Annotated in this window: 46 protein-coding genes and 2 tRNA genes (1 of these 48 running past the window's edge); 12 read left to right on the forward strand and 36 right to left on the reverse strand. The window is 44.8% G+C overall.

Going from position 1 to position 57,671, the window contains the following annotated elements; genetic code table 11:
• The 11 genes from MKY24_RS17185 to MKY24_RS17235 form a co-directional block, all read right to left on the reverse strand.
• Positions 1-7,498: the 5' end (the start) of an SDR family NAD(P)-dependent oxidoreductase gene (locus tag MKY24_RS17185; protein WP_339200502.1), read on the reverse strand. 12,209 nt of this gene lie to the left of the window's left edge; the window shows 7,498 of its 19,707 coding nt (coding positions 1-7,498); it begins with the start codon at positions 7,496-7,498; its stop codon lies beyond the left edge, outside the window.
• Positions 7,482-18,620 carry an amino acid adenylation domain-containing protein gene (locus tag MKY24_RS17190; RefSeq protein ID WP_339200504.1) on the reverse strand — a complete coding sequence of 3,713 codons (11,139 nt, stop codon included), beginning with the start codon at positions 18,618-18,620 and terminating at the stop codon, positions 7,482-7,484. Before MKY24_RS17190 ends, MKY24_RS17185 begins: the two co-directional genes overlap by 17 nt.
• Before the next feature lie 221 nt (positions 18,621-18,841).
• The gene (locus MKY24_RS17195) at positions 18,842-19,591 is read right to left on the reverse strand and encodes a polyketide synthase (protein WP_023989389.1); all 750 of its coding nucleotides are present in this window, start codon (positions 19,589-19,591) and stop codon (positions 18,842-18,844) included.
• Between the two features lie 45 nt (positions 19,592-19,636).
• The gene (locus MKY24_RS17200) at positions 19,637-20,398 is read right to left on the reverse strand and encodes an enoyl-CoA hydratase/isomerase (RefSeq protein ID WP_023989390.1); all 762 of its coding nucleotides are present in this window, start codon (positions 20,396-20,398) and stop codon (positions 19,637-19,639) included.
• Positions 20,395-21,657, reverse strand: coding sequence for a hydroxymethylglutaryl-CoA synthase family protein (locus MKY24_RS17205; protein WP_023989391.1), 1,263 nt, complete (start codon positions 21,655-21,657; stop codon positions 20,395-20,397). The genes MKY24_RS17200 and MKY24_RS17205 overlap by 4 nt, the downstream gene beginning before the upstream one ends.
• Before the next feature lie 15 nt (positions 21,658-21,672).
• Complete coding sequence (locus tag MKY24_RS17210) at positions 21,673-22,911, reverse strand: beta-ketoacyl synthase N-terminal-like domain-containing protein (protein WP_339200505.1); 1,239 nt, start codon at positions 22,909-22,911, stop codon at positions 21,673-21,675.
• A complete protein-coding gene (locus tag MKY24_RS17215; RefSeq protein WP_013310983.1) occupies positions 22,908-23,147 on the reverse strand; it encodes an acyl carrier protein in 240 nt (79 codons plus the stop codon). The genes MKY24_RS17210 and MKY24_RS17215 overlap by 4 nt, the downstream gene beginning before the upstream one ends.
• A gap of 49 nt (positions 23,148-23,196) precedes the next feature.
• The gene (locus MKY24_RS17220; protein ID WP_023989393.1) at positions 23,197-23,949 is read right to left on the reverse strand and encodes a 4'-phosphopantetheinyl transferase superfamily protein; all 753 of its coding nucleotides are present in this window, start codon (positions 23,947-23,949) and stop codon (positions 23,197-23,199) included.
• Positions 23,950-24,090: 141 nt separating this feature from the next.
• Entirely contained in the window at positions 24,091-24,612 is a 522-nt protein-coding gene (gene loaP, locus MKY24_RS17225; RefSeq protein ID WP_023989394.1) for an antiterminator LoaP, read from the reverse strand.
• A 492-nt stretch (positions 24,613-25,104) separates the two neighbouring features.
• The gene (locus MKY24_RS17230) at positions 25,105-25,782 is read right to left on the reverse strand and encodes an MBL fold metallo-hydrolase (protein WP_076158249.1); all 678 of its coding nucleotides are present in this window, start codon (positions 25,780-25,782) and stop codon (positions 25,105-25,107) included.
• 337 nt (positions 25,783-26,119) lie between these two features.
• A tRNA-Leu gene (locus MKY24_RS17235) sits at positions 26,120-26,205 on the reverse strand.
• A gap of 247 nt (positions 26,206-26,452) precedes the next feature.
• On the opposite strand from MKY24_RS17235, the gene MKY24_RS17240 reads away from it, so the two are divergent.
• A complete protein-coding gene (locus tag MKY24_RS17240) occupies positions 26,453-26,611 on the forward strand; it encodes a hypothetical protein (protein WP_013311032.1) in 159 nt (52 codons plus the stop codon).
• Between the two features lie 130 nt (positions 26,612-26,741).
• Positions 26,742-26,930: a hypothetical protein gene (locus tag MKY24_RS17245; RefSeq protein ID WP_023989396.1), complete on the forward strand. Its 189-nt coding sequence runs from the start codon at positions 26,742-26,744 to the stop codon at positions 26,928-26,930.
• A 76-nt stretch (positions 26,931-27,006) separates the two neighbouring features.
• Here MKY24_RS17245 and MKY24_RS17250 read toward each other — a convergent pair whose 3' ends face one another.
• The 3 genes from MKY24_RS17250 to MKY24_RS17260 all read right to left on the reverse strand — a co-directional run bounded on the left by MKY24_RS17250 (position 27,007) and on the right by MKY24_RS17260 (position 27,816).
• Positions 27,007-27,159, reverse strand: coding sequence for a hypothetical protein (locus MKY24_RS17250; RefSeq protein WP_023989397.1), 153 nt, complete (start codon positions 27,157-27,159; stop codon positions 27,007-27,009).
• A gap of 95 nt (positions 27,160-27,254) precedes the next feature.
• Positions 27,255-27,581: a YnfA family protein gene (locus tag MKY24_RS17255; RefSeq protein ID WP_023989398.1), complete on the reverse strand. Its 327-nt coding sequence runs from the start codon at positions 27,579-27,581 to the stop codon at positions 27,255-27,257.
• 52 nt (positions 27,582-27,633) lie between these two features.
• Entirely contained in the window at positions 27,634-27,816 is a 183-nt protein-coding gene (locus MKY24_RS17260; RefSeq protein ID WP_023989399.1) for a hypothetical protein, read from the reverse strand.
• Positions 27,817-28,169: 353 nt separating this feature from the next.
• Here MKY24_RS17260 and MKY24_RS17265 point away from each other — a divergent pair, with 353 nt between their 5' ends.
• Both MKY24_RS17265 and MKY24_RS17270 read left to right on the forward strand, forming a co-directional pair.
• Positions 28,170-28,448, forward strand: coding sequence for a hypothetical protein (locus MKY24_RS17265; protein ID WP_028540506.1), 279 nt, complete (start codon positions 28,170-28,172; stop codon positions 28,446-28,448).
• 31 nt (positions 28,449-28,479) lie between these two features.
• Positions 28,480-29,511, forward strand: coding sequence for a glycosyl hydrolase (locus MKY24_RS17270; protein WP_023989401.1), 1,032 nt, complete (start codon positions 28,480-28,482; stop codon positions 29,509-29,511).
• A 71-nt stretch (positions 29,512-29,582) separates the two neighbouring features.
• On the opposite strand, the gene MKY24_RS17275 is transcribed toward MKY24_RS17270, so the two are convergent.
• From MKY24_RS17275 to MKY24_RS17300, 6 genes are all read right to left on the reverse strand, one after another.
• Positions 29,583-29,798 (reverse strand): hypothetical protein, encoded by a 216-nt coding sequence (locus MKY24_RS17275; RefSeq protein ID WP_013311038.1) that lies wholly within the window; start codon positions 29,796-29,798, stop codon positions 29,583-29,585.
• Positions 29,799-29,984: 186 nt separating this feature from the next.
• Positions 29,985-31,088 (reverse strand): glycerol dehydrogenase, encoded by a 1,104-nt coding sequence (locus MKY24_RS17280; RefSeq protein ID WP_023989402.1) that lies wholly within the window; start codon positions 31,086-31,088, stop codon positions 29,985-29,987.
• Positions 31,089-31,221: 133 nt separating this feature from the next.
• The gene (locus MKY24_RS17285) at positions 31,222-31,770 is read right to left on the reverse strand and encodes a GNAT family protein (RefSeq protein WP_023989403.1); all 549 of its coding nucleotides are present in this window, start codon (positions 31,768-31,770) and stop codon (positions 31,222-31,224) included.
• 201 nt (positions 31,771-31,971) lie between these two features.
• A complete protein-coding gene (locus MKY24_RS17290; protein ID WP_023989404.1) occupies positions 31,972-32,958 on the reverse strand; it encodes a ketoacyl-ACP synthase III in 987 nt (328 codons plus the stop codon).
• 31 nt (positions 32,959-32,989) lie between these two features.
• Complete coding sequence (locus MKY24_RS17295) at positions 32,990-33,340, reverse strand: hypothetical protein (protein WP_013311042.1); 351 nt, start codon at positions 33,338-33,340, stop codon at positions 32,990-32,992.
• A 184-nt stretch (positions 33,341-33,524) separates the two neighbouring features.
• Positions 33,525-34,178, reverse strand: a complete 654-nt coding sequence (locus MKY24_RS17300; RefSeq protein WP_023989405.1) for a cell wall hydrolase — start codon at positions 34,176-34,178, stop codon at positions 33,525-33,527.
• Between the two features lie 457 nt (positions 34,179-34,635).
• Here MKY24_RS17300 and MKY24_RS17305 point away from each other — a divergent pair, with 457 nt between their 5' ends.
• Both MKY24_RS17305 and MKY24_RS17310 read left to right on the forward strand, forming a co-directional pair.
• Entirely contained in the window at positions 34,636-35,301 is a 666-nt protein-coding gene (locus tag MKY24_RS17305; protein WP_023989406.1) for a cupin domain-containing protein, read from the forward strand.
• Positions 35,302-35,413: 112 nt separating this feature from the next.
• Entirely contained in the window at positions 35,414-35,644 is a 231-nt protein-coding gene (locus tag MKY24_RS17310) for a hypothetical protein (RefSeq protein ID WP_023989407.1), read from the forward strand.
• Positions 35,645-35,833: 189 nt separating this feature from the next.
• Here MKY24_RS17310 and MKY24_RS17315 read toward each other — a convergent pair whose 3' ends face one another.
• Positions 35,834-35,962, reverse strand: a complete 129-nt coding sequence (locus tag MKY24_RS17315; RefSeq protein WP_013371969.1) for a hypothetical protein — start codon at positions 35,960-35,962, stop codon at positions 35,834-35,836.
• A 168-nt stretch (positions 35,963-36,130) separates the two neighbouring features.
• Between MKY24_RS17315 and MKY24_RS17320 the strand changes: the two genes are divergently transcribed.
• Positions 36,131-36,397, forward strand: a complete 267-nt coding sequence (locus MKY24_RS17320; RefSeq protein WP_025719729.1) for a DUF2642 domain-containing protein — start codon at positions 36,131-36,133, stop codon at positions 36,395-36,397.
• Positions 36,398-36,468: 71 nt separating this feature from the next.
• Here MKY24_RS17320 and MKY24_RS17325 read toward each other — a convergent pair whose 3' ends face one another.
• Positions 36,469-38,013 (reverse strand): GH25 family lysozyme, encoded by a 1,545-nt coding sequence (locus tag MKY24_RS17325; RefSeq protein ID WP_339200508.1) that lies wholly within the window; start codon positions 38,011-38,013, stop codon positions 36,469-36,471.
• Positions 38,014-38,252: 239 nt separating this feature from the next.
• Positions 38,253-39,278 (reverse strand): putative sulfate exporter family transporter, encoded by a 1,026-nt coding sequence (locus tag MKY24_RS17330; RefSeq protein WP_339200509.1) that lies wholly within the window; start codon positions 39,276-39,278, stop codon positions 38,253-38,255.
• A 118-nt stretch (positions 39,279-39,396) separates the two neighbouring features.
• On the opposite strand from MKY24_RS17330, the gene MKY24_RS17335 reads away from it, so the two are divergent.
• Positions 39,397-40,284 (forward strand): LysR family transcriptional regulator, encoded by an 888-nt coding sequence (locus tag MKY24_RS17335; RefSeq protein WP_339202349.1) that lies wholly within the window; start codon positions 39,397-39,399, stop codon positions 40,282-40,284.
• Positions 40,285-40,348: 64 nt separating this feature from the next.
• On the opposite strand, the gene MKY24_RS17340 is transcribed toward MKY24_RS17335, so the two are convergent.
• The 7 genes from MKY24_RS17340 to MKY24_RS17370 form a co-directional block, all read right to left on the reverse strand.
• Positions 40,349-41,926: a glycoside hydrolase family 43 protein gene (locus tag MKY24_RS17340; RefSeq protein WP_339200510.1), complete on the reverse strand. Its 1,578-nt coding sequence runs from the start codon at positions 41,924-41,926 to the stop codon at positions 40,349-40,351.
• 16 nt (positions 41,927-41,942) lie between these two features.
• On the reverse strand, positions 41,943-42,899 hold the full coding sequence (locus MKY24_RS17345) for a pectinesterase family protein (RefSeq protein ID WP_023989413.1): 957 nt from the start codon (positions 42,897-42,899) through the stop codon (positions 41,943-41,945).
• Positions 42,900-42,924: 25 nt separating this feature from the next.
• Positions 42,925-43,809, reverse strand: a complete 885-nt coding sequence (locus MKY24_RS17350; protein WP_339200512.1) for a prolyl oligopeptidase family serine peptidase — start codon at positions 43,807-43,809, stop codon at positions 42,925-42,927.
• Positions 43,810-43,832: 23 nt separating this feature from the next.
• Complete coding sequence (locus tag MKY24_RS17355; RefSeq protein ID WP_068942319.1) at positions 43,833-45,194, reverse strand: glycoside hydrolase family 28 protein; 1,362 nt, start codon at positions 45,192-45,194, stop codon at positions 43,833-43,835.
• A 134-nt stretch (positions 45,195-45,328) separates the two neighbouring features.
• Positions 45,329-46,849, reverse strand: coding sequence for an extracellular solute-binding protein (locus tag MKY24_RS17360; RefSeq protein ID WP_028540499.1), 1,521 nt, complete (start codon positions 46,847-46,849; stop codon positions 45,329-45,331).
• Positions 46,850-46,877: 28 nt separating this feature from the next.
• Positions 46,878-47,501: a DUF624 domain-containing protein gene (locus MKY24_RS17365; RefSeq protein WP_023989417.1), complete on the reverse strand. Its 624-nt coding sequence runs from the start codon at positions 47,499-47,501 to the stop codon at positions 46,878-46,880.
• Between the two features lie 21 nt (positions 47,502-47,522).
• Positions 47,523-48,482: a sugar ABC transporter permease gene (locus tag MKY24_RS17370; RefSeq protein WP_023989418.1), complete on the reverse strand. Its 960-nt coding sequence runs from the start codon at positions 48,480-48,482 to the stop codon at positions 47,523-47,525.
• 269 nt (positions 48,483-48,751) lie between these two features.
• On the opposite strand from MKY24_RS17370, the gene MKY24_RS17375 reads away from it, so the two are divergent.
• Entirely contained in the window at positions 48,752-49,651 is a 900-nt protein-coding gene (locus tag MKY24_RS17375; protein ID WP_028540498.1) for a carbohydrate ABC transporter permease, read from the forward strand.
• Here the strand turns inward: MKY24_RS17375 and MKY24_RS17380 are convergent.
• A complete protein-coding gene (locus MKY24_RS17380; protein ID WP_053325758.1) occupies positions 49,648-51,909 on the reverse strand; it encodes a helix-turn-helix domain-containing protein in 2,262 nt (753 codons plus the stop codon). The genes MKY24_RS17375 and MKY24_RS17380 overlap by 4 nt on opposite strands.
• 168 nt (positions 51,910-52,077) lie before the next feature.
• On the opposite strand from MKY24_RS17380, the gene MKY24_RS17385 reads away from it, so the two are divergent.
• Both MKY24_RS17385 and MKY24_RS17390 read left to right on the forward strand, forming a co-directional pair.
• Entirely contained in the window at positions 52,078-53,574 is a 1,497-nt protein-coding gene (locus MKY24_RS17385; RefSeq protein WP_339200514.1) for a GDSL-type esterase/lipase family protein, read from the forward strand.
• Between the two features lie 283 nt (positions 53,575-53,857).
• Positions 53,858-54,190 (forward strand): hypothetical protein, encoded by a 333-nt coding sequence (locus MKY24_RS17390; RefSeq protein WP_075154446.1) that lies wholly within the window; start codon positions 53,858-53,860, stop codon positions 54,188-54,190.
• Between the two features lie 89 nt (positions 54,191-54,279).
• Here MKY24_RS17390 and MKY24_RS17395 read toward each other — a convergent pair whose 3' ends face one another.
• Positions 54,280-54,531, reverse strand: coding sequence for a LysE family transporter (locus MKY24_RS17395; protein WP_305953836.1), 252 nt, complete (start codon positions 54,529-54,531; stop codon positions 54,280-54,282).
• Between the two features lie 80 nt (positions 54,532-54,611).
• Between MKY24_RS17395 and MKY24_RS17400 the strand changes: the two genes are divergently transcribed.
• Positions 54,612-55,415, forward strand: a complete 804-nt coding sequence (locus MKY24_RS17400; RefSeq protein WP_053325761.1) for a DUF4352 domain-containing protein — start codon at positions 54,612-54,614, stop codon at positions 55,413-55,415.
• Between the two features lie 263 nt (positions 55,416-55,678).
• On the opposite strand, the gene MKY24_RS17405 is transcribed toward MKY24_RS17400, so the two are convergent.
• From MKY24_RS17405 to pyrF, 4 genes are all read right to left on the reverse strand, one after another.
• Positions 55,679-55,752: transfer RNA gene (locus MKY24_RS17405), tRNA-Ile, on the reverse strand.
• Positions 55,753-55,876: 124 nt separating this feature from the next.
• Complete coding sequence (locus MKY24_RS17410; protein WP_014282411.1) at positions 55,877-56,041, reverse strand: hypothetical protein; 165 nt, start codon at positions 56,039-56,041, stop codon at positions 55,877-55,879.
• Positions 56,042-56,187: 146 nt separating this feature from the next.
• Complete coding sequence (gene pyrE, locus MKY24_RS17415) at positions 56,188-56,829, reverse strand: orotate phosphoribosyltransferase (RefSeq protein WP_071558489.1); 642 nt, start codon at positions 56,827-56,829, stop codon at positions 56,188-56,190.
• Positions 56,826-57,620, reverse strand: coding sequence for an orotidine-5'-phosphate decarboxylase (gene pyrF, locus MKY24_RS17420; RefSeq protein ID WP_081327469.1), 795 nt, complete (start codon positions 57,618-57,620; stop codon positions 56,826-56,828). The genes pyrE and pyrF overlap by 4 nt, the downstream gene beginning before the upstream one ends.
• Between the last annotated feature and the right edge of the window lie 51 nt (positions 57,621-57,671).

Consider the following 57,671-nt stretch of genomic DNA (forward strand, 5'->3'; position numbering starts at 1 on the left):
TTGTCGCTGTTATGGCTGTATTGTAATGCTTATTAATGCTACGAACCCACTCTACGCCAATAATGGAATCCAATCCAAGATCAACAAAGTTTCTATCCGAATCGATATCGCTCCGATCTATATATAAAGCCTGCGCCAGGCTTGTTGTCAGCTCCTCCTGCAATATTTCCGCCGATATTGCAGAAGGAATAGACGACAGCGCTTCCGTCTTCTTCTCATCCTCTAATGTGTGCGATGTCTCCTCCAGTGAAGTTAACATGATCGTTGTCCCCTCCTGGTTGGCAGACTTGCTTAGGTGCGGCTGATGGTCCAACAAATTCGGTAAGGATATGGCGCTTGGTTTTTCAGAACTATTCAAAAAACCGGGTTGTATTAGGGCTGTTGGCTGCATCGCATGAGTCTGGACGGGAATTGCCTTTTCCTGAGCTTCCGTAACAGCTCTTTCTACAGAAGAGACTCTTTCTACAGATGGGCTCATAATATCCGTGATCCAGTACCGCTCCCTCGCAAAAGGATAGGCCGGCAGGCTGATTCGTCGCGGCTTGGCATCCCCATAAAGCATGTTCCAATCCATCGCCAGTCCCTTGACCCAGAGATCAACAACCTTCGAATATTTTCTTTTCCCTATCCAGGCAGCGATCGTTTTGTCCATGTCTTCATCTTCTACCAGCGCCGTCAGCGCCTCCTTATTCCGTTTGACCTGGCCCCGGTACAACTCAGGGATTCCGTCCCGTCCTTCCAGGAATCCTTCCAGCTTGTCCACCAGCTCCTGCATAGACCCTGCAATCACTGCCAGCCGCTCTTCCATGGCCTCGCGTCCCACCTGCAGCGTGTATGCCACATTGGCCAGACTGCTTTCGCTGAGCTGTCCTTCCCGTATAACGGCTAGCAATCTCTCGGCCTGCTTTTTCAGTCGTTCTTCATTTTTGGCCGACAATACGATGATCGCAGGCTTTTGAGCCGTAACGCTCATTGGCACCTTCTCTTCTGCGATATACTCTTCGATGATGACATGTGCATTGGAACCTCCTGCTCCAAACGATGAAATCCCGGCAATCCTCGGATATTCCCGCGTCTCTCCATCGATCTCAACCACCGGCCGCTTCCATTCCCCCAGCTCCTGCTGGACGACGAACGGCGTCTGACCGAAATGGATATTCGGATTCAGTTCTTGGGCATGCAGGCTGGGAACCAGCGTCTGGTTTTTCATCTGCAAGATGATTTTCCCAACCCCGGCGATGCCCGCTGCCGCCTCCAGATGTCCGATGTTGGACTTCACAGAGCCTATGGCGCAGAATCCCGTATCCGGCGTATCCTTCCTGAATGCCTGGGTCAGACCCGTCACTTCAATCGGGTCTCCCAGCTCCGTGCCTGTCCCGTGGGCTTCAATATAGCTGACCGTCCGCGCATGGACCCCCGCTCGCTCCAATGCCGCCCGGATGAGTTCCCCTTGGGCTGTCGGATTCGGCACCGTATAGCCGTTGGTCTTGCCTCCATGGTTGATGCTTGTCCCCCGAATCACCGCATGGATGAGGTCCCCATCAGCGATCGCCTTGGACAGCGGCTTTAATAGGACGACCCCCGCGCCTTCTCCAGGGACAAATCCATTGCCTCCTTTGCCGAAGCTCTTGCACTGCCCATCTATCGACAGCATGTGGTTGGCGCAAAGTCCGACATAGCTGAGCGGATGGAGATACAGATTTACTCCGCCTGCAATAGCCATTTCGCATTCTCCGCGGTACAGATGCTCACAGGCTTCATGAATCGCGGTCAACGAGGACGAACACATCGTATCGATCGGCATGCTTGGCCCTTGCAAATTAAAGAGGTACGAAATCCTGTTGGCCACTGAACTAAAGGATGTGTGAGGGTATATTTGCGTTCCTTTTCTCCATAAATCAAGTCCGTATAGATCAAAGCCCGTTTTGGTAATTCCGGCAAATACGCCTACCCGGCTGTTATGCCGCAACGCAAGCTGTTCCCGGGTGTAGCCCGCGTCCTCCAGCGCTTCCCAGCAGGCTTCAATGAACAGCCTTTCCTGCGGGTCCATACCGAGTGCTTCCCGTGGCGCAATATTGAAAAAGCGCGGATCGAAATCCGCAAATCCTTCGATAAAGCCCCCCCACTTGCTGTAGCTTTTTCCATTCGCTACCGCTTCCTGTGAATCAGGATGGAAGAACCCTTCCATCGTCCAGCGCTCACGCGGGATTTCGGTGACACAGTCCTTCCCTGCTTTTAGATTTTCCCAATATTCGTTCATGTCCCTGGACCAGGGATACTTTCCAGCCATCCCAATGATCGCTATCGGTTCACGCATTTCCGCAGGGGCAGACCCGGCCAAGTTTCGGACGGGCTTCGCTGCCGTTTTTGCCGCAGATGGCACGGCTTCTTCTTCGACATACAGCGGTGCCGCAAGTGTTTCCTCCACAGGCTGTATGTCATGGTTCATCCCGGTCCACTGCATGCACTCCTGCGGGTATTCCGCTACAAAATATTCCGTCAAGGCACGCAAGGTCTGGTACTCATAAAACAGCGTCTGGGACAGCTCTCCAAAGAAGCCCGCCAGCTTGGCATTGAGCTGGGTAATCATGATCGAGTCGATTCCATACCTCTCCAGCGGCTCATGGGCTTCGATGCTGCTGACGCTCAGCCGAGTCACCTCTCCCAATAGCACCTTGAGTAGATATAAGGTTTTATCGTAGAGCAAGTTCGAATCCAGCTTAGGTGCAGTTGCCTGGATAGGGACAGCTGCCTGGATAGCATGGACATCGGGCTGTGAAACGGCTTTTGCCAGGTAAGCCTCAATTTTCTCAGGTTCTCCTTCCATGACCATCACCTGCTTCTTGCCAGAGGCCAAGCTTTGGTACAACGCCCTCATTCCCGACCAGGTCTGCATGGCTGTAATACCCATGTTTTGCGTCATGATCTGTTCCGTGTCCGCATCGATCCGCATTCCGCCCTCTTTCCATAGCGGCCAGCGGATGGATAACGTCTGTCCCCGCCGTTGCTTGGCCCCTACCAGGGCATTCCGGTATTCGGCGTATGCGTCCATAAAGGCATTGGCGGTCGAATAGTCAGCCTGTCCCGGATTGCCTAGGCTGCCCGATATGGAAGAAAAGAGCACAAAGAAGTCCAGGTTCTGACCACTGCTTGCCTCATCCAGATGGACCAGTCCGCTTACCTTCGGTCCCAGCACCTCCATAAATTCTTCACTAGTTTTTTTAATGATAAAATTATCGTGAATCACCCCTGCGCAGTGGATGATCCCATGGACACGTCCAAATTCCTGCTGAATGCTGTCCAATAAATCGATAACGGTGTTTCTATGGGTGATATCCGCTTGCCTGTACACCACGCTGGCGCCTGAAGACTCCAGCTCCTGTAGCCTCGTCTGCTTGTCTCGGTCCAGCGGCGACCGCCCCGTCAAAATGAAGGTCGCTGCTTGCGTCTGCCGGGCAATCTCTTCTGCAACCAGTAGCCCCAGACTGCCGGAGCCGCCGGTGATCAGATAGACCCCACCATCTCTCCATGGAAGCCCCTCTTCTTGCCCAGATGTTTCGAGCCTGCTCCAGCAAGCGATTGTCCGTTGTCCGTTCTCATAGCGAATCCAGCTATTCATCGGGCTACGGCTGTTGTCCTCCAGCTTCGCCAGGATGCCTTCCGCCTGTTCTCCCTGATCCACTTCGATCAGCTGCCCGATGAATTTCGGGTTTTCCAGCCGGGCTGTCTTCAACAGTCCCGAAAGTCCCGAAAAGAGCCGTCCTTCCCCGGCGTTCCGCACCACAATTTGGACCAGCACCCTCCCCTCAGGCTTGTCTTTGAGTATGGTTTGAATGCTCTCAAAGGCCTGAATAGCATAGGCCTGGAACCGTTCATCAACCCGGCTCTTCCCGGATTGAAAGGCAAGCACCTGCACAGCTCCGTTCAAACTCGCTTCGAGGCGCTCGTGCAAAGCTTCGTCTGGCTCACAAAGCAAGACCATTCGCCGATCATAGGCAGGGACTTCGGCTTCCAGCGGTATCTCCTGCTTTTTCCATGTAGGCTCAAATAGCAGTGTACGGCTACTCGTAACGGCAGGCGCTTCCGCAGCTCTGGCGACCGTAAATTTTGGTTCACGCTCTGCCGCTCTGCCGCCTGTAATTTTGTCCTCACTCCTAGGCGCCCAATACTGCTCTTTTGCAAAAGGATAAGTTGGCAACGGAATCCTAGAGTACTGTTCATGTGAAAATAAACACTCAAAGTCTAACGAATATCCCTGAACATACAAATCTGCAATCGTAGTCAAAAGCTCCAAATACTCGCGGGTATCGCTTGCGTTTTGACAATTGTAAATACATTCATCCCCGTATCTTTTCAAAGATGTTTGTATGCGTTGATCTTTTTCGTGCAGTTCAGAATGATAAACTTGAGAAGCACTGCCTTTTTCCAGCCACTTTTTAAGGGACATGGCAAGCTCGCCTTGATTACGGGCAACACAGGCAAGACGATGATTACAGTGCTTTCTCCCAAGCAATAATGTATAACTCATATTACCGCAATCCGCCTTAGGCTCCTGTTCGCAATAGGCAAGCAGTTGCTCTACCTGCTGGCGCAATTGTTTTGAAGTCCGTGCCGACAGCGGAATGAAATAACCAGGCTTTTCGGAATGTGTCCGTTCCGTCTCTGGAGCCTCCTCTATGACCATATGAGCATTCGTACCGCTGGCACCAAAGGAACTGACCGCAGCACAGCGTCTGGCTCCGGGCTCAACCTCCCAGTCCTGCAGATACGTATTGACATAAAAAGGACTATCCTCAAACTGAATATTTGAATTGCCCGACCGGAAATGAAGTGTAGGAGGAATTTGCTTATTCTTTAATGACAATAAAAGTTTGATCATTCCCGTAATTCCTGCCGCAATTTGCGTATGGCCAATATTCGTCTTAATGGACCCTATGGCGCAATATTCCTTCTTGTCGGTATACTTTCTAAAGGTTCGAGTCAGTGCCTGATATTCAATGGGATCTCCCAATTTGGTGCCAGTTCCATGTGCTTCCACCATCTGGATTTGCTCTGGGTGGATATGAAATGTATCATATACATTTTGCTCGAGTCGCTCCTGAGATTTCTGGCTTGGCGCAGTAAGTCCATTCGTGGTGCCGTCCTGGTTGATCGCTGAGCCTGAAATCACTCCATAGATGTGGTCTCCATCAGCAACAGCTTCATGAAGACGCTTGAGCACAATCGCGCCAAGCGCCTCTCCCGGAACCATTCCATCTGCCCTGTCATCAAAGGTATAGCAGCGTCCCGAGCGAGACAGCATCCCTGCCCTGTCACCATACAAATAGCAGCGGGGGGTCGTATGAATATAGACACCACCCGCTAAAGCCATATCCGTTTCTCCGGTCCATAAGCTTTGGCAAGCCAGATGAACTGCAACTAACGAACTGGAACAAGCTGTATCTACAGCTATTGCTGGTCCGTGAAGATTCAAGTAGTAAGAAATTCTAGCGGGAATCACGGAACCCATATGACCCCAAAGCGCTTGTGGAGGCAGGTCTTCACCCAGCAATTGTTGGTAATCTCCCTCGGCACAACCCACATACACTCCACAGCGGCGACCCTCCATCCCTGTACCTGCATAGCCAGCATCCTCCAGAGCATGCCACGCTTCCTCCAGAAACAATCGCTGCTGCGGATCCATATAGGTCGCTTCCAGTCCCGAGATATTGAAAAAAAGCGGATCAAACTTATCAATATCCCCCAAAAAACTGCCGTGATTGCAATAGCTTGCATGTTTTTCCTGGTATTTCGAAAGATCCCACCGGGTTACCTCTTCCACTAAATCGTCACCGTTCTTAAGGTGATTCCAAAGCTCATGTACATTATCTGATCCAGCAAACCGCCCGCTCATTCCAATAATCGCAATGGGCTCCCTTGGTGTTAAAGCTCTCTCTTTATCCTTCTTATTGGGTCTCTCCTGCTCAAAGGATATACTTGCCGTTTCAACAGGATGAATCGTATAATCCGTGTCTTTAAGTTTTTGGATGTCGCGACTTGCATCTTCCATGTTGTCTATTGGATTAGCGCTCTGGTCCAAGACTTGTGAAACTTTATCTCCATATTGGCTTAAAATGTATAGCGTCAGTTGTTTTACCGAACTGTAATCGAAGATGTCGGTGGTTTGCAAATGAATCCCCAGCCCCTGATTGACAGCCTGCACAAAGTTGACGCCAAGAATGGAGTCCAGGCCATAATCTGCGAAAGACTCATGAATATCAATCATAGTAAAGTCCACATTCAAAGCCTCTACCAGCTTCCCTACGATAAGCTCCTGGACATACTCTTCAGCCATCTCGCTTGTTACATCAATATCTGATCGAATTCCTTCGTCACGCTGTTTCATTTGAGATTTGTCGTGTTCAGGCTCCTGTTTGTTCCGAATCAGACCATCGCTTTCCGCCACAATAATTTGTTGACCTATATCATGCGCTTCCTGAGCAGGGAAGAAAACGGACCGGAAACCCTCCATTTCCAATACCTTTCGCCAACTTTCGGGATATAGCCCGGGAGAGCCTGGAATGCGCAGCTCCGGATCATTATAAAGCCACCATCCCTCTAAAAGGCCAAAGGATAGATGGTTTAACAGAGAGTTACCGCTGATTTCATTTATAAGAATCAGACCGTTTTCTCGCAGCACCGCTTTGACATTGCGTAACGTTTGGCGAATGTTCCGGGTGGCGTGCAATACATTGGTGGCAATCACAATATCATATCCACCTGTATCAATATCTTGTCCCTGAGCCGACTCTTCCACATTAAAAATCTGATAAGTCAGGTAAGGATTTTTCGGACCGTACTCTTTTTGTGCATGTAATAAAAATGCTCTGGATTTGTCGGTATAGCAATATTCTTGAATATGCTCCCGATAAGGTTCGAGCTTCTGGAAGACCAAAGCGCTAGTACCTCCAGTGCCTGCGCCAATTTCAATGATTCGAATCGGTACCGACGGGTTATGCTTAATCCGCTCATTCAGATAGGAAACTACGATATCTCCCAGCACTTCATTAAAGTAATCCGCTGCAGGACTGTTCTTATATATACCTTCTACCAGTTTCATAGAGGAATTAGGAAAAATGATATCGGTGGCTGGTATTTTCCCGGTTAAAATTTCCGGCAGCTTGCGCAAGGTTGATTCTACCAAAAATACCCAGGCTGAGAGATCCGGATTTTTCAGCCATGCCCCTTTCTTCCATTCCCACTCCTTCCATACAGCCTGCAGATCGACCGAAGCGGTACCCGCTACGCTATATGACTCTCCATTGCAATACAAATACTGATTCCGTACCAAAATCTCTATGCTTTCTTCAAGCCAACGATCGTATAAATTCAGTAAGGCGGTTTTTGTTTTAAAATCTGCGATCATAGCTTTCTTTTCCATTTGCGCATATGGACATAATCCCATCAAGCGCAAATGGCTCCATAACAGCCTGCATAAGATATCATTCATTTCCTTCATCTGTAAGCCTCCATTCCCGTTCAGCCCCTCGTGTCGCTCCGTCCTGTTCCGAGTAAGCTTTGCTGTCGACTGTAGTCGAGGACATTGTCTCGTATGCAGCCGCTAGGTAAGAAAGATCTGGCATCTTCTTTATTTTTACACTGGCAGAAATATGACTCTGGATGTTTTGGATATACGAAGGAATAGCTTTGGCATTTGAAGCATCGATGTCTTCCTTATTCATTTCCGAAACATTTGCCATTTTGGCAAGTGTCTTTTGGGCAATGAACGAATCTGTTGGCTTTACAGCATCTGCAGATTCATCGGAAGCCGATTTAGTTTTAATATCCGTGATCCAGTACCGTTCTCTCGCAAAAGGATAGGCCGGCAGGCTGATTCGCCGCGGCTTGGCATCCCCATAAAGCATGTTCCAATCCATTGCCAGTCCCTTGACCCAGAGATCAACAACCTTCGAATATTTCCTTTTCCCTATCCAGGCAGCAATCATTTTCTCCATGTCTTCATCTTCTATCAGCGCCGTCAGCGCCTCCTTATTCCGTTTGACCTGGCCCCGGTACAACTCAGGGATACCGTCTCGTCCTTCTAGGAATCCTTCCAGCTTGTCCACCAGCTCCTGCATAGACCCTGCAATCACTGCCAGGCGCTCTTCCATGGCCTCGCGTCCCACCTGCAGCGTGTATGCCACATTGGCCAGACTGCTTTCGCTGAGCTGTCCTTCCCGTATAACGGCTAGCAATCTCTCGGCCTGCTTTTTCAGTCGTTCTTCATTTTTGGCCGACAATACGATGATCGCAGGCTTTTGAGCCGTAACGCTCATTGGCATCTTCTCTTCTGCGATATACTCTTCGATGATGACATGTGCATTGGAGCCTCCCGCTCCAAACGATGAAATCCCGGCAATCCTCGGGTATTCCCGCGTCTCTCCATCGATCTCAACCACCGGCCGCTTCCATTCCCCCAGCTCCTGCTGGACGACGAACGGCGTCTGGCCGAAATGGATGTTCGGATTCAATTCTTGGGCATGCAGGCTGGGAACCAGCGTCCGGTTTTTCATCTGCAAGATGATTTTCCCAACCCCGGCGATGCCCGCTGCCGCCTCCAGATGTCCGATGTTGGACTTCACAGAGCCTATGGCGCAGAATCCCGTATCCGGCGTATCCTTCCTGAATGCCTGGGTCAGACCCGTCACTTCAATCGGGTCTCCCAGCTCCGTGCCTGTCCCGTGGGCTTCAATATAGCTGACCGTCCGCGCATGGACCCCCGCTCGCTCCAATGCCGCCCGGATGAGTTCCCCTTGGGCTGTCGGATTCGGCACCGTATAGCCGTTGGTCTTGCCTCCATGGTTGATGCTTGTCCCCCGGATCACCGCATGGATGAGGTCCCCATCAGCGATCGCCTTGGACAGCGGCTTTAATAGGACGACCCCCGCGCCTTCTCCAGGGACAAACCCGTTGCCTCCTTTGCCGAAGCTCTTGCACTGCCCATCTATCGACAGCATGTGGTTGGCGCAAAGTCCTACATAGCTGAGCGGATGGAGATACAGATTTACTCCGCCTGCAATAGCCATTTCGCATTCTCCGCGGTACAGATGCTCACAGGCTTCATGAATCGCAGTCAACGAGGACGAACACATCGTATCGATCGGCATGCTTGGCCCTTGCAAATTAAAGAGGTACGAAATCCTATTCGCTACCGAACTAAAGGATATTTGGGGAAATATTTGCGCTCCCTTCTTCCATAATTCCGGCCCATAGAGTTCGTAGCCCGTCTTAGTAATTCCGGCAAATACGCCTACCTGGCGGTTATGCCGCACCGCAAGCTGCTCCCGAGTATAGCCCGCGTCCTCCAGTGCTTCCCAGCAGGCTTCAATGAACAGCCTTTCCTGCGGGTCCATACCGAGTGCTTCCCGTGGCGCAATATTGAAAAACAGCGGATCGAATTCTGCAAATCCTTCGATAAAGCTCCCCCATTTGCTGTAGCTTTTTGCATTCACCACCGCTTCCTGTGGATCAGGATGGAAGAATCCTTCCATCGTCCAGCGCTCACGCGGGATTTCGGTGACACAGTCCTTCCCTGCTTTTAGATTTTCCCAATATTCGTTCATGTCCCTGGACCAGGGATACTTTCCAGCCATCCCAATGATCGCTATTGGTTCACGCATTTCCGCAGGAGCAGACCCGGCCAAGCTTCGGACAGGCTTCGCTGCCGCCTTTGTCTCAGCCGGCACGGCCTCTTCCTCGGCGTACAGCGGTGCCGCAAGTATTTCCTCTACAGGCTGCATGTCATGGCTCATCCCGGCCCACTGCATACACTCCTGTGGGTATTCCGCCACAAAATATTCCGTCAAAGCACGCAAGGTTTGGTACTCATAAAACAGCGTCTGGGACAGTTCTCCAAAGAAGCCCGCCAGCTTGGCATTGAGCTGGGTAATCATGATCGAGTCGATTCCATAGGTTTCCAGCGGTTCATGGGTTTCAATGCTGCTGACGCTCAGCCGGGTCACCTCTCCAAACAGCACCTTGAGACAATGCAAGGTTTTGTCGTAGAGCAAGCCTGCATCCAGCATAGGTACGCTTGCCTGGTTAGGTACAGCTGCCTGGATGGCACGGACACCGGCCTGTGAGAAAGCTTTCGTCAGGTAGGTCTCGATCTTCTCGGGCTCCCCTTCCATGACCATCACCTGCTCCTTGCCGGAGGCCAAGCTTTGGTACAACGCCCTCATTCCCGACCGAGTCTGCATGGCTGTAATGCCCATGTTTTGCGTCATGATCTGTTCCGAATTCGCATCGATCCGCATTCCGCCCTCTTTCCATAACGGCCAGCGGATAGATAACGTCTGTCCCTGCCGTTGCTTGGCCCCTACCAGTGCGTTCCGGTATTCGGCGTATGCATCCATAAAGGCATTAGCGGTCGCATAATCAGCCTGTCCCGGATTGCCCAGGCTACCCGATATGGAAGAAAAGAGCACAAAGAAGTCCAGGTTCTGGCCACTGCTTGCCTCATCCAGATGGACCAGTCCGCTCACCTTCGGTCCCAGCACTTCTATAAATTCTTCCCTTGTTTTCTTGATGATGAAGTTATCTTGAATCACCCCTGCACAGTGGATGATCCCATGGACACGCCCATATTCCTGCTCGATGCTGTTCAGTAAATCGATAACCGTCTTCCTATCGGTGATATCGCCTTGCCTGTACACCACGCTGGCCCCTGAAGCCTCCAGCTCCTGCAGCCTCGTCTGCTTGTCTTGGTCCAGCGGCGACCGCCCCGTCAAAATGAAGGTCGCTGCTCGCGTCTGCCGGGAAATCTCTTCTGCAATCAGTAGCCCCAGACTGCCGGAGCCGCCGGTGATCAGATAGACCCCACCATCTCTCCATAGAAGCTCCTCTTTTTGCCCAGATGTTTCGAGCCTGCTCCAAAAAGCGGTTTTCCGTTGACCTTCCTCATAGCGAATCCAGCCATCCATCGGGCTTCGACTGTTGTCCTCCAGCTTCGCCAGGATACCTTCCGCCTGTTCTCCCTGATCCACTTCGATCAGCTGCCCGATGAATTTCGGGTTTTCCAGACGGGCTGTCTTCAACAGTCCCGAAAGTCCCGAAAAGAGCCGTCCTTCCCCGGCGTTCCGCACCACAATTTGGACCAATACTCTTCCCTTCGGCTTGTCTTTGAGCATACTTTGGATGCTCTCAAAGGCCTGAACAGCATAGGCCTGGAACCGCTCATCGACCCGGCCTTTTCCGGATTGAAAGGCAAGCACCTGCGCAGCTCCATTCAAGCTCGCTTCGAGTCGCTCGTGCAAAGCTTCTTCCGGCTCACAAAGCAAGACCATTCGCCAATCATAGTCAGGGGCTTCGGCTTCCAGTGGTACGTCCTGCTCCTTCCAGGCAGGCTCAAATAGCAGTGTACGGCTAATCGCAGGCGCATCCACTGTTTCGGTTCTTACTGCTCCGGCCTCAACCTCAGGAGCCCAACAGCGCTCCTGAGCAAAAGGATACGTAGGTAGACTTATTCTTTTCGGTATGACATTGGAATATAGCAATCGCCAATCTATATAGAAGCCTTTGGTCCACAACTCTGCCAGCTTGTTCATTTCACGATTTGCAATCCATTTGCTCATTAATTCCTTGAAAACTTCTTCCTGTTCAAATAATTGCACTGAATCTTTTGACTGATTGTTTTCTCCCCTCCAGCAGTCCTCGATAGGTTCTTGTTCATTCGTGAACGATTGGAGCTTTTGTACCAGCTCGCTCGTATTCTTTACGATAAAAGCTACCCGGTTTTTCATTGCCATTCGTCCTGTCTGAAGCGTAAAGGATACATCCGACAAATTAATGTCTTCAGAAGCTATCAAAAAATCTGAAAGCTCTTGTGCATACACTTTAAGCCGATGATGATGCCTTGCAGATAATGGAATCAGATAGACAGCTTCTTCGTTCACAGAACTATCTTTAAATCGTTCTGATTCAGCATTGACTGCAAATTGTTCAAAAATGGCATGAGCGTTAGTTCCGCCTATTCCAAAGGAGCTTAACGCCGCCCGATGAGGAGACGACGCCTTCTCCCATTTTTGGAGACTATCAACAACATAAAAGGGTGAATCAGGAAAATTGATATCAGAGTTTGGTTTTTCGTAATTAAGTGAAGGAGGAATCTCATTATGGTATAAGCTTAAAGCAACTTTAATGCACCCCGCCAAACCTGCTGCAGTATCCAGATGCCCGATATTGGTTTTGACCGATCCAATACCGCAAAATTGTTTTTTGGTTGTATACTGCCTGTACGTTTCATTTAAGGCGGCAAATTCAACAGGATCGCCCAATTTTGTTCCAGTTCCATGCGTCTCGATATAACTGATAGATTCGGGATGAATTCGGGTTGATTCTATCGTCTTCTGAATAACCTCAGCCTGACCTTTGACACTTGGGGCATAAAACCCTAATTTGTCGGTTCCATCGTTGTTCACACCTACTCCCCGTAAAAGCGCATAAATATGGTCACCGTCTCTAATGGCATCTGGCGCTTTCTTCAGTAGAACAACCCCAACCCCTTCTCCGCCAATCATTCCATCTGCCGACTCGTCAAAGGCTTTAATATGTCCGTCACTGGAAAAATTCAAGCCGGGTTGATGCACATAGCCTACACTGGTAAAAGGAAAGATCGTGGATGCTCCGACTAAAGCGTATTTGGCTTCACCGGATAACAGGCTTTGCGAAGCCAGACGCAATCCTACTAATGAGGAAGAGCAGTTCGAGTGCACAAACAGACTCGGACCTTTAAATCCCAATTTATGAGAGATCATAGTAGGAATTGTCCCACCCTGTGCTAAAATCCAGGTTACATATTCATCCGCGTTCTTCAGGACATTAGGTGATTGCGACGCCAAATTTGGGATAAATGCTTGATAGAAACTGCTGCTTGCCGACATATACACGCTGGTTTCAGGAATTTCTTTGCTAATATAGCCAGCATCCTCAACGGCTTTCCATGAATGCTGCAACAGCAATTTCATTTGAGGATCCATAAACTCTGCATTTTTCTGTGATAAGCTGAAAAACTCAGGGTCGAAATACTCTTTTCCTTCAATTGTGCATCGTCCGGGAACATAGCCTCGATTCCCGACGATTTCTTTTTCCAGCCCTAATCCAACCAATTCTTCCTCGGAAAAGAAGCGGACACTCTCCACCCCTGCCCTCAAATTGCTCCAAAACTCGGCATGGTTTTTGGCCCCCGGAAAATGGCATGAAATCCCTATAATTGCGAGACTATCCTCAAAATAATCTGGGTAGGATAGCTCGAGGTCATCTTCGCCTGAAACCATTTTCGGTAAGGCTGTATTTTCAGCTGTATCTGTTTGTTCCGGTGAATGTGATTGTTCCGTTTGAGAATCAACATTCTCGCTTCTTGTTTCTGTAATGTAGGCACTGAGTTCCTTAACTGTCGGATACTTGAACAATGCTGTCACCGAAATATCGCATTCCAACAATTCCTTGACCCTTCCGATCATCTCTGCTGCTGAAAAAGAATTCCCACCTACGTCAAAGAAAGCATCATCTGTACTTAGATCATCAACATTCAGAAGTTTTTTCCATACCGTTAGAACCTGATGTTCAACATCCGATTGTGGTAAATGGATCTTTCTTGTTGTTGCTAACTCGATCCTGCGATTCATTAATTCTTTTCGATCTATTTTCCCATTAGGGGTCAAAGGCAGCTTATCTAGCTCTATAAAAAATGCTGGTATCATATAAAAAGGCAAGAAAGTTTTTAAATAGTTTCGCACTTCCTTCGGATCAAGAGGAGGCTTACCGGACTCGGAATTGTTCAGCAAACAGTAGGCAATAAGCTGCTTATTTCCCTCCTGTTCCTTGGCAATCACGACACAATCATCGATTCCTGGATATGTTCTGACCTGACCTTCAACTTCACTCAGCTCGATCCGAAACCCGCGAATTTTCACTTGATAATCCATCCGTCCCACATACTCAATAGAGCCGTCCGAAAGCCACCTGCATAAATCTCCAGTTCTGTAGAGCTTGGTTTCCGGATTGAATGGGTTGTCTATGAACTTTTCAGCCGTAAGCTCTGGCTGGTTCCAATAGCCTCTGGCCAATCCGCTGCCCGAAATAAAAAGCTCTCCCGGAAGACCAACAGGCACAGGTCTAAGATGTTTGTCCAAAATGTAAATCTGGGTGTTTGCAATAGGCTTACCGATCGAAATAGGCTTATCAGCGTCGATCTTTTGAATTGTAGACCAAATTGTGGTTTCAGTCGGACCGAACATATTCCATGCGTCACAGCTGTTATGAACAAAATAAGATTTCAACGTTTCCGAAAGGGCTTCCCCTCCGCAGAGAACTTTCATGTTCTCTTCGTTCTTCCAGCCGGCTTGAAAGAGCAGAGTCCAAGTCACAGGAGTAGCTTGCATGATTGTCGGTTTTATTCTTTGAATTTCCCGCTTAAGTCTTTCGGCATCCTTTATGTTTTTGGAGCTGCAAATATAGCATTGAGCCCCCTTAATCAAAGGCAGATATAATTCCAGTCCCGCTATATCAAAGCAATACGTTGTCACCGCAAGTAGTTTGTCCTGCTCTGTTAAACCGGGCTGCTCTCCCATGGAAATAAGAAAGTTGGTCAACGCTTTATGTGAAATCATGACCCCCTTGGGTTTCCCTGTACTTCCAGAGGTATATATCACATATGCCAAATGGTGAGGTTGCACTTCCCGTTTGATTGTCTTTCTACCCTTCACATCACTTTTCAGATGATCCCAGTCTTTATCAAGGACAATACAGCTAACGTTGTTCCCTTCCAAGCGTGATACTTTCTCCAACAACCCCGATTGCGTAATAACCAGTGAAACATTGGAATCCTGAAGCATATACTCCAATCGGTCCTCCGGATATTCCGGATCGAGCGGTACGTAGGCTCCACCGGCCATCAGGATTCCTAACAGCCCAATCACCATATCTAAAGAACGTTCCATGCAAATCCCCACAAGAGTATCAGGAGTTACCCCATGTTTCTGCAAATATAAGGCCAGTAAAGTGCTCTTTTCTTTTAGTTCCCCATAGGTAAGCGATTCCTTTTCATATACAACTGCAATAGCTTCAGGTGTTTTTCTTGCCTGTTTTGCGAATAATTCAGGGAAGCACTTATCAGGATAACTTGTTCCGGTAGCATTCCAGTCATTAAGGATGATGTCCTTTTCCTCTGGTAAGAGTAAGGAATGCTCCTCCAAGGGCCAAGCGGGATTCTCCATAAGTGCTTCCGCTAATTCTATATAACGCTCTGCCATCTGTATGATGGTTGAATGATCGAACAAATTGGAGCGATATTTAATATTTAATATCATTTCCTCTTCCTGCTCTTGCAGTTCCAATACCAACTCGTATTCGCCTTCCTGGTGAATTTCTTCAACCAATTCGACGAAAAAGATATCTTTATATGGCTTGCAAAGCTGCTGAAAGCTTGAAGTTGGAAGGAAGTTTTGATAAGAAAAGGCTGCTTGGAAAACAGGTGAGCTCGTCTGCTTCCGCGGCACATTCAATTCTCGGACCAGAGCCGGAAAAGGATACGAGGCATGATCCATTCCATCGACTACTGTCAGCTGCAATTTTTTCATGAAATCCAGGAATGTCTCTGTTTCCGATATCTGACTCCGGATTGGAAGCATATTGACAAAATAGCCGATTAAATTATCAAAACGCTGCTCCGGGCGCACCATAACTGGCATTCCAACAATGATATCTTCCTGTCCCGAATACTGGTTAAGCAATACCGTATACATACCTAACAAGACTGTAGACAAGCTCGTATATTGCGCTTGGGCAAAAGACTTTACCCGTTTGACCCATTTAAGCGGAAGCGGCTTGGAATATGTTTGTGCTTCCATGCTTTGAGCCGGAAAAACAGAGCGGTCATATGGCAGCTCCAGGGTCGGTAAAGCACCTGACAGCTGTTGTGTCCAGTAGGAACGATACTTCTCCCCTTCTGCACTCGCTAACATCGTTTGCTCCCATTTAACAAAATCGCCGTAGCTCGCTGCGGGTGGAAACACTGTCGATGTCTTTCCCTGTACCACGTTTTTATAGGCATCTAAAAAGCTTTGTGTAAACATGCCGAAAGAACTTCCATCAAAAATAATATGGTGGATGACAACCAGTATGAAATGTTCCTGTTCAGATCTGGACATAACATAAATACGCATCAAAGGATCCTGTTCCAGCACGAATGGTTGCTTCGCTTTATCCCTAATAAATGGAATAATCTCATCTGCTTCCAAGGCTGAAATATCCTCCACTTGCACATGAAGCGGCTGCGTGGGCTGCAGCTTTTGATAAGGTATCCCATTTTCCTCTTCAATCACACTTTTTAAAATAGGATACTGTTCTAAAACGATGTGAAAAGCCCGTTTAATGCTCTCAATCTCAATCTTCGTATTAAACCGGAGGCATATTGGTATATTGTAAGCATTCATCTCAGGGGACATTTTATGTAATAGCCACAACCCTTTCTGAACTTCAGAAAGCGGATTCCTTCGGAAACTGAGCGAATTTTTCTCAGTATTGACCTGTACAGTGGATTTATCTTCTTCCACCTTTTGGGCTAAATATGCCGATAATAGTTGAATCGTCGGGTTCTCTAAAATTTCTCTTGCTTTGACCTTGATCGGATAGGACTTCTCAAGGCCGCGTATAAGCTTCATGACAAGAATAGAATCGATGCCATAACCATGAAGATTTGTATTCAAATTCATTTCCTCGTGCTTGAGATTCAGTTCCCAACACAAAAATTGCACTATATACTCCTGAATCTTCGATTGAACCAATGAAACGGCATTTATGGTACTGTCATGGTTTTCTGCGGCGGTTTCTTCCATATTCGAATGTGATAGTGAGAACGCACTCCGATATTGATAAAGTGCTTGAAGCTCTTGTTTGATATAAGCATTGCGGCAGATCTTTCTTTGGATTTTCCCACTTCCCGTTTTGGGTATACTTCCCTTAAGCAGCAAATAGATATCGTAAATTTCAAGTTGATGCGTATTGGATACGGCATTCAGTATGTTTTCGACCAGACGTTTATATTCCTGCTCATGAAGGGGCGCTTCAATTTCCTGTACGACGATTACTTTTTCCTGACCATTGATTTCAGAGGAAAATACAGCGATGGGCAAGGTCAACTCTGGCATATTTTTTTGGATGGTCCATTCAATATCGACGGGATGATGGTTTTTGCCGCGAATAATGATGACTTCCTTCTCTCTACCGATGACATAGATATGATTATCCGCAATAAAGCCAAGGTCCCCGGAACGAAAAAAGCCGCCTTCTTTTGTATCTGAAAGGGCTACCTCAAAAGTGCTATTCGTTTCTTCCTTCCTGTTTAAATATCCCTCTGCCATCCGTGCGGATTTAATCCAAATCTCGCCGACTTCCTCCGGTAAGCATTGTGTATGCCTTTCAGGATGAACAATTCGTATTTGCGTCGGATCTTCAATCTCCCCACAGCTCACTACGGACTTCGATTTATTCTTTTCATCCGTGTATTGGACTCTTCGTTGCTCCAAGCTAGGGATATCCAAGTTAAGGAATCTCATCGACTGACCTGGTTTTATACTGGCGACAGGGCACAGCTCCGATAAGCCAAGGAGGGGACAAAATATATCCTCTTGTAGCCCTAATTCCCGGAATTTATGGATGAAGTTCTCGTAAGTTTCCTTCCGGATGGGCTCACCTGCACATATAATCGCTTGGAGATGGCGAAGTGAATATTGCTTAATTGAAGCTATGTCCAGTGTGGAGCAGCAATAATCGAACGCAAAATTTGGCGCTGCCGTATGGGTAGCCTGATACTTGTCAATCATATGAATCCAATTTTCCGGATTTTTAGCGAAGCTTTCTGGCGGGAGAATAATGCTCGACGCCCCGTTTAAAAGTGGGACTAAAATATTGTTATGCAGTCCAAAAGCATGAAATTGCGGCGTCCAGGAAACGACACGACTATTCCGGTCAATTCTCCATTGCTCGGCCTTGGCCTGATTCATCACACAGCTGTGACTGAGGATTACGCCTTTTGGCAAGGATGTCGAGCCCGATGTATACATCAAAAGAGCAGTATCCTGCGGCGCTGGCATTCTCATCTCTATCTCAACGTCAACGGTGTCTTCTTGAAAGATTTCATCAATATTCAGGATACGGATTGAATTAAACTCCCTCCGTGTTTGGAGAAATGCTTTGAAGTCCGTATTGGTTATGATACATACGGCTTGGGAATCCCTATAGATAGGCATCATCTTCTCAAAGATTTTTTCATCCGGCTCCGAATCTGTAATAGGTGTAGGTATGGCCACGATATTTGCATAAAAACATGCCAGCATGCTGCTGATATATTCCAGACCCTGAGGAAATACAAGAAGTGCCCGTTCCTGCTCAGCCAGTTCTTTCAATAGGATATTGCCCAAAGCCTGTATTTGATGTAGAAGCGTATTTCCGGAAAGAATTTGAGGACTCTGGCCTTCTTTCTCAAACGTAAATAACTCTTTTTCAGGAAATTTCCGGCAAGTTTCAATAAAAGAAGCGATCGGAATATCAAGGTTCCATGTTTGGTCATGTTTTCGCATCATTCTCCACCAACTCCTCAAAACACAAAGTTTATATAACATGAGCTAAAGGCTTATCACCCTGTCCATTTTGAGCTATTATTCACGTTTGAAGCATTGCCAGGAGTTGCCTGCTAAAATATATCAAAGAAAAAACGAGTGATGAGGAAGGCTATATGCCTCTTTCACACTCGTTGCTGGTTCGCATGAACAACCGCAAAGGCGTTCAACGAATCTCTATTTGGTTATTTTCCAAACAAGTTGATAATTCGTTCTTTAACCTCCGCTTGATGAAAGGTCTTCTCATGCATGATAAGCTCTTGTTCTACGATTTTGGGAAGCTGTTCCCGGAGTGGAGCAACCAAATGATCCTTTAGCGTGATTAAAGAAAATCTGGGTTTCTCGGCTAGCTGCCGGGCAAGATCCATTACATAGCCCATCACTTCTTTGCGGGGCAGGGTCGGAAATGGAACTCCCCGTTTTTCCAGTTCAACACCTCGATAATTGCCCCCATTTAACAATAACTCTTCTCCCAAGCTGAACCCTAGTTTTTTAGGAATAATATACGTGGCACCCATTCCCGGTGTGAATCCGTATCTCATAAAATTAGTCGTGTACACACTTTCCCTGCTTAGGACTACAAAGTCAGAAAATAGCCCCATTACAAAGCCTCCGCCCACCGCATGTCCCTGCATAGCAGCTATCACTGGAACTTTACAGCCCAATGCAAGTGAGTAAATATTTTCATCGGTAAACTTCGAGATTCCTTCATGTAAAGCCAACAGTCCCTCTTGCGTCCCACCCGTGGCAAAGTAATTATCGTATCCTGTTAGAATTACGACTTTGCAGGTTGAATCTTCTTGGATCGTCTTGAACGCTTGTCTTAGTCCATGGGTCATTTCAAGCGTAAATGTATTTTTATGAACTCTATCTTGCATTTTCACTTGAATAATACCTCGTTCGATTTCAAGTAATTCAACCACGGATTGTGACATTATGATCTTCTTCCCTCCTACATCCCCATCTTGTGGCGTAGACCATCAGTCCATCCACGGAAATTGCCCCGTTTCAACGTATCGGAAAATGCCCTTAAGATTTTGAGCGTCTGAAAACACCTCTTGATTGGACGCCAACGCTAGTGGTTTACACTGACGCAAATCGTTGAGTTCATCCATAAAGCGCTTGTAGCGTAAAATCCCATGCTTGCTCAATCGTCTGAGGCGTAATAAATGCTTGCGTAGCACCATCTCACTCTGAGCATCGTACGCATCAACCAACCCCCATACATGGGCCTGTTGAACCGAAACGAGCTGCGTCATTAGTGTTAAATAATGCGCTTTTTGGAATCCAATCCTGCGGACTAAAAATGGTAGAACGCAAGCAGGGAAAAGTCCGAATAGCAATTCTGACAAGCTGAACTGTGCCGTCTCGTCGGCTATCACAATATCGCTGGCAGCAATAAATCCGACGCCACCAGCGTTTGCTTTTCCTCGCACATGAGAAATCGTGATATAGGGCCCAGTTGCTAATTTTAACCACAGATCATACATAGGCTCTGGACTCATTGCATGTTCTTGTCCACTTTCCACTTTTTCACGCATTCCCTCAAAATCCGCGCCAAAACAGAACACCTCCGGCAAACCTTCCAAAACTACGATCGTAACTGACTCCTCACACAGTGCAAGTACATGCAAGCACTCCTCGATGAGGGTATTATTAATCGTATTATTTGCCTCCGGTCGGTAAAAGCGAATATAACAAATCGATTCTTGAAACCGAACCTGAATCGTTTGATAACTCATGATTCCCACCTGTATTTACGGTGGAATTCATAGATTTCTTCCAAATACAACCGCTGTCTCCCTTTCCCGGAAGCTATCACCCCCGGAATCAATTGAAAATCCAGCTTGGCGTTGCGGGTTCCAAACCGTACAGCGCCACTGCCTTTTAGCAGGGATTCATATTCATCCATAGTTAACTGATAGCGATCATTCAAATTACGCTCAATTTCAAAACGCCGCAGATGTTCCTGGCTTTGCGGCATAACAACCCCGCTATAAAATTCAGAGCAGCAGCCTGACCCGTAGGAAAAACAGCCGATTCGCTTTGGAGCATCGAATGTACCCTGATCAATCGTACCTGCCAAGGAGAGGTACAAAGTCGCCCCCATAATATTACCGACTCGTTGGCAATACGCCAATCCGGGCTTAACACGTTGTAAATAATCTGCCTCAATCTCATTTGGTTTGGATTTAGTCAACCTTCGCATCATCGTGCGATGCGCTCCTTTTACCATTCCGCCAAAAGGAGTATGAAAGGCAAGATACTGAAAGGTATCTTTATAATCCACTCCTTGCACCCGTTTTTGGTATTCCAAAAACGCTTGCTCGCAACAGTCCAGATAGGACATTAAAGACAAATCTGCATCCCCAGCCTCGCTATCTGGAATCGGCCGGCAAGTATCCATCACCTCATAGCCGTAATATCCATTAGCGCCTGCATCGATTTGAAAAACATGAGGATTTTCACTAATGAGCATTGCCACGGCCCCTGCGCCTCCACTTGGCTCAGCATAAGACCAATCCTCACTCAAGACATCCCCGCCTTCAGCAGCAATAAATCGTGAAATATCACTGGCAATTACAAGCGCTTTTGCTCCTGGCGAGACCTGAGAAAGAATAAAATTCACCGCCATTTGGAGTCCAGCAGTACCGGAATAGCAGGCTTGCTTGAGCTCGAATAATCTGCAATTCCGATTCAACCCCAAATAGTGGTGAATATATGTACTGATTGATTTCCCAAAATCAATACCTGATTCCGTACAGGTGATAAGCATTTCGATTCGGTTTTTTTCCGCTTCTGAAAGAGCGTCCACCAGCGGTTTTGCCGCATTTACTCCAAAGGTAACTGGATCTTCGTAAGGTAGGGCAACCGCCTTTTCTTTCATTAATAAATTTTCGAACCTTGCAGGATCCAATTGCCTGTGTTGGGCTAATTGCATAACATCCAGATAGGCAGAGCCACCAAAAACGTTCATTGCCTCAATTCCCACGACAACCATAATCGTCCCCCTCTCTCAAATACGCGACTCACATTTTTGCATACAAATGGCAGTATTGATTCCACCAAAGCCCATGCTCAGATTCATAGTATTGTGAATAATTGCTGGTACGGACTCATTCTTCACCCAATTGCAGTCCAATTGGATAGGCTCCTCCAAATTACGGGTAGGGTGAAGTCTCGACTCCGACATTTGTAAAAGAGTAGCAATAATTTCAACAGTTCCTGCCGCGCTCAAGCCGTGACCGATAATGGATTTAGTTGCATTGATATAGGCATGTGACAATTTACAATCCTGTAATGCCTTTATTTCTATCTCGTCTCCAACGACCGAGCCTGTCCCATGGGGATTAATATAATCAATCTCTTCCGGTAGCAGCTTTGCTTTCTCCAAAGCTCTTCTAATCACTCGGGCTTCGCCTTCGTAGGAGGGATTGGGATTCCGGTTTCGATCCATTCCCATATCCCATCCTGCAAGTTTGGCATAAGGTTTCTCCCGAAGCCTCACGGCAGAATCGGCCCGTTCTATGACTACAACCCCGCAAGATTCCCCATAGATGAACCCGTCCCGCGACTGATCAAATGGTCGACACGCCATTGCAGGTTCATCGGCATATCGGTCGCTTCCCATCGCTCCCAAGGATCGCAATGCCTGGCATTCCATATACGAAATATCCATCAATGCCCCCATTGCAATGCAAACATCAACACGATCTGCTTGAATGGCCTCAATTGCTTGAATGATTGCGACTTGTCCACTCGCGGATGCACCACCGACGGTATAAGCTAACCCCTGAATACCGAACTGTTCGGTACATAGTCCGCACAAATCAGTATCCATAAAGGAAATCCCATAGGTCGGCGGTACAAAGCACATTTTGTCCCGATAGGCCTCATAAGTCTGAAATAGCTCCCGTTGCTGAAAATTGGAGCCTCCAACCACCAGTCCAATACGGCTAGGATCAACGTTATCCAATTGAGCATCATCCCAGGCTTCTTGAAGGGTTACCATGGCCACCTGCCCCGAAAATGATGCTGTACGTAACATTCGTTTGGATAATGCCTTCGGATAAGACAAGGGTGGCAGCTCCGCACCTATAAATGAAGCTTCACCTCTTCTGCCCGGGCGTTGCATGACGCCAAATGCATGCTGCCCTTTGAACAACGCCGAGGCAAAAGCAGCCTTCCCCTGCCCAATCGCCGAAGTCACGCCAATCCCCGTAACGACTAACTCAGACTCTTCATAATTTTTCATAATTTCGCATAAAGTGCATCTGTCAATTCCCCTATATTTTTCACGCCGGACAATTCGACGCGCGGAATATTAAGAGATAATGTTTCCATCGTCTTGTTTACAATTTCAGCCCGATCTACTGAATCTGCACCCAAATCCACCAATCGATCGCCATACTCGAACGTGTGATCTTGTAATTCGGGAAGCACTTCACGAATACAACGTTTAACGATATCGAATACTTCTTCCTTATGCATAGGTATCCTCCTAAAAAATAAATGATTTAAAACTCAACAAACCTAGTGTTCAGTAAACATGATCTACAAACGGATTTCGATGAAAACTTGCATTGAATTTTTCATAAAGCCGAGAAGTATTCATACTCCATTCCGTCTTCCTCGGTGCTACAATCGTGCAGATATAGTCACCTAACTGGTAAGACTGGGCAGCATATTGTGGAAAATGTGAAAATGTACTTTGGAAGTATCCATCCACAAACCTGGTCTCATTCATTTCAAGTACATGCAGCGATGTTGTAAAACCTGTACGTAATATTTTCGACAGGGCCTCCTTCACTGTCCAAAAAACCGTCAATAAAGCTGAGTACTCCCCTACTCCCCGCACGACAGAGATTCTTTCCTTTTCTTCCACCGTCAGTTGGCTTTCAATTGTCTTATTTCGCTTAGAATCAATCCTCTCAATATCAATGCCCATGGGATGTGCTTCGGGAAAAACAACAGCCGCTCCGATATAGTCGCAGTGGGCAATGCTCACCTGATAGCTGTGGACACCATTGATTCGAAGCATGGGCTGGCCGAAGACACCTGACTCCACACTTACGTTGCGCAGGTCTGGCTCGCTTAACAGCACCGAAACTGCTTGTTTGGCACTTAGCCTGCCAAGCACAAAGTTGGATTTCCGCCGATGGAATACCAAACTCTCGAAGTAACTACACTCATCCGAATGAAAGACTTCTCGATCAAGGGGAGCGTCTGCGTTATAATCTGCATGGACAAAACTGACGGCCGCCTTCATCACGGCATCTTCCCGCTTCAACATTAGTTGTTCTGCATACGAGGCTACGCATATCCCCCCTAGTAAACTACTAACTTAGCAGTCCAAATCAAAAAAGGCCTTCAAATCCCTTAAGGGTTCTGAAAGCTTCCTCATGGAGTATGAACTCGTCACGAGTTCTCCACTTTAAACCTTACTTATAATTTCCAAAGCTACTCTCACTAACCTGATATCACCCATAAATTCTAACTGAATGACCGCTTGTCGTTTATGTCTATCTATTTTCTTAACTATACTCCCCCTTCCTTTAAGTGGGCCATCTAGGATACATATATTGTCTCCTTCAATAATTCCAGTTGATGATTCTATACAATAGCTATCATTGCATAGACTTTCTAACATTTGTTTCTCCGAATCTCTCATTGAAGCTTCAAACTTCGAGTATCTCAATAAACGAATGATATCACTAGAAGTGCAAATCATTGAATTTGTACTGGTTACGAACTGCAAGTCAGGTAAATTCGACTCAATAAATACATAGCTTGGGAACAAAGGAGCCCATTCTTTCTTTACTATTCCTGCTACTTTAAAGAGTCTCTCTTGGAGTGGTATAAAGGGTTTGTAGACTTCAGAATCCAACCACTCATTAATAAGCTGCTTGACCTGTTCTTCCCTACCCGTTCGCACAAAAAACACGTACCAGCTCACTTAACTCATCTCCTATAAAAACGTACTGCCAAATCATCTCCTATAATGTCTACTACCCATATACATAGCTTCGCCCTTTCACTTATCCTACTTGATAAGCTACAATCTCTCACGATATATCCCTCTTTGATGGTTAACGTGACCCGCCAGCGATTAACCACAGAAAAGTTCCTTTATTTTTCATATAATCATATAATTGGAATAATGTTTTTCCATTATAATCCTCTACTCAAACCCTGTCAATTCACAGTTGATTGGAAACGGCCAAGTTCAGATTGGATTCGCAAACCTTTCTGAAAATGCTTAATTTGAAGTCATTATTATCTTTCGAATACAGCTTCAACGTTTCTGGCGGCTTATAAAAGAACTGATCCGAGTGTTTTACTCTAGTTAACTTGAGCATCTGGGGCACAGACAAATGATAGATCGTTATGTATTATTTTTTATATTTAAGATTTTCTCTCACCATTAGAACTGGGCCACAATACAGACTCATTTGAAATCGAACAGGCCCTTTTGGTTCGGACGCATTCTAAATTTAATAAAAGATTCCTTACTCGTAAATTGAAAATAAATATTTTCATCCATGAGGTGATTGAGTGTAAAACCAGGCGCTTTACCAAATGAATGAGCAGGATAAATTTGAATAGAGTCATCAATTTCTCGCTTTATTTTTTGAACACTATTATATAATTCTATTGGATTTCCTCCATTTGGGTCACAAAAGCCACAACCTTCAATGAATATTGTATCCCCAGTAAATAAGCGATCTGATAAAAGATAGCATACACTTCCCGCGGTATGTCCAGGAGTCAAAAGACTTTTAATTTCTGTTTCACCGACCTGGATTGAATCCTTGTCTTTAATTGAATGTAAATTTCTACATCTAAAATGATAAAAATCGATTTCGTTTGTTGACATGAATACCTGCGGGTTATATTTTTCCAGGAGTGGATTTACCAAATTAATATGATCCCAATGTGAGTGAGTTAATAGTATCGCTTTGAGATCGCCATTCAAATGTTGAAGATAGGACTCTACCTTTAATAAATCCCATGATGGGTCAACAATAGCTATGTCTCTTGTTTTCTCATCCATTACAAAATATACATAATTGATAAAATTCATAAAACAGGCTCTTAACTGTTCCATATGAAAAGTCAGATTCATATCAGCTTCACCGAACCACCTTCCCAATAGTTAATTAAAAACAACAACATTCTGATTTAAGGTTTTGGGCCACTTCATTTTTTAGAAATACTTACTATTTAATTATAAAGGCCTAATTTCGTTGTCCTATGATTATAACAATTGATGCAATAGAAAGGCTCCAACTCTCTGTTACAAGATCGCTTAATTTTTCCAAAACAAAAAACGCCTCTCCGTATGTTAACGGTGAGACGTTTTTGTTGATCCTACATACCTGTTACGGAGTATTCCGCAGGTACACAGAACCTCGCGTTATTTTCGTTCAATTAACTTTGATGTGTCCATGGTAATTCAAGAATGCCGAGGACCGGGATCGAACCGGTACGGTAGTCACCTACCGCAGGATTTTAAGTCCTGTGCGTCTGCCAATTCCGCCACCCCGGCATAAATTTAGGAACGCTAATCTTTACACTTACTTGTCTTACAAGTATCTGAGAAACATGCATCTGATTAAAAAGTGTTCTCGTTATGTAAATGTCGTTCAATTGGGCACCAACATATAATACGATAATTTTATCGAATTGTAAAGTGTTTTTTAAAAAAAATAATAAAATTCTCTTTTTGTATAACTTGTGCACATTTGAATTACACTAATAAACGTCTTTCCAAACTACCAGAAGGGGTGTTACGAATGCGTGAAGGTATGATTCCAGCTGTTCTTGGAACGGTAGTATCGGCTTCAGGCGCTGTGTTGCTGAGCAGTAAGTACAAACTTGCAGCTACAGGCATTCTCGGTTTCGGACTGGCTCATGTTGTTCTGGGAGCGATTGATCTGATTGAGCATCGCTAGTTGTTTGGGAAGTACCGGGCGGGATTTACTCCCTCCCGGTTTTATTTTTATCAACGTTTAGTCTGGAGCACAAGCGTTTATGTAAAGTATAGAAGCTGAATATGCCTAATAAAAGGAGCTGTGATGTGCTATGAGAGATAATAACTCTGAAAAGAATCGTACTGACGATCAAATCGAACATAAACAATCCCTGGACAAGCGCGAGCCAGGATTTAATCGCATTCCTGACACCGATGCAGATACACCTGCTGCTACTGATATGATTGATGAAGCCATAGGTCGCGGGATAGACAAGTTACGTAACGATTTCACAAAATAAAGCATGGGTAATAAGACACAGGTTTGTGAGCAGTCCTTAATTCATTTGTTTTGATATGTACAGTGATTTCGTAAAATCACTTAAAGATCAGCATGATCCAGCCAATGATTGATATCCACAGCACGATGCTGATTAAGAGTCCACACATGATACCAAAAGAGAAATTACCTTCACTCTTCGGTACAGCACTACCAAATTTCAATCTAAGCTTCATTTGATTCCAGTTCATAGAACCCCCTCCTTAAGTTCTATTTCGGAATATGAAGCTTATTTTTGTAGACCTATAGTCATGTTTTCAAAAATAAAATAGGGTTTTTCGTCCTATCATCCTGATCGCGGAAATAGGATTACAGCTATACCGACCAAACAAATCAATCCACCAATGAAATCGTACAAGTCGGGTGTCTTTTTATCAATCCACCAGCCCCATGCAATGGAAAGAACAATAAAGACACCTCCGTATGCTGCATATACACGCCCAAAGGAGGAAAAAACCTGAAAGGTAGCAATGATTCCATACACAGCCAAGATTACTCCGCCGCAAAGTCCGACATACCATGTCTTTCCTTCACGCAGCCACTGCCAAATCAAATATCCTCCTCCAATTTCAGCGATGCCAGCCAATATAAAAAGTAAAGCTGCCTTTAACACCATTTCACATCCCTAATTCTTCAAATTCTTTTCGATTTTTTTGGATATCTCATTAGAGCACTCGACCTAAAAGGATAATCAATGCAATCACGCCAACCAGAATCAGCAGGTTGCTGACCTGACGCCATAAGCTAGGCACTCCCTCGGAGAGAAGCTTCCGCTGATTGGCATCAAAGTTCGCTTTGGCTCCTTCAGCATCTGCTGACCTAGAGAATGGTCTGTTTTCTTCATTCATAAGAGCACCTCCTTTTCAATCCACTTTAATCATACCAAACTTTTCCGTCGATTTCGCGTTGCTCTTATGCATATACTTCACATATATTTCTGATTGCATCTTCATATATGTGAAGTGTACATCCATATGTCAATATTTCGCTGAATATAAAGTATGATGTCGAATCAAGGTAGAGTGGGTATTTAGACGTCTTTCATTGCAGGACGGTAGTTATGGTATAATTTAGTCAACTTGTTCAAGATCGTAACCAGCGCTCATTTGTTTACTCAACTTATAATTAAATTGACATCTAAGAATCCACATCCCGGTTACAACCTGCATATTCTGTTTGTAAACCCAGGAGGAGGATACCGATGTCCCCAATCTTTATAGCAAGTTTAATGATGATGGGCATATTTTTATTTCAGGCAGCCATCGTTCTCGGCATCATACATTGGATTTCAAAACGAACCCAACGTCCAGCACAAACCAAAATGTATCTTGCAATGGGTTTGCTCGTTGTAATTTTAGGTTTCCTTGTGTGGGATAACTGGATACACTTACAGGAATTCAATGGATGGGCCACGATTAGTCTGCTGGTGATTATTATTAGCGCCTATATACAGCTTAGAAAGCAAAAAGAAAAATACTAATCCCATTACCATGCATCAAAGGAGGAGCGCCATGAAATCTCACTCAACACGCTTTTGGTTACAGAGGGTGCTACTGCTAATGCTTGTTTTACTCTTCAGCGGCTCTCAGCAATCATTCATTGTTGCCGATGCCGCCCCGCCAATTAATGTTCAGGCCTCTGCCAAAGCCAAGCAATTACTTGCCTACCTATCTAATGTACCGGATGATATGCTAATTTCCGGGCAGCATGATTACTTAGAGGCACCGGATGAACAAAATAACAAGCTACAACAAATCAGCGGACAATACGCAGGACTTCACGGCTATGAGTTTGGAGGATTGGCTAACCAGTCCCGTACAGCCCTACGAGAGCAACGTCAGCATGTTGTGAATAGTGCTATCCAATGGAGTCAGGACGGCGGAATCGTAGCTGTTACCTTCCATCAGGCGCTTCCTGGCAAACCTAAAACGTGGAAAAACGTACAAGCAAAAATTACTCAAGCTGAATTTAATCGTTACATCACGCCGGGTACCCCGCAATATAAACAACTGATCGCTGATCTGGATGAGGTGGCTTTGTCCCTTAAGACCTTACGAGACGCGGATGTACCTGTTTTATGGAGGCCCTATCATGAAATGAACGGCAACTGGTTTTGGTGGGGAAACAAGCAAAATTATGCTAAGTTGTGGAATCTAATGTATGATCGGTTCACTCATGTCCATCATCTGGATAACCTGTTGTGGGTGTGGAGTCCCAATGCTCCAAACGCATATAGCACTCCCTATAATTTGTCCTTCCCAGGTATTAACCGAGTAGATATTCTTGCAGCTGATATCTATAACAATGATTACAAACCCTCCTACTACACCGAATTGCTAAAGCTTGCGCAGGGCAAGCCTATGGGAATCGGAGAAAGTGATATTCTGCCAAGTGCGAAGGTGCTGCAAAATCAGCCAGCCTGGGCCTATGCCATGACATGGGGAAAGGAGCTGTCTGCAACCAATTCACAAGCAGCAATCAGACATTTTATGAACCAAAATAATATCATCACACGAGACCTTCTTCATGAGTCCCTACGCTGAAAGAAAAAAGCTTCCACTTCGCTCTAGGAGCAAAGTGGAAGCTTTTTTATACCAAATCCAAATAAAGCACTCTAACTATTTCTAATAACCTCTTCTAGATCAATATCGGCATACGCCTCTTCACCAAGATGTACGGATACAATGGTGTAGATCCGCTTGGACAGTCTAGACATCAGCCGATCACCCGGTGCTACAGAATATTCTTCCCGATAATCTCCAATTTTGTGAAAACCGCTGGACATATGGATGTACAAGTTGCCCCTACGTGTTTTACCATGCACCAACATCAAATCTCCTCCTGCTGTGTAACCAACCTAATTTCCCTGTTACATGTATATCGGTCAGAACAAGATAGGATATAAGTCCCTGGTACCCTCTTTCGTTTCACATGTTAGTGCACGTAAACGAAACGGGTCTGCCAGTGATGTGACAGACCCGTTTTTGTAAACCCATTTTCGTGATTTAGGAAGAAACTATTCTTGATAGGATTCTGCTATTGCATTCGCTGCAATGATTGCATTGTACACGTCAGCAGGACTAACCGGGAACGGCATGTTGACCATTGTATCATTCGATGCACAAGCAGCTTCAGCCACTTGGCGCCATTCAGCCTCAACAAATTCCTCTACACCCAAGTCACGAAGCGTCAATGGAAGGCCTACATCCTTAACCAGTTTAATCACGGTTTCCAGTTCTTCTTTCGGTGCATTTTCCAGCACTAGCTGGGTTAACAAACCGAATGTAACTTTCTCACCATGCTGTGCTTTATGAAGCGAAGGAACAGCCGTCATGCCGTTATGAATGGCGTGTGCTGCTGCCAACCCACCTGATTCTGCACCAACACCGCTCAAATAAATGGTAGCTTCAATCGTATCCTCCACCGCACGAGTATATACTTTCCGATCCACAGCACGTTTGGCCTTCACAGCATTTTCCAGCAACGTATCATAACAAAGACGAGCAAGTCCCAATCCTGTAGTGGAAGGCTTGTTCAGAACCAGGTTATCCCCGTTAGCCTGATAGCAAGCACGAGCTTCAAAATAAGTGGCCAGTGCATCACCGATTCCAGCTGCAAAGAAACGTGCAGGCGCTGCTGCCAGAATGCCTGTATCCGCCAGTACAACGTCTGGATTAGTAGGCAGGAACAGATATTCATCAAAAGAGCCATCTTTTTTGTATATAACCGCAAGCGCGGTACAAGGAGCATCTGTAGAAGCAATCGTTGGGAAAATAACAACAGGCAGCTTTTCATAATAAGCGGTTGCCTTGGCGGTATCCAACGTTTTTCCCCCGCCAATCCCTATGATAATGTTCGAACCATGTTTACGCACCAATTCACGGTTACGATCAATCTCTTCTTTTGTACATTCATATTGGAATTTCTCGAAGACCACCTGGTTACCAGCTGCTTCAATTGAAGCACCTGCCTCCTTTTGAGCCCTTTCAAGTATGAACTCATCACAAATGACAAAGGCTTTATCGCCATAATCCTTAATATAGTCATTTAACGACGAGAGTAGATTTTGTCCAGAAATAAATTTCTTGGGTGAAGTAACGGACCTTACAACGTTTGCCATGTAAATTCCTCCTCAGCTTTGACTCATACTCAAATTAATAATGATTTGGGCATGTGACCCTTTAACTATAAACCTCTTTTCACGTTATTAAAAGGCTTATTATGGAATATTTTATGAACAAATTGTGTATCTATTATACTTGAACAGTCGAGCGCCATTCAGAATACAGGATACCCATCATGATACGATCATAACTGTTACCATCACGAAGAACAGCAGAACGAACTCTACCCTCAAGCTGGAACCCCGCCTTCTCATAAGTTCGGATCGCTTGTGTATTGTACTCAATCACATCCAAGCCGACCCGATTTAAATTGAGCTCATAAAACGCATAACGAAGAATGAGACCTACAGCTTCTGCCCCAAAGCCCTTGCCACGGTAGTCCGTATTACCTATACCTATTGCCAGCTGCCCGCTGCGATTATTCCACTCAATTCCGTGGATAGCAACAAATCCGATCAAGACATCATCTGCCAATGTTCTTAATCGAAAATAGACCTCGTTAGAGCTGGGAGATCCTTCTGACTCCATCTGTTTCAACGTGTAAGGGAGCGCCAAATCCGTATCTACATTTCGCAGATACTTCGCATCCTCACCCCATTTGAACATCACTTCGGCATCTTCTTCCCTGACTGCGGCCAATTTTATTCGTTCTCCATAAAATAAATTTTCGATCTTAATGCCCCTTCAGCTCCTATTATGAATTGTGTGCCATGTTTTCTGTCATAATTGTCATGCTATCCGATGTCCGCAATATAAGCTCTCCCTTATGTACTCAATGTTTAAATTTTACAAAATAATCAAACATAACACAACCAAATCATTACAGTTGTCATTGTGTGATACACAAAAAGACCTTGCAGCTGCAAGGTCTTCATATTCCTAGTATTTAAATAACATAGCAACCAGTTGATATCCAGCTCCAATCGTCCAGAACAGTACATAATCACCGCGCCGGATACGACCCGATTCAATACCTTCATATAGAGCAATGAACGGGCTACTGGTACCTGTGTAACCATATCGATCACCCACATAAATCATTTGGGCATCCTCTAGCTCCAAGTGATCCTGAATCTTCAATACATTTGCTAACGAGAACTGAGACAGACAATAAGCCCGTACATCCCGAGGCGTCAGCCCATTCTTTTTTAAAATGCGTTCAAGCAGATCAAATGTAGGAGGCAAGGCCATATTGGCGTCGAACGGAAGCCACTGAATATATTTTCCGGGGGCGTTCCTTTGGAGTGTCGCCGCTAACCCCTGAGCCGGGTACAAAATTTTATCTATATTGACTGGGTCCGTAAAATACATAGAATCTATAAATCCGGTGTCTTCTTCTGTACGCTCCAAAATAGCCGCACATGCAGCATCTCCATAGTTCGCATAAGTAATCTCATCCTCCGGACCGGAAATGAGTGAATTATAATCCGAACCGATAATAAGCGCTGTCCGCACGTCAGGATTAGATAACATCGACCGACTGACTTGATCGACAGCGACTGTCATCCCTGCACAATTCGCGTTGGAATCCATCACGGCCACATCATGTCTGGCCCCAATCGCCTGGTGAACAAACAATGCATTCATCGGAAACAGTGACTCAGGAACTTGAGTGGAGAACACGATCATATCCACGTCACGGCCTGTCATACCAGCCTGTTCCAGAGCTTTTTGCGCAGCCGCAATTCCCATTGTTAGACCGTTTTCGTTCGGATCATCAATGATATAACGCTGTTTTCTACCCATATGCTCCATGAAGCGTCGAATATCTTTGCCCTGCTCGTCAAAATGGCGAACATAGTATTCGTTATCCAACGAATGGGACGGATGATACACACCCAGTGCTTTTATTTTGATATGGCTCATCAGGCTTCCCCCTTACACATACATCAGCGCATTATTGTACAACAATATCTACGTTGTTTAATCCTGCTTCGCGTGCTACTCGACCAAGCTGCATTTTAATAATGGTTTGTTGAAGGCTGATGCCAAAGATTACTTTGGTAAATCCAGTTTCTTTATAACGTACAAATGAGCCCTTCAATTTTTCCACTTCTCCCGGACCCAAAAGTGCCATCTGGGTACAATCTACCTTGAGTGTAAAGCTGGACGCCTGAATGGATGAGGTTTTGGCTACATAATCTTTTACAAAGCTATCATACTCCTCCTGGCTAAAAACTCCATTCACCGCCATATGTACCGTTTTCATGGCTTGATCTACTTCGATAGTGTAAGGATGTTGACTCATTTTAGAAGGACTCCTTTAATTTCATTTTTTTGTCTATTAAGAGTATCGGAATAATAGGTAGAATTTTTAATATTAAATCAGATAATTCACCACTAAAATATTACAAATTTGTGAATATAAAAAACCGTCACTGCTCCTAGAAGAAGCAACTGACGGCTAGAAATTTGCGTATTCTCATATGAAATTAATTCGTAAACGTATGGCGACCGAGTGAGATGACAGCCGGGCGACTTTTACTCCATTTGGCTGTAGCAATGGCCGGGTTGTAATAAAACAAGGACCCATTGGTCGGATCAGCACCATTAAGTGCCTGTCTGGCTGCACGGTACGCAGTCTTGTTGGGTTTCAGGCGGTATTGACCATCCTGTACAGCGGTGAATTGACCAGGCTGCAAAATAACGTCCGGGATCGAGCTTGGAAACTCACCGGACTGAACACGGTTTAATACGACAGCGCCGACAGCCACTTGACCTTCAAACGATTCCCCGCGAGCCTCAGAATAAATGATACGAGCCAGTTGATCCAGCGCGGTTACGCGCACCTCTCCGAAGGATTCCAGCTTGGCTTGTGTAGCCGCTCCGGCTACTCCATCAGGTGTCAGACCGTTATCCCGTTGAAAACGAGCCACCGCTTTACTGGTCAGAGAACCATAGTACCCAGTAAACCCAGCCTTGAAATAACCGAGCGAATGAAGCTGCTGTTGAAGCTCCAGCACCCGTTCGCTTTGAACCCCTTTCTTCAAAGCTGACGTTTGTGCTTGTGCTTGTCCTGGTGCGACTGACAATACAGTACCTAACATACATGCGCAGGACAGGATTAAAATAGATAACTTTTTCATATTCCAGACAACCTCCTCTTTCATGTTCTGTCCGGTGCAACCATTCCGGCCTGTACAACTCAGGGACGTTTATCCGATGATGTTTCTTATGACATAACTTATGCCTAGCTGCAGAAATGACGCGTGGCTACATACGGAATGGGACAATCATGCTTTCACACGTCCGTTGCAGTATACCATAAGCCGCATTTACGTATCATCCGGCTCTGGTCCTAAGACTACCCAAGCAAATAAAACGCCATCCCTAAAGGGATGACGTGTATTAAGAACAATGGATCATGTTCTGACCACACTTGAATACGTGACTTTTTTCGCTATTTTTCGCTTCAACTTGCCCGGGACCGGAGCCTGATTTCTACTAATTCAAATCACATATCCGCGCACACATACATGGGCGTATGCATAGGGTAGCGTACGATCATCAAATTTCGAATAATAGAAAGGCAGGAAACGACGCGTGGATTCATATATGGATTACACCTCCCCTACTGTACAATTTACCTATGATTTAAGAGACAATGTTTTGTTTCAGAAGGATGCTCAAAACTCGATCAACGAGCTGTCGATCCAGCAGCTGAATACATTGGCGAATGTATCGCTGCTGGATATTCGCCTTAGCACAGCTAATGTTGTGGAGCCTCACTATCACCAAAATGCCACAGAACTGGTATACTGCATCTCTGGAGCAGTAACCGTGTCACTGATTAACCCCTTCACCCTCGAGTTACGACATTTTCCGATCACACCTGGCCAAGTGGCTAACGTTCCTCAGGGATGGTGGCATTATCTGGTCGCCACGATGGACAACACTCATTTGTTGACCATTTTTAATGCTCCGACCCCTGAATTCATACTGGGCTCCGACATTTTGCGGCTAACGCCAAGTAACATTCTGGCTCATACTTACTGCCTGAATGAGAATAAGATTCAGGAAGCACTCGCCCCAATTAAAAAGCCTGTCATCATCGGTCCTCCCAATGACTGCAAGCAGCAGCCCCCCCGAAAACCTGGGATACATGTAAGGCTTGCCGATACTTCACCCCACCCTCAGGTCGCCCCCCAAAGAGGTTACGCCCATACCAATGGATATCCTGGCTTCTCTTTTAATCCCTATCAAGAATAGGCTAACTCTAGTCAGGCCTTAAGTTCGAGGGAATACCTTTTCCCTGTATGTTCGCCGTTACCATAAGACCGTCCCTCTCATAAAATGCCAATGTATAAGAGGGGGTGATGGAATGGACGCTTATTACAACTGTTTGAACTGCATGAATAAAAAAGTGCGTATTCTCACCGTTGACGGAAAACAGTACGAAGGAACCATTATGGATGTGGATCGTAATAATGTGTACTTAAAAAAAGAACGGAACGGACGTGTACAAACGTCTGCCTTTTATCCTGGCTACGGGTATGGGAATCAAATCTTAACTTTGAGCTTGTTCACCCTGCTGGCGATTGCGTTAATTTAATCTCTGTTCCATTGTCCGTTCCTGTCTATAGATGCCAATGTACCTCAAATGACAGCTGCCCAGCCCGGCACAGTTTGTGTAGGGCCTGTACGCTGTTATTTGAGGTGTTTTATCATACGTTCCATCCTCTAAAACACTTAACCCCCCATCGGTTATATACCGATGGGGGGTTAAGCTACTCATTTCAATTTAAACCCATAAAGACTTAGTAATGATAACGAGCAAAATGAACAGTACCAGGATAGCTCCTGTCGATGTCCATACTCCTGGGTAGCCCCCTACTGAACCGCCACCACAACCTCTTTCACATTCACTCATGGTCATTGCCTCCTTCAATTCAAGGTACAACATAGCTTATGTATTGAGCTTTCCTATGGACCGGGCTTTTCGGCAATGTTATGAATGTTTTCGCTGATGGGCATTAGCCTACACCTTTCCTAGGCAGGAGCATAGGATAACACAACTAATCTTGAAGGAGTGAAGCAATTGAATTCAAATCAAATGCTCAATTACAACGTTAATCAACCTTTTCCTCACCATCCTACCTCTCACCACGTCGTGGTGCACCCTGTAGATCCATACGTCGTAGAAACATTAAAATCGGTGATCGGCAAGTACGTTGTACTTGAGACAACACGTGGCAGAATTGATGGATGCGTAGTCGATTGTAAGCCCGACCATGTCATTTTAGATGTATACGGAAAAAAATTCTTTGTTCGAATCAGCGAAATCGTATGGATCATGCCCAACTAAACAAATCAGACATTAAAAATCCTCGCAGATCCCGTTCCGGATTCGCGAGGATTGATCATGATATGATTTGGCTAATCGAGCTCTCCTGCCAGTGAAGCCCGGAGTTCATCTATCGTTCCGTTGTATTCATCCAAATCGACTTGGCCTTGAATACCCGGAACACTGCCTGTGCTACTGTACTGCCAAGCCCACCAGTTATTCCAAGCTGGAACCGCGGTCGGCTTTTGCGTAGTGCTGTATCGGGCTACCCACAGTTTATACATAGAAAATGTAGGATCAAACTTGGAAGCAAAAACATTGCCCGTGTATACGATTGGCTGACGCCCGGTAAGCCTCTCCATTTCATCCAAAAAGGCATGAGCCACTTCACTAATTTGTGCAGGAGTAAGACCTTTGGGGTTATTTTCATAGTCCATCACAGGGGGCAGATCTAGCCTGCCTCCTGCTGAATCTATAGCCCTGGCAAAATTAGCTGCTTCCTGACGAGCTCCATCCGCGGTAGTAGCATTCAAAAAGTGGTAAGCGCCAACCAAGATGTTAGCATCTCTGGCACCCTGTACATTTATCAAAAATTGATTATCTTGATATTTTGTGCCCTCTGTAGCTTTAATAAAAGCAAATGTCTTACCTGCCGCTGCCACTTGCTGCCAATCAATATTGCCATTATAGTGTGAGACGTCAATTCCTTGCGCGTGTCCATCAGAAGAAATCGCAGGTACAACAGGTATGGTAGGTATAACGTCCTCGGTAGTTGATGGCTCCTCCGTTTCCTGATCCAACGCTATAACAACCTTACCATCATCCGCATTGAGTACATGAAAGGGTGTGCTGTGATTAAGATCAACCACAATACGTACCGATGCGGGGGTTGTACTAAACATGGAGTATCTTACTTGGGAAACATCTGGATCTTCAGTGACTGGAAAACTTCCTTGTCCACTACTGTCAAATGATTGCGATGCTAGAAATTCCTCAGAAAACGTTGAACTAGGTATGTCTACAACAATACGGTCTGCATGAGTCAACGTAGTTACTTTAGGGGTTGCTTTTCCATTAACAGCTATAGTCAATTGGTGATTAGCGAAGCTAATTTGGTTTATAGCTGTACGCGCACTCTCTTTAGGATTACTTACAGCTGGAGTAGCAGAATGATCATGAGTGGACTCGCTATTGCCGCTTGAAGTAGGCGGAGTCGTCAGGAACACAGTTTTAAGCTCGTTGTTCCAGGCCACATCAATCCCTGTCTGTTCGGACACAAAACGAAGCGGAACATAAGTCGTCCCCTCTCTAAGCAAAGGAGCTACAGCCAATCCCATTTGATGATCATTGACAGAGGCTATGGGATTGTTGACCTGAAGACTGAGGTTAAGATTTTGCTTATGTATAGTTATGGTCCCTGTCTTGGACTCCCAATTCACGCTATAACCCAATTCCTCTACAATGAGACGGAGTGGAACCAGTACATTCCCCTTTACTTCTTGAATCTGAACACCTTTGCCAACACTTATATCTTTACCATCCAACTGAAGATGTGAACTCGAAGATGCAGCATGGCTTTCTCTTGGAAATGCTAGTAGAAACAGAAACAAAAAAGCAAATAAACAAATTTTCTTCATTATGTACCCTACCATTCTCTAAATTTTCGCTTATGAAATTCTTGCACTCTATGATTCTCAGGACCTCCATTTTGATAGACGCGAATCATATGTAAAAAGTTACGATTGATTCAGTATATATTTCAGTCTTATCATACAAAAGTACTAAAAAACTCTGCCAGCTATACAGCAAGCAGAGCTTTTTCCAGTTTTATTAATCTAGTTTACTAGCAATCTTATCACAAACGAATACTTCATGTTCACACTGTTAAAAATGTTAACCCTATAAGAATGATCGAAGTAACAGACAGTACCAGTAAGGGAAGCATTGCTTTCTCCCGCAAAGCCTTAAAGCTCACATTCAGCCCCATGCCTACCATAGCCATCGTTAACATAAAGGTGGTAACTTGAGAAATTCCGTTCGTCAGACTAGATGGAACTACAATATATTTTCCAAAAACATAGCTGCCCACAATACTTGTAGCCATAAAGCCGATGAGGAACCAGGGGAACTCCACTTTAGCGTCTGTACGAATTTTTCCAGTTCGTTTCATCCAAACCATTAAAACAAAGCTGAGCGGTATGAGTAAGAAAACACGCCCCAGTTTGGCTAATAAGCCCATTGCAAGTGCATCCTGTCCGGCAGGCGCTGCAGCTAAGGCCACATGTGCAATTTCATGTAAACTGATACCCGACCAGATTCCATATTGCATATCCGTCAAAGGAAGCCAGGGCCGAAGCACAGTAAACAAAATGGAAAATACCGTTCCAACCAAGGCAATGAGTCCTACCCCTATGGCTGTATCCTCATCTTTGGATTTTAACAAGGGAGAAACCGCTGCAATCGCTGCTGCACCGCAAACTCCTGTTCCAATACCAAGAAGAAGCGAAAGCGAAGCATCTGCCTTGAAACGTTTTGCCAGCCAAACCGTAAAAAAGATGGAAAATACAACAGTGCCCACATCACGCAAAAGTAAACCAAGTCCATGATGAATGACAACATCCATGTTCAACTTCAGCCCAAATAACACAATAGCTCCACGTAGTATTTTCTTTGCTGAAAACTCAACTCCCAAGCGCACAGCTTCAGGGTATCCCCACAACTGTCGGTACAGAATAGCGAGAAACATGGCACAAGCCAATGGACCTACATAATGAAAGCCTGGCAATTCGTTCAGGCCATAGCCTGCCAAAGCAAATAACATCGTGAGGACAATGCCAAATATACGCTGGAATAATCGCCCTCTGTTCGAAAATAATTTGGTGTGTTGTGTATGACTGTTCATGGTGAACCCCTCCAATTCTACATGCATCCAGCTTAATATGTTTTTTGTCATAAGAAAAATAAATCATTATAATAATGATAATAAGCAAATAGATATGATGAATTTGGAGGAATGGGCCTTGGACCAATCTTTAATCGTATTTGTTATGGTCGCGGAGAAACAAAATTTCACACGAGCTGCCGAGGTGTTACACATGACCCAACCTGCGGTAAGTCAATATATTCAAACGCTGGAACGTAGCGTAGGAACCCGCCTCCTGGAGCGTAGCAATAAGTATGTACGCTTAACCAAAGCAGGTGAAATTGTGTATCATCATGCTCAGGAGATTATCCGTCTCCATACACGGATGCAGTATTTGGTGGACGAGCTGATGCATACAGCAAAAGGAAACCTGTCGATCGGCGCAAGCTACACGTATGGCGAATATATGCTGCCGCATGTGATCGCGCAAATGAGGGTCCGGTATCCACTCATTCAGCCCTCCATTACCATCGGCAACACCCAGGAAATTGAAAAACTCATGATCCATAATCAACTGGATGTAGGCATTATCGAAGGAGAATTTCAGCATGACCATTTACACATCGAATCATTTGCTGATGATAGAATGTATATCGTCGTTCCGCAAAATCACCGTTTGGCTGGTAAATCTCAAGTGGATGTAAGTGAGCTGCAAGAGGACATCTGGATTCTGCGGGAAGAAGGTTCTGGAACCCGGGAAGCGGCTGAAAAAATGTTTGCACGGTTTCAGTTCTCCCCTTCTCATATGATGAATTTTGGCAGTACACAGATCATCAAAGAGTCTGTAGAAGCAGGCTTGGGGATTTCTTTGCTGTCCCAATGGGTCATTCAGAAGGAACTTGCTCTGGGAACATTAAAAGTACTGGATATTCGTAATCTTCCGGTTATTCGAAAATTCTCCTTCCTAACTCCTTCTTCGACATTTGAAACGAAAGCAAGCACCGCTTTTTTGGAGATTTTGCGAAGTTATAATGTGAAAAGGTAAAGTGCAGAAACAACGAAAAAAGCACCCATTAAGGTGCTTTCAACATAATCATTATCATGTTTTTTTATGAGGAAAGAAGATCCTTACCATGATAGAAGAAATGAGAAAAATCAGCGTAGCTTCCTTGGAATTGTTGCATATCATGAGCAGCAATACCTACAAAATTTCCTGTAAAACCCCCGGATAAAAAGCTGATATCCTGCATTTCAAAAAGCCGCTTCCAAGCAGGTTTGTCTCCGACTCCATAATAAAATTGCCCGTGGGATGCATGGACTTCCACAGCTAAATGTATAGGAAGATCGTCCTGAAGCGTAATTGCTTGAGGAACTAAGGTAAATGTATTGGCTTCACATCGCATCATGCGCAGTACCTTCCCTTGCCCCTCCTCATAGCTAATATAGGCGTACAAATAATCTTCTTCATTAAGGTACAGTAGTAGCCCCGCCATTTGTAAATAGCTTGTCGGCTTATACTCCAATGCTGTTTCTACCCGGAAATGATGATCCGTTTGCCGAATGGCAAGCACGTGATGCTGGAACAGACTTTGAATGGATTCTCCAGCCAGAATGCGAAGGTAGCCTGGGCGCTGGCTTAATGAACACCAGCTATCGTCCGCCAGGATACGCAATGTGTTCCACGTTTTATCTAATGTGGGTCCCTCGAAAAAATCCTCAAAAACATAACTCTGCTGCTCTTGCTTAACCGAGAACATCCCTTGAGGTGCGGGTACCTCCAATTGAGGTGTATGGCCCCCAGCAGTTAATCGGAGCCAGCCTTCATCATTCCAGTACACTTGCTGCAAGGCTGTTTCCCGTCCTAAAATGGCATATTTCCCCTCTACTGGACGTGTGCATAAATGAGCCATGTACCATTCGCCGTCTGGTGTTTGTACAAGACTGCCATGTCCTGCGCATTGTAACGGGAAATCAAGTTGATCACGTGACGTAAGCATTGGGTTGTGCGGGTCTACTTCATATGGCCCGGATATCTGCTTCGAGCGTGCTACGGTAACGGCATGCCCCGTACCCGTTCCGCCTTCCGCTGTAACAAGATAATAATATCCGTTTTGCTTGTAGATGTGAGGCGCTTCTGTTTTCTTTAAAGGAGTACAATCAAAGATTTTAACAGGCTCGCCAATGAGCTGTTGTTGCTTGCTGTCATACTCCTGCATGACTATACCGGAAGATTTATTGCTTTCCAACATGCGGTAATCCCACAATGCGTTCAACAGCCATTTACGTCCGTCCTCATCATGAAATAAAGACGGATCAAATCCGCTACTGTTAAGATAAACGGGGTCCGACCACGGTCCTTGGATCGTAGGCGCCGTCATCACAAAATTATGAACATCCTTGAACGGACGTTTGGTGCTTTTCACATCCGTATAGAGCAGATAAAAAAGGTCATCTGCATAGCTAAGCTGCGGTGCCCAAATGCTACAATTTTTAGGATTACCTCTTAAGTCAACCTGATCGGTCAAAATATCTGTGCAGTGCTCCCAATGGGCCAAATCTTTGGACTGGTACACCCGCACTCCAGGCAGCCACTCAAACGATGACACCACAATATAGTAAGTATCCTCGACACGTGTAATACACGGATCGGGATTAAAGCCTTTTAATATGGGATTTTGGATCATCATGAGACCTCACTTCTCCTTACTTCCAAAATGTAACTTCAGCAAAAACCTGTTCCTTGCTCCATGCTTCTGTTCCCGCTTCAAAACAATCCGCCCACGGAACACGCTGCTTACGTAACGTAGCAACTTCATCGTGTCCGTTATATTCTTGATAACAGACGGTTTTCTCGTTCGCAACATTGTCCCAATTGTCCCAGCCACGTGGGTCAATATGATCGCCCATTTTACAATCGACAAATACGGTCTTGGCATACTCCCGCCACGGACGCCCCAAAAAAACCGGGGTAATATCAGGCTCTGCAGTTAGGTAGCAATGGTTGAATACATAACCATACGCTTGTCCTTGCGGCGTAGAGGCAGCTGTAACGTAGCTCGTTTGGTTCTTATGATGGCGTAAACTGCGAATTTCGCAATCTTCAAAATACGCGGTAGCCCCACCAAAAATAAAGTCCACCGTACCCTCTATATAACAATGCTGATAGAGCTGCCGATAGTGCCTATGATGCTCCTTCAAATGGATTCCACCAAACTGGAGTCGTTCTTTCGGTGCAGGAGGTAGAGGGCCTGTAAATAAAGTATCCTGGTGCCCTTTAAAGGTACAGTTTCTAAAGACCGTTTCATCACAATGAGCGTATACCGCAACAGCCTGCCCAATGGCTTCTCCCTGTCCTGCCGTGTTGGAAATCGTGAGATTTTCCAAGATCAGATGGCTACCGCCTAAAAATAAAGTAGGTGTCGCAAAGGTCCCTATTTCCTCACCCGCTTCATCCCGCTCCTTGGCATACCGATCCATTCGAATCTCTACCTGCCCGATGCCTATAATATGAAGATATGAACGGTAAATTCGTACCTCTTCCTCATAAGTACCTGATAAAATAGTTAGCGTTTCCATTTCGTTGGAAGCCGACTGCTCCAATACAGCAATCGCCTCCTGAATCGTATGGAAATCACAAAAGGATTCTTTTCCAACTAGCATGGTTACCCCGATCCCTTCATTTGATTTACAGGTGTTCGGCTAAAAATGATTGCCACGCCGTTCGCATTTCCAACGTCTCCATATGTCCACCGCCCGCAATCACAGGCTGCCAATGCTCAGGGTGACCTGCCTCCTGATAAACTTCCAGCAGCCCTTTTGCCAAATGCTCGACTCCTTCAATAGGACACATCCGGTCATTTTGACCTGTTATACTCATCCGTGGACGAGGTACGATCCGCTTTTGAATATCCAAGGTGGTAAAATGCTTCAGCAAGCCGGGGACATAGGAGTAGAAGCCATGATGGTCCAATCCCCTTTTGGCGATCAGCGTATGGGCATCTACCTGTCCACAAATATCAACCGTGACCTGTATCCGTTCATCTAACGCAGCCATCCACCATGCCATGAGTCCACCCATCGACATACCGATTGTTCCGATACGAGAAGCATCAATGTCCTCACGCTGGCACATATAATCCACCAAACGACGGTTATCATACAGCATCATGCCCCACAGCACTTGGCCCTGCCAGAGCATTTCCTTTACCAGCTCGCTCTCGGTTTTGCCTCCACGTTCATTAAAGCCCCACATGTCAATGCAGCATACGCAGTATCCCATGTCTGTCAGAGTTGTAGCAAACGAGGGCTGCTGTAAGTAAGAACTGCTATGGATCAGTTCCTTGCGCCCGTTCGTATAATTGCCTCCATGCGAATGGTTAAAAACGACCAATGGGAACGGACCGTTCCCTTGTAAGGGTGTAGCTACATAAGCGGGTACAGACTCGATCCCGTTCAAGTCCAGCAGGAGACACTCCAGTCGATATCCCTCACGCTCTTCTTGATTCAGCAGAGTTGCCGTTACAGAGCGATCTGCCGGAAGGTCTCCCAACAATGCTTTCAACTTATCCACGTTGTACCTCCTTTCATGCCCTCCTAATTCATCATATTTTGTTCAGAAGGTTGTATCGTTACTTGTTCTATCAGCTTTTCGGGCTGAGCTGTATTCTTCGAATGGCAACGATTAATTTCAACGTCTTCCCCATTTTCAATATAAAAGGCAGGACCTTCATGATTCTCAATCGTCACATGTTGAAAACGAATATCCTTCACGTTACCTAGATAAAAACCACGGTTGTTCATATCTTCTATCCCTGTCATCATGGCCGGACGACCGGGAATTGCATTTTTAGCCATAGAAATATCAATATTGGAAAATGTGATTTCAGCAATATATCGTTCTGCAAGTCCGTATAAGAATCCAGCAGCCGCATGAACCTGTCGTGCCGTAATATCGGAAAAATGGATTCGTCTAAAGCACGGAGTTTCATCGGTAATCGGATAAGGATTTTTGTCCCACACATATTTGTCTTTGCCCCGAGGGCCGCAGAAATAATAAAGATTCAGAATAAATGGACAAATTACATCTTCCATCACAATGTTGCTGACGCGAATATCCTCGATGGTTCCGCCACGTCCTCGTCTGGATTTCAGACGTATGCCCCGATCCGTTTGCTTGAACACGCAATTGCTGATCGTAACATTACGAATGTCACCACTCATTTCGCTTCCCAGTACGACTGCGCCATGTCCATGCACCATCGTACAGTTGGTAATCGTAATATTTTCACATGGAATTCGCTCTTGTGTATCTTCAGTTCCTGCTTTGATCGCAATACAGTCATCGCCCACATCTATATTGCAGTTGCTAATACGAACATTGGAACAGGATTCAGGATTAATGCCATCCGTATTGGGGGAGTCCGCCGGGTTAAGAATGGACAAATTATCAATTGTAACGTTATAGCAAGCGATGGGGTTTACAGTCCAACTGGGGGAATTTTTTAACATAACATCTTTAATGGTAACCCGCTGACAACGGTCAAAGCTGATTAATTTGGGTCTCGGATACTGTAACTCCTCTGGATGATTGCGGTGCTTTTCCCACCACGGCTGACCATTTCCATCCAGCGTTCCGCTACCTGTAACTGAAATATTCTCAAGGTTCTGCCCATAAATGCATGACGCATGCACTTCCCGCTGAACGCCTTCCCATCTGGATTCTACTACAGGGTAATCAGCCAGTTCCGTACTGAAGGACAGAGTTGCGCCAGGGCTTACATGCAGCTCAATGTTACTTTTCAGAAAGATAGCACCTGTCAGATACGTCCCAGACGGAACAAAAACGGTTCCTCCTCCAGCATTGCTGGCCGCTTCAATGGCAGCCGCAATCGCTCCCGTAACCAGCGTCGTGCCATCCTGAACTGCTCCATAATCTACAATGTTATACAATTGCATTTCGTTCTCTCCTGTCTTTATATTTTGTGAATGTTAGATCCATTTTGTATTGGGAAGAAAGCATAAGCTGCCCCCGGATTTCAACATCCAAGAAATTATTCAAGGAGTCTGGGGGCAACAGCCATGCTCAGCTATTATTTTTTCGTTTTCTTATACGCTTCCTCGTACTCAGCAGTAATCCGTGATCCACCGGAGTTTTTCCAGTTTTCTACGGCTGCTTTAAATCCTGCTTCGTCAAGCTCACCCATAATAAATTTGAAGGAGGCGTCGGTAATGATTTTCTCCAGCTCTGTTCCTTGCTCATTAGCGGTGACTGAATCCAGTGGCACGGTTGGGTCCAGAACAGCAAATTCATTATTTTCTCGGACTAACTCATTAGCCAGTTCCTTCTCTGGATTGGCATCTTTTAAGTTGTAGGTCACTTCACTTGGTCTGGAGCTTGAAAACGGCTGAACATCTGCTTGCCACAAATCTGTATTCGTAATTTTGAAGGCTCCATCTTTTTCGATCTTATAATGAGTGCCTTCTATACCGCCGGTCATATACATATATACATCTTTGTCAATTAAATCATCTACAAATTGCAGCAGTCTCTTCAACTCAGCTTCTGTTTTTACTTCGGATTTCGGAAATGCCAGCAAACCTCCTACCCCGCTTCCCTCAGACCATACGTGGTATTTGCCATCTCCATTCGAAATCTTGTTAACCGGTACCAGCTTCAGCCCCTTTTGTAAGCCTTGGGACAAGGTTCTGAGGTTAGAGATATCGATCATGCCTGTATAAATACCTGCTTTACCTTGTGCAAATTGTTGCTGCTGGTCCGTTTTAGCGGTTACAGCAAAGTCTTTAGAAAGATATCCATTTTTGTATAATTTATTGGAATACTTTAAGGTCTCCAAATATTGAGGAGTATCAAATTCCGGCGTAAATTTTCCGCTTTCATCTACTTTCCAGCCATTAGGTGTGCCAAAGTAGGAACTTAAAGTTTTGAAGCTGCTGTAGCGTAGATCCGATCTGTCAACAAACCCAGTCGTATCATTTTTTCCATTTCCATCCGGATCATCTTCTGTAAACGCTCTCGCAACTTCATACAACTCATCCAGTGTCGTCGGCACCTTCAGTCCCAAGCGATCCAGCCAATCCTGGCGAATGACCAGACCCGCCCGAGCCAGATTCTTCTGGAACGGAACGCCATACAGTACCCCTTCAATGGATGCGGCTTCCCGAACTTCAGGCGGGATTTTCTTCAAATTTTCATAATCATCCAAATACTTTCCTACATCCCAGAATAGCCCTGATTTCAAAGAGCTTCGTACTGAAGAATTTGTCATCATCGTCAGAGTCACCATATCGGCCAATTCGCCGGATGCAAGCGCGGTAGTGATTCTCTCCTCTTTGGAAGCGTCAGGCACCCAATTGAACGTGATTTTAGAATTGGTGTATTCTTCAATTTTGCTTTTGATCGTTTCTGTAGGCGGAGAAGCTGTATGCAATACGTTTAACCAGGTAAATTCCAGTTTGGACTTCGGATCATAGGTTTGGCCGCTTTGATCCTCAGCTCCCTTGTCACCGCAAGCAGCTAAAAAAACACTCATGACCATTAGTACAGCAAGAAGGCCCGATACTCCCTTTTTCGTCGTGATTCCCTTTTTCATCGTGTTTGCTCCTTTTCTGTTTAAATATTTATGCCATATCTTCCTCTTTCACCAGAACCTCTCGCTCTATTTTGCTGAACACCTGATGCGTCATCCACATCACGAGATAACCCATAATACTTGCTCCGGCAAAAGTTAGAATTCCTGGGTACAAGCCTAGAATCAATGCAAAAAGCACGACAATGGCTACAAAAAGAACAAGCGTATATTGTAAATACGAAAATCCAATCACTATCGACATTTTGACCTTCAGTCCGATACCTTTCCAATCATAGTGAGCCAGCAGCGGGAAAATGTAGGCCAAAGAGATGAGATACAAAAAGGCTCCAATAAGCGTCACCACACGAACATACCAGGACGAGACGTTGACTATATCCACGTAGAGCACGTAACCCACAAGGCTGTAAAGCCCGCCAATGATTGCTGCTTCTTTAAAGCTTTCTCTAAAGTAACGTACAAACGTCGAGAAAATGGCGACTTCCTCATTGCCCCGAATCCACTGCCTTAAAATACTAAGCATAGCAACGGTTGCAGGCCCAACGCCTATAAAACCCAAGCCCAGAATCGTAGCAACCGTCCAAAGCAAGTTAAGGTAGACCAGGCGCAGCAGGCGCATGCACCATTTGTTCATGTTTTCTACAAACCGTACCATTTTGCATCCTTCCCGTCGTCATTAGTAAACGCCGTCTTCACCAAATTTCTTGGCCAGTCGATTGGAGCCCATAATCAGGATTAAACCTACTACACCTTTAAAAAGTCCTACCGTCGTACTGAAACTTAATTGTCCATTCTTTAAGCCCGCAGTATAAATGTAGGTGTCAAAGATTTCGGCAACCTCGCGGTTTAATGAGTTCAATAGCAGGTACATATGCTCAAAGCCCAAATCCAACGTGCTACCGATCTTCAAAATTAATAATGTAATAATGACTGGGCGGATCGCAGGCAAGGTAACGTGCCATGTCTTTCTCAGGCGTCCAGCTCCGTCCATCTCTGCTGCCTCATACAATTGCGTATCTACCACTGTAATCGCAGATAGATAAATGATGGTAGACCAGCCGAGTTCCTTCCAAATCACTTGCCCGATGTAGACGGTTCGCAGCCATTGTGGAGAAGTTAAGAAGCTGATCTTCTCACCGCCCAGCGCGGCAATCATTTCATTCAGCACCCCACCGTCTACGGTTAGGAATACATAAGAAATCGAAACAATGATAACCCATGACATAAAGTGCGGGATGTAGATGATGGTTTGAATAATGTTTTTAAAAAACATCTTCCTAACCTCGTTCAACATGAGTGCCAAAATGATGGGCAATGGAAAAAAGATTACAATGTTCAGCGCAAACAAAACCAGTGTATTACGAAGCAGCATAAAAAACGTAGGCTCGGTAAACAAACGAATAAAATGCTTCATTCCTACCCATGGACTGCCCGTGATTCCCTGAAAAGCTTGATAATCCTGAAATGCAATCACCAATCCCCCCATAGGAAAGTACTTAAAAATAATGAAGTACACCAGTCCGGGTAAAACCATTAAATAGAGCAACTTGTGTTTCTGCATTCGTAAAAGGCTTTCTGTCGTTCTTTTGTTCTTTTTCATTTTCATGTTTGGTGCGGGGACACTTGAAACTTTCATTAGTTCGACCTCCTTCAAACGTTCCTGTATACGTTTTCAAGAGTACGCGATTTTCAGCATTCCGCATATAATCATCAAATGATAGCGTTTACAAAATTGAGTATACAGCCTACTTTTCAACCTTTTCACCTTAGCTAATGATTACAACACAACCTAATGATCATCCGCTTTTCTCCATGATTAGAGAACACCTCAAGATTTGATTATATACGGAATTCTTTCCTCTTGATAAGGTTGACATGTAAACGATTACGAGGAGGTCAACCACATTGACGCAACCATTACGAAAACAAAAATTACGAAAAAAAGAATCGCTGGGCAGCCGTATTTTCAACATTGTAAACAGTACACTATTGATTCTCATTGCCCTCACTTGTCTCTTACCTTTTTTGAATATCATCGCCAGCTCTTTTGCCTCAACTGAAGAAGTGATAGCCAAGAAGTTCATTTTATTCCCCGTTACTTTTTCCTTGGATGCCTATCGCTATATTCTGTCGACTCCCACCATTTTTAGAGGTCTCGGGGTTTCGGTTGGAGTAACGGTCGTCGGTACAGTTGTAAGTATGATATTTACTGCTTTTATGGCTTATGGATTATCCCGAAGATATCTACTTGGCCGCAATACGATTAACTTCATTGTAGTGTTCTCTATGTTGTTTAGTGGGGGGATGATTCCGACATTCCTGGTTGTAAAAAGCATGGGGCTTATCAATTCGTATTGGTCCTTGATTCTTCCCGTGGCCATTAATGCGTTTAACCTGATTATCATGCGTAACTTTTTTCAGGCGCTGCCAGATGATTTGGAGGAATCAGCCAAGATGGACGGGTGCAACGATTTTGGTATCTTCTTTAAAATTATGTTGCCGTTAGCCCTGCCTTCTATTGCAACCATCTCTCTATTCTACGCTGTTGCCTACTGGAATACGTATATGCACGCCATTCTCTATATTAATGATTCTGCAAAATGGCCGATTCAAGTCTTGCTACGTCAAATTGTAATCGTTTCCAGTGGTATGCAGGCAGAAGGAACTGCTGTAGATGTCATCCCGCCTGCGCAGACGATTAAGATGGCAGTCATTGTCATTGCGACCGTTCCGATGTTAATCGTGTATCCATTTGTGCAAAAGCACTTTGTCAAAGGAGCTTTATTAGGAGCGGTTAAAGGCTAATTGGCTTGCTTCATCTTTCGGTAAGCTCCCGGTGTAACCTGTTCCTTTTTCCGAAAAGAGCGGATAAAGTTTTGCGAATTATGATATTGCAGTCGCTCAGCGATTTCTTTAATCGTCATATCGGTCTCAACAAGCCATTTCTTGCCCATTTGTAACCGGTAGCCCATTAGATATTCACTAAACGTCGTTCCGTATTCTTTTTTGAAAATGCTGCTCAAATAATTCGGATTGTAATGAAGTCGGTCTCCAATGAGTTCTAATGATAATTCCTGGTCATATTCAGCACGGATAATAGCAGCAATTTTTTCCGAGAGACAGCGGAATTGCTGATTGGTCTTCTCCTTCATGCTTTTTACCATAGGGAAAATAACTTGCTCTATCAGCATACGTTCTATCTCTTCCGGGTTACGGATGTCCAGCAAACGATGATACAAGGCATGATTGTCTTGCGTCAGCAGCACTTCAATCCCTAATAGCTGCTCCAATTGGATGAGGTTATTCACAAACCGTACCAACAGCACTTCAAAGTTCATGGAATGATTGTTTTTTATCATCATTTCCTCCAATAAAGAGTGCACGGTATGGTATACCTGCTCTTCGTCCCCTATTCGGATGGCATCAAACAGTTTTGATTCCAATTCCGTAGGATAATGAAGCAGCACCGGACCTGAAATGACCATGGAAATATCTTCATAAAAAATAATTGATTCTTTGCCTAAATTTAAACGGTGATGCAAAGCTTGCTTGCTCATCTCACAGGCTTCTTTACTTTCTAATAAGTTATCATACGCAGTACTAATGCCGATGCTGATGGATACATTCAAATACTCTTTTACGTTTCGAACCAAAAGGGTCGCATCATCTAGGACTTGCTTTCTCATTTCCTGTTCGCTCTTACCTGTCAGAATTAATATGGTGGCCTGAGTGTTATCGTTCAAAATGATGGGAAGCATTCGCTGCTGCTCTGGAATCGTTTCTTCTACGATTTTATTAATAGCCAGCAGCAAAACATCTTTATCCGAGGGCTCTCGATCTCCCAGATTATCCAGTTGGACTAACAAGGTAATATACATTTGATTCTCGATCGGCGGATAACCCAAGCGTGGCATTTTTCGTGCCAATTCCTCTGCAGAAATACGTTTGCGGAACAGGTTGAGAATCAATTGGGTCTCCAACTGTGGCATTTCGGACTGAATGAGACTTTCCAAGCTTTCTTTCTCGGTTACAATGTTATCGATTGAATTAATAATCCATTCAATTTCATTTTTAGAAGGTTCATTTTTGAAAGCGAAATTAGGATTTTTAGGCAAGCTTCGTTTTATTTGCTGAAATGGCTTTGTAAAGTAAATGGCAATGAAGTACGCCACTACCACCATTAAGAGCGTTAATACAAGTCCCATCATGATGATCCCAAATTTGGTCGTTTGAAAGGCATCCGCAATTTCTTTCTTATCTAATACCGTTAAGTAAGTCCAATTGTTGTAAGCAGATTTGGCATAAATGACTTGTCGTGCAGGCTGCTGATCCGTTTTCTCCAAAGTTAACATACCTGTGTTGTTCGGCTTCACTGCAGCTTCTGAAATATGCTGAAGCTGTTGGGTGGACAATAATTGTTCAGCAGGCTGGGTTTCATACATTAAATCGCCTTGTTTATTCAAAATAAAAACAGCCATATGATCCTCGGTTTGAATCGTATGATTTAACGTTTGCAGCGAAATATCTGACAAAGCAATGGCTTGCTTCTTCTTAGAGAATACAGGCAAGGTATTAACAAAACGAATTCCTTTATCTGTTTTAACCCAGAATAGTCCCTTCTCTTGGTGGTCGATATAGGTACTAATCAGCTTTTCTCGTTCCGTTTTCGTCAAATAGGACAGGCTTCCATTGGAGATTCTCCAATTCTGATCCAGACTGATTAGCGAATATTCCGTCCCCTCTAATCCCATCGTAGCAATATAATTGAGCTGAGTATTCACATTCCGATACGCTATAAAATCTTTTTCTGTAATGGGATTTTTCACAACATCATTAAAGGAACTGGTCGTGCTATACGTATTAAAAGCATATTCAATCGTTTGAATTTTCTGCTCCAGACTATTTCTGATCTGTGCCATGTAGCTTTGCTTGGTATTGGAAACTCTCTCCACAACGGAGCTAATTGTTGTAAAATAGATGTAGCTGCCAAAACTGGCCACCAATCCTATTCCCAAAACCAGAATCGTAATAAAAATAGTATAGAACATTCTTCCTTTTTTCATTGCGCTCCCCCTCTGGCTCTTTGCATCACAACAAAATTATAGCGCTTTCATAACAAGGTTTAAATCATTTTTTTCACGTGTGCATTATTTTTTACATCCGTATCATTCCAATTTAAGTCGATTTTGTTTGGTTTGCGGCAGTTAAAAAGAAATTTGGAGGAGTTATTTATGTTACATGTTGTTAGTCCTAAAGAACCGATTATAAAAAAAGAATTTCCGTCAGACACTTCCTTTCTCTCCCTCTATCCCGTAGCAGTTCGTGAAGCTCGTCCTTTTATATTGGTACTACCTGGCGGTGGCTACGAGCATTTGGCCTCACATGAAGGAGAGCCTATAGCTCGGTGGTTGAATGATCTAGGTATTCATGCGGGTGTGCTGGAGTATCAAGTCGGCGATTTCGAGATTACTTCCTTGTTGAAGGATGTAGAACATGCTCTGCAATGGATTCGCCAAACACCGCATGATTGGCTAGTCATCCCTGATCAAGTGGGGCTCATCGGTTTTTCAGCAGGCGGTCACTTGGCCTCCATTGTCTCCACTATAGGGATGGTAAAACCAGATCTTCTGTTGTTGGGATACCCTGTAATTTCATTTCATGAGCCTTATACACATATCGGAAGCCGTACACATTTTTTAGGGGAACAGCCGACGCTGGAGCAGCTCCAAGCCTTTTCATCCGATCGGCAAGTAACTTCACAGACACCTCCAACTTTGATGTGGACTACAGCCAATGATGGCGCTGTACCGGTAGAAAATAGTCTGTTGTTCGCTTTTTCATTATCCAGAGAACGTATTCCGTTTGAACTGCATGTATTTGAGGAAGGGCGACACGGCTTGGGACTGTCAGAGGACAACCATGAATGCCATCAATGGCTTAATCTGGCGGAAACTTGGCTTCAAAAACATGGATATGCTCAGGCAAGGCAACAGATGACAACTCGACTGTTTATCGCTGGGGACTCCACTGCAGCTCAAAAAGGGGCTACCGAAAAACCGATGACAGGCTGGGGCGAACACTTGCAAAGCTACTTGGCACCGTCTGTTCATGTGGACAATCGTGCCGTCAATGGACGAAGCACCAAATCTTTTATAGCAGAAGGCCGGTTAGCTGATATTGAAAAAGATATTCAAGCTGGAGATTATCTGTTTATTCAATTTGGACACAACGATGAGAAAAAAGAAGACCCCACTCGCTATACCGATCCTGATGGAGAGTATCGTCAAAACTTAATTCAATACATTCAGTCCGCTCGGGAGCGTGGTGGAATTCCAGTGCTATTGACCTCTGTAAGCCGCCGCCGCTTCAAAGCAGACGGTGAACCTGATCCGCTGGCTGTAGGAGCCTATCCTGCTACCATGAGACAAGTAGCCGCGGAAACCAAGACACCCCTGCTCGATATTTTTGAAGCTTCTCAGCAGCTATATCGTTCAATGGGTGAAAAAGAGTCACAGCAGCTATTTATGCATTTGCCTGAAAAAGCGCATCCTAATTACCCCGCTGGTGTAACGGATAATACCCATTTTTCTGACGAAGGAGCCAAACAGGTCGCCCAGCTTGTAGCGGAAGCAATTCGACAGTGTGCGGAACTGTCTGCATTAAAACAGCGTATGGTAGAAAAGAATCTAGATAGCGATGAGAGGCTTGCACACCAGCTTGTCAACTGATATCAAGAACTAAATAGATACAAACACAAAACGGACTTGGAGCAAATCACTCTGACGTCCGTTTTTTATTTCGTGTGATCAAAGACTATACAGCTATGAAGAATAGTTCAAAAGTATGGTAAATAAAAAACTTAAATTGTTATATTTTAATTCTTTTGTATTTTATAGGACTTTAGAATCGTTTTGTTGTATTATTTTGACAACATTTGTCGAATGAAGTGAAATCAATAATTTTACATGGTATATTTTAGGAATTAAAATCATACATCAGGAGGAATTCTTTATGAATACTAAGAAAATATTATTATCAACAGCTATGTCTCTGGGACTTATTGGGAGTATTATCGTCCCTAGCGCGTCCGCATCTGTAGGCCCTTCTCCGGTAATTACGCCTGTCGTAGAAGTTAACGGAGTATACTACAGAACGGCTACGTTGCCACGTAATTATTCCTATGCGTTGTCAAATTACCCAGGGGATACTTATAAAGTGGCGAGCGGAAATGTCACCGTCTCCGCTTCCGGGGTGGTAACAACTAGTACTGCAACGACTGCAAGAGTTGAGATTTACGGCGGTAACGGTAAATTGAGAATGGTATACACTGTTAAGGTATCCTAAGATAAAAACGGTAAAAATAGCACTGTCCGTTTATTGGGCGGTGCTATTTTTATGGACGGGCTGATGTCAACCCCTATTCTCATAGCTATTCAATGTCCTGTTCTTTGAACTCTAAAGATCATGTTTAAACCGAATCCAATTAAAACGAGGCCCGTAGCTTTATCAATAACATTTTGTACTCTCGGAGACATTAACCATTTCCTTACATAACTCAACAATAATACGATTGTTGCAAACCAAACAATGGAAACAGCTGCACAAAGTAAAAAATGAAGGCTTGATTGTAGCCAGGCATAATAAATTTCGGTAAAAACGTGAGAAAAAATAGTGAAATTAGTTATTTGTAAATATTTATAGAAAAATAGATCTAGTTCTGATAGACTATTGCTACTATATTTTTATGCTGGAGGATATTGGGTTCATGAAAAATAAAGCTTTTTTCTCTCTTTTGTGTGCTTTTATTATTTTTATAATGGGATTAACAGCATGTGGAGTATCATCAAGTAAAGATCATTCATTATTATCTAAAGAAGAATTTGAACAAATGTACGTCAATGCTGATCAGTTTGAAGACCGCTCTATTGATTTTTATGGACAAATCACTAATGGTCCTAAGGAGGATAGAAATGGGATTTATGTTCAAGTGAATGCTGATCCGAAAAATAATAAAAAAAACACTTTTGTCTACGGCAATAGTTTTTCCAGCTTCTCTAATGCAAAAGAGAATGATTTTATCCACGTAACCGGTACTGTCATTGATAAATATCGCTATAGAACGACCTACGGCACCTACACCTCAGCTCCTGCCATCTCGGCAAATAAAATAGAAAAATCTATGTTTATTGATCCTACATTGAGCACTATAGAAGTAAATAAGTCAATAAAACAAAAGGGCTATATCATGACTCTTCAAAAAGTCGAGTTTGCTGAAGAGGAAACACGGATTTATATGGCAATCGAAAATAAATCTAAAAACACGATAAATTATTATGACTTTTATACTAAATTGGTTCAAGGAAACAAACAATACGAACCAACAACTGATAGTGTAAGTTATACTTATCCTGCGTTACAGTCTGAAATACTACCTGGTATGAAGACAGAAGGAATTCTGACATTCTCAAAAGTTGACTCTTCTACGGACTTAACCTTAATTGCAAAGGGGTCTGCGGAGGATTTTTCCATTGAATATAATCCGTTCAAGTTTAAAATCTCAAAAAAATAGTCTTTTGGGAGCTTCTCCTAGCCTATGGATTGCATCCCCTAGAATAGATATTGATCCCCACTGGGTAGTTTAATATATTCTAAGGGGGCATTCTTCATGGCAATGAAAGATTAAAAAAATTAAATCACATTTAGAAAAAGTGAAGAAAGAGAAGGTTCGCTGCAAATTATAATCGCTCCCTAATAAAGGGGCTATTTCCCTCCATTTTCTCACCCTCTATAAACAACAAAAAAACCCTTGCTACGCAAGGGTTTTTGAGGAAATGGGCCCTGAGGGACTCGAACCCCCGACCAATCGGTTATGAGCCGACCGCTCTAACCAACTGAGCTAAGGGCCCTCAAAAAAATTTGTATATTCACGTTACACATTCATAACAGCAACGTTAATTAATATACAACATTTTCTTGTGTTTCGTCAATAGTCTTTCGAAAATTTTCTTTTATAAAATTATTTTTGTGGACTTACGGAATAAATCGGACACCATAACGACCTTTGCGCGAGCGGTACACCTCCACTGCGCGGGGATCATTGTAGCCATACATCCAGCCGTCGTGCTCCAACCTTTTTGCCAGACATCCTGCCTGAAATTTAGTCGTGTACAGTCTGCCATAGTAAATCCAATACATCCGAACTCCCTCTTTTCACATGATGGTAGGAGTTAGTGTAACCGGATCGAATTCGATTTACACGGCCTGAGCCATAACAATCTACAATGGTTAGCACGAGTACGAATCGCTCTAATCATTAGCTCTGTTGGCCCCTATAGCTCATCTTATTTGCCAAAGGAAGTCGGATCCTGACGCCAGGAACGCAGCAGTTCCATCTCTTCTTCCTGAATAGTTCCTTCACGCAAGGCAACGTTCATCAGGGCTGTATAATTGGACAAGCTTTGCAGCTCCACACCTGCTTCTTCAAAGGCTTGAGTCGCTTTGTCTAGCTGGTAGCTGAAAATAGCTAGTACCGCTAACGGCTGAGCGCCTGCTTGTGCTACGGCCTGTGCTGCTTTAATGGAGCTGCCTCCTGTAGAAATGAGATCCTCGATGACCATAACCTTTTGTCCTGCGCCGATGCGGCCTTCAATTTGGTTCTCTTTCCCATGTCCTTTGGCTTTGTCCCTCACATAGGCCATTGGCAGATTTAGCTTTTGCGCCACCCAGGCCGCATGAGGAATCCCTGCTGTAGCTGTCCCTGCAATGACTTCGGTTTCGGGATATTGCTCACGAATGAGGGCAGCAAATGAGTCTGCGATCAGCTCGCGTACCTCCGGGTAGGACATGGTCAGACGATTGTCACAGTAGATTGGCGATTTAATGCCGGATGTCCATGTAAAAGGCTGTTGCGGGCGCAATGCCACCGCCTGAATACGTAACAGATGGGATGCGATTTGCTCGGGGATACTATTGAATGTGGTCATACTTGTATCATCTCCTCAATAATGTGTTCCGCTGCGGCACGTGGGTCTGCTGCTGCGGTGATAGGACGTCCAACAACAATGTAGCTGCTGCCTTGGGCAATGGCTTGCCCAGGTGTAAGCACACGCGACTGATCGCCTGCAGCACTACCTGCCGGGCGTATGCCAGGAGTTATCGTCTTAAAGTCTGATCCACATACAGCACGAATGGCAGGCACTTCCAAAGGTGAAGCTACCACACCATCCAGTCCCGCCTCACGGGTCAGTTGTGCGTAACGAACTACTGCATCCTGTACCGTACCAGGAATACCTAACTCCTTATTCATGGTCGTCTGATCCGTGCTGGTCAGCTGTGTGACTGCAATAATGAGCGGCATGGAAAGCGAACTGTCTGTGGAAATAGCTGCTTCTGCACCAGCTTTAGCGGCTGACATCATATTAACGCCTCCAGCAGCATGTACGTTGAACATATCCACACCTAGGCGGGTAATGCTCTCTGCCCCTCCCCGCACCGTGTTAGGGATATCATGCATTTTCAAATCCAGAAATACGGAGTATCCTCTGGACTTTAGCTGTTCTACAAAAGCTGGCCCTGCATTATAAAACAGTTGCATACCTACTTTTATATAACAGGGAATTCCCTCTAGCTGCCGAATTAACTGCTCAGCCTGTTGTGCATTGGGATAATCTAATGCAACCATCAGCCGTCCTGCCATCTGCTGAAATGCTCCATTCACCGTTCTACATCCCCTTTTCACGTCAATTCGGGTACATTTGCCCGTGATAAAGGACATCCATCAGCCGAAGCTGATGAATGTCCTTCCCTGTGCTACTTATTTCCTCAC

It is taken from the genome of Paenibacillus sp. FSL P2-0322 (assembly GCF_037975315.1).
Classification (GTDB): Bacteria; Bacillota; Bacilli; order Paenibacillales; family Paenibacillaceae; genus Paenibacillus; species Paenibacillus polymyxa_B.

Bases quoted from the DNA above. Each gene is read 5' to 3' on its own strand.
- MKY24_RS17205 (WP_023989391.1), bottom strand. From the start codon at position 21,657: ATGGTTGTCGTGGGAATTGAGGCAATGAACGTTTTTGGTGGCTCTGCC.
- MKY24_RS17280 (WP_023989402.1), bottom strand. From the start codon at position 31,088: ATGGCAAACGTTGTAAGGTCCGTTACTTCACCCAAGAAATTTATTTCT.
- MKY24_RS17190 (WP_339200504.1), bottom strand. From the start codon at position 18,620: ATGATGCGAAAACATGACCAAACATGGAACCTTGATATTCCGATCGCT.
- MKY24_RS17400 (WP_053325761.1), top strand. From the start codon at position 54,612: ATGAAAAATAAAGCTTTTTTCTCTCTTTTGTGTGCTTTTATTATTTTT.
- MKY24_RS17195 (WP_023989389.1), bottom strand. From the start codon at position 19,591: ATGTCACAATCCGTGGTTGAATTACTTGAAATCGAACGAGGTATTATT.
- MKY24_RS17330 (WP_339200509.1), bottom strand. From the start codon at position 39,278: ATGAACAGTCATACACAACACACCAAATTATTTTCGAACAGAGGGCGA.
- MKY24_RS17215 (WP_013310983.1), bottom strand. From the start codon at position 23,147: ATGCATAAGGAAGAAGTATTCGATATCGTTAAACGTTGTATTCGTGAA.
- MKY24_RS17310 (WP_023989407.1), top strand. From the start codon at position 35,414: ATGGACGCTTATTACAACTGTTTGAACTGCATGAATAAAAAAGTGCGT.
- MKY24_RS17355 (WP_068942319.1), bottom strand. From the start codon at position 45,194: ATGCAATTGTATAACATTGTAGATTATGGAGCAGTTCAGGATGGCACG.
- pyrE (WP_071558489.1), bottom strand. From the start codon at position 56,829: ATGACCACATTCAATAGTATCCCCGAGCAAATCGCATCCCATCTGTTA.
- MKY24_RS17210 (WP_339200505.1), bottom strand. From the start codon at position 22,911: ATGAAAAATTATGAAGAGTCTGAGTTAGTCGTTACGGGGATTGGCGTG.
- MKY24_RS17300 (WP_023989405.1), bottom strand. From the start codon at position 34,178: ATGAAAAAGTTATCTATTTTAATCCTGTCCTGCGCATGTATGTTAGGT.
- pyrF (WP_081327469.1), bottom strand. From the start codon at position 57,620: ATGTCCTTTATCACGGGCAAATGTACCCGAATTGACGTGAAAAGGGGA.
- MKY24_RS17290 (WP_023989404.1), bottom strand. From the start codon at position 32,958: ATGAGCCATATCAAAATAAAAGCACTGGGTGTGTATCATCCGTCCCAT.
- MKY24_RS17295 (WP_013311042.1), bottom strand. From the start codon at position 33,340: ATGAGTCAACATCCTTACACTATCGAAGTAGATCAAGCCATGAAAACG.
- MKY24_RS17410 (WP_014282411.1), bottom strand. From the start codon at position 56,041: ATGTATTGGATTTACTATGGCAGACTGTACACGACTAAATTTCAGGCA.
- MKY24_RS17385 (WP_339200514.1), top strand. From the start codon at position 52,078: ATGTTACATGTTGTTAGTCCTAAAGAACCGATTATAAAAAAAGAATTT.
- MKY24_RS17220 (WP_023989393.1), bottom strand. From the start codon at position 23,949: ATGTTGAAGCGGGAAGATGCCGTGATGAAGGCGGCCGTCAGTTTTGTC.
- MKY24_RS17260 (WP_023989399.1), bottom strand. From the start codon at position 27,816: ATGAATGAAGAAAACAGACCATTCTCTAGGTCAGCAGATGCTGAAGGA.
- MKY24_RS17245 (WP_023989396.1), top strand. From the start codon at position 26,742: ATGAGAGATAATAACTCTGAAAAGAATCGTACTGACGATCAAATCGAA.
- MKY24_RS17340 (WP_339200510.1), bottom strand. From the start codon at position 41,926: ATGATGATCCAAAATCCCATATTAAAAGGCTTTAATCCCGATCCGTGT.
- MKY24_RS17325 (WP_339200508.1), bottom strand. From the start codon at position 38,013: ATGAAGAAAATTTGTTTATTTGCTTTTTTGTTTCTGTTTCTACTAGCA.
- MKY24_RS17230 (WP_076158249.1), bottom strand. From the start codon at position 25,782: ATGAATCTGACTTTTCATATGGAACAGTTAAGAGCCTGTTTTATGAAT.
- MKY24_RS17315 (WP_013371969.1), bottom strand. From the start codon at position 35,962: ATGAGTGAATGTGAAAGAGGTTGTGGTGGCGGTTCAGTAGGGGGCTAC.
- MKY24_RS17250 (WP_023989397.1), bottom strand. From the start codon at position 27,159: ATGAACTGGAATCAAATGAAGCTTAGATTGAAATTTGGTAGTGCTGTA.
- MKY24_RS17275 (WP_013311038.1), bottom strand. From the start codon at position 29,798: ATGTTGGTGCATGGTAAAACACGTAGGGGCAACTTGTACATCCATATG.
- MKY24_RS17365 (WP_023989417.1), bottom strand. From the start codon at position 47,501: ATGGTACGGTTTGTAGAAAACATGAACAAATGGTGCATGCGCCTGCTG.
- MKY24_RS17370 (WP_023989418.1), bottom strand. From the start codon at position 48,482: ATGAAAGTTTCAAGTGTCCCCGCACCAAACATGAAAATGAAAAAGAAC.
- MKY24_RS17240 (WP_013311032.1), top strand. From the start codon at position 26,453: ATGCGTGAAGGTATGATTCCAGCTGTTCTTGGAACGGTAGTATCGGCT.
- MKY24_RS17200 (WP_023989390.1), bottom strand. From the start codon at position 20,398: ATGAGTTATCAAACGATTCAGGTTCGGTTTCAAGAATCGATTTGTTAT.
- MKY24_RS17360 (WP_028540499.1), bottom strand. From the start codon at position 46,849: ATGAAAAAGGGAATCACGACGAAAAAGGGAGTATCGGGCCTTCTTGCT.
- MKY24_RS17390 (WP_075154446.1), top strand. From the start codon at position 53,858: ATGAATACTAAGAAAATATTATTATCAACAGCTATGTCTCTGGGACTT.
- MKY24_RS17380 (WP_053325758.1), bottom strand. From the start codon at position 51,909: ATGAAAAAAGGAAGAATGTTCTATACTATTTTTATTACGATTCTGGTT.
- MKY24_RS17265 (WP_028540506.1), top strand. From the start codon at position 28,170: ATGTCCCCAATCTTTATAGCAAGTTTAATGATGATGGGCATATTTTTA.
- MKY24_RS17345 (WP_023989413.1), bottom strand. From the start codon at position 42,899: ATGCTAGTTGGAAAAGAATCCTTTTGTGATTTCCATACGATTCAGGAG.
- MKY24_RS17270 (WP_023989401.1), top strand. From the start codon at position 28,480: ATGAAATCTCACTCAACACGCTTTTGGTTACAGAGGGTGCTACTGCTA.